The 56,937-nt window shown below is 66.0% G+C and carries 49 protein-coding genes, 1 tRNA gene and 2 rRNA genes (1 of these 52 only partly in view); 15 read left to right on the top strand and 37 right to left on the bottom strand.

Features of this window, described 5'->3' with window-relative positions:
• From CFB89_RS02595 to CFB89_RS02565, 5 genes are all read right to left on the bottom strand, one after another.
• Positions 1 to 1,031, bottom strand: the 5' portion of a protein-coding gene (locus tag CFB89_RS02595; RefSeq protein WP_089466628.1) for a ribonucleotide-diphosphate reductase subunit beta. It extends 181 nt beyond the left edge of the window; the window shows 1,031 of its 1,212 coding nt (coding positions 1-1,031); it begins with the start codon at positions 1,029 to 1,031; the stop codon falls past the left edge of the window.
• A 365-nt stretch (positions 1,032 to 1,396) separates the two neighbouring features.
• Positions 1,397 to 4,390 (bottom strand): ribonucleoside-diphosphate reductase subunit alpha, encoded by a 2,994-nt coding sequence (locus CFB89_RS02585; RefSeq protein WP_089466626.1) that lies wholly within the window; start codon positions 4,388 to 4,390, stop codon positions 1,397 to 1,399.
• 452 nt (positions 4,391 to 4,842) lie between these two features.
• On the bottom strand, positions 4,843 to 5,433 hold the full coding sequence (gene ampD / locus CFB89_RS02575) for a 1,6-anhydro-N-acetylmuramyl-L-alanine amidase AmpD (protein WP_089466624.1): 591 nt from the start codon (positions 5,431 to 5,433) through the stop codon (positions 4,843 to 4,845).
• Positions 5,430 to 5,744 (bottom strand): PP0621 family protein, encoded by a 315-nt coding sequence (locus tag CFB89_RS02570; protein ID WP_089466623.1) that lies wholly within the window; start codon positions 5,742 to 5,744, stop codon positions 5,430 to 5,432. The genes ampD and CFB89_RS02570 overlap by 4 nt, the downstream gene beginning before the upstream one ends.
• A 13-nt stretch (positions 5,745 to 5,757) precedes the next feature.
• Positions 5,758 to 6,651, bottom strand: coding sequence for an inner membrane protein YpjD (locus tag CFB89_RS02565; RefSeq protein ID WP_089466622.1), 894 nt, complete (start codon positions 6,649 to 6,651; stop codon positions 5,758 to 5,760).
• Positions 6,652 to 6,740: 89 nt separating this feature from the next.
• On the opposite strand from CFB89_RS02565, the gene ffh reads away from it, so the two are divergent.
• Together ffh and CFB89_RS02555 are read left to right on the top strand one after the other, a co-directional pair.
• Entirely contained in the window at positions 6,741 to 8,108 is a 1,368-nt protein-coding gene (gene ffh, locus CFB89_RS02560; RefSeq protein ID WP_089434517.1) for a signal recognition particle protein, read from the top strand.
• A 94-nt stretch (positions 8,109 to 8,202) separates the two neighbouring features.
• Complete coding sequence (locus CFB89_RS02555) at positions 8,203 to 8,754, top strand: hypoxanthine-guanine phosphoribosyltransferase (protein WP_023477519.1); 552 nt, start codon at positions 8,203 to 8,205, stop codon at positions 8,752 to 8,754.
• Positions 8,755 to 8,848: 94 nt separating this feature from the next.
• Here CFB89_RS02555 and CFB89_RS02550 read toward each other — a convergent pair whose 3' ends face one another.
• Together CFB89_RS02550 and CFB89_RS02545 are read right to left on the bottom strand one after the other, a co-directional pair.
• On the bottom strand, positions 8,849 to 9,451 hold the full coding sequence (locus CFB89_RS02550; RefSeq protein ID WP_089466621.1) for a MarC family protein: 603 nt from the start codon (positions 9,449 to 9,451) through the stop codon (positions 8,849 to 8,851).
• A 21-nt stretch (positions 9,452 to 9,472) separates the two neighbouring features.
• Positions 9,473 to 11,209, bottom strand: coding sequence for a proline--tRNA ligase (locus CFB89_RS02545; RefSeq protein WP_089466620.1), 1,737 nt, complete (start codon positions 11,207 to 11,209; stop codon positions 9,473 to 9,475).
• A 219-nt stretch (positions 11,210 to 11,428) separates the two neighbouring features.
• On the opposite strand from CFB89_RS02545, the gene CFB89_RS02535 reads away from it, so the two are divergent.
• Together CFB89_RS02535 and CFB89_RS02530 are read left to right on the top strand one after the other, a co-directional pair.
• Positions 11,429 to 12,073, top strand: a complete 645-nt coding sequence (locus CFB89_RS02535) for an RNA pyrophosphohydrolase (protein ID WP_069616810.1) — start codon at positions 11,429 to 11,431, stop codon at positions 12,071 to 12,073.
• A 13-nt stretch (positions 12,074 to 12,086) separates the two neighbouring features.
• Complete coding sequence (locus CFB89_RS02530) at positions 12,087 to 12,695, top strand: CNP1-like family protein (protein WP_050013884.1); 609 nt, start codon at positions 12,087 to 12,089, stop codon at positions 12,693 to 12,695.
• Positions 12,696 to 12,790: 95 nt separating this feature from the next.
• On the opposite strand, the gene proB is transcribed toward CFB89_RS02530, so the two are convergent.
• The 4 genes from proB to rplU all read right to left on the bottom strand — a co-directional run bounded on the left by proB (position 12,791) and on the right by rplU (position 15,897).
• Positions 12,791 to 13,909: a glutamate 5-kinase gene (proB, locus tag CFB89_RS02525; RefSeq protein ID WP_006476997.1), complete on the bottom strand. Its 1,119-nt coding sequence runs from the start codon at positions 13,907 to 13,909 to the stop codon at positions 12,791 to 12,793.
• Positions 13,910 to 13,998: 89 nt separating this feature from the next.
• Positions 13,999 to 15,111 carry an Obg family GTPase CgtA gene (gene obgE, locus CFB89_RS02520; protein WP_089466619.1) on the bottom strand — a complete coding sequence of 371 codons (1,113 nt, stop codon included), beginning with the start codon at positions 15,109 to 15,111 and terminating at the stop codon, positions 13,999 to 14,001.
• 186 nt (positions 15,112 to 15,297) lie between these two features.
• A complete protein-coding gene (gene rpmA / locus CFB89_RS02515; protein ID WP_006476999.1) occupies positions 15,298 to 15,561 on the bottom strand; it encodes a 50S ribosomal protein L27 in 264 nt (87 codons plus the stop codon).
• Between the two features lie 24 nt (positions 15,562 to 15,585).
• On the bottom strand, positions 15,586 to 15,897 hold the full coding sequence (gene rplU, locus CFB89_RS02510) for a 50S ribosomal protein L21 (RefSeq protein ID WP_027783472.1): 312 nt from the start codon (positions 15,895 to 15,897) through the stop codon (positions 15,586 to 15,588).
• A gap of 211 nt (positions 15,898 to 16,108) precedes the next feature.
• Here rplU and CFB89_RS02505 point away from each other — a divergent pair, with 211 nt between their 5' ends.
• The 9 genes from CFB89_RS02505 (at position 16,109) to CFB89_RS02465 (ending at position 24,021) form a co-directional block, all read left to right on the top strand.
• On the top strand, positions 16,109 to 17,104 hold the full coding sequence (locus tag CFB89_RS02505) for a polyprenyl synthetase family protein (RefSeq protein WP_011544516.1): 996 nt from the start codon (positions 16,109 to 16,111) through the stop codon (positions 17,102 to 17,104).
• 149 nt (positions 17,105 to 17,253) lie between these two features.
• Positions 17,254 to 17,330: transfer RNA gene (locus tag CFB89_RS02500), tRNA-Pro, on the top strand.
• Between the two features lie 141 nt (positions 17,331 to 17,471).
• Positions 17,472 to 18,764, top strand: a complete 1,293-nt coding sequence (locus CFB89_RS02495; protein ID WP_089466618.1) for an HlyC/CorC family transporter — start codon at positions 17,472 to 17,474, stop codon at positions 18,762 to 18,764.
• A gap of 100 nt (positions 18,765 to 18,864) precedes the next feature.
• On the top strand, positions 18,865 to 20,154 hold the full coding sequence (locus CFB89_RS02490; protein WP_179233365.1) for a GspE/PulE family protein: 1,290 nt from the start codon (positions 18,865 to 18,867) through the stop codon (positions 20,152 to 20,154).
• Positions 20,151 to 21,362 carry a type II secretion system F family protein gene (locus tag CFB89_RS02485; protein ID WP_089466616.1) on the top strand — a complete coding sequence of 404 codons (1,212 nt, stop codon included), beginning with the start codon at positions 20,151 to 20,153 and terminating at the stop codon, positions 21,360 to 21,362. The genes CFB89_RS02490 and CFB89_RS02485 overlap by 4 nt, the downstream gene beginning before the upstream one ends.
• Positions 21,363 to 21,408: 46 nt before the next feature.
• The gene (locus tag CFB89_RS02480; RefSeq protein WP_089466615.1) at positions 21,409 to 22,320 is read left to right on the top strand and encodes an A24 family peptidase; all 912 of its coding nucleotides are present in this window, start codon (positions 21,409 to 21,411) and stop codon (positions 22,318 to 22,320) included.
• A 1-nt stretch (position 22,321) separates the two neighbouring features.
• On the top strand, positions 22,322 to 22,930 hold the full coding sequence (gene coaE, locus CFB89_RS02475) for a dephospho-CoA kinase (RefSeq protein WP_089466614.1): 609 nt from the start codon (positions 22,322 to 22,324) through the stop codon (positions 22,928 to 22,930).
• 106 nt (positions 22,931 to 23,036) lie between these two features.
• The gene (zapD, locus tag CFB89_RS02470; RefSeq protein ID WP_089466613.1) at positions 23,037 to 23,792 is read left to right on the top strand and encodes a cell division protein ZapD; all 756 of its coding nucleotides are present in this window, start codon (positions 23,037 to 23,039) and stop codon (positions 23,790 to 23,792) included.
• A gap of 28 nt (positions 23,793 to 23,820) precedes the next feature.
• Entirely contained in the window at positions 23,821 to 24,021 is a 201-nt protein-coding gene (locus CFB89_RS02465) for a DNA gyrase inhibitor YacG (RefSeq protein ID WP_089466612.1), read from the top strand.
• A 58-nt stretch (positions 24,022 to 24,079) separates the two neighbouring features.
• Here the strand turns inward: CFB89_RS02465 and CFB89_RS02460 are convergent, their stop codons facing one another.
• From CFB89_RS02460 to secA, 4 genes are all read right to left on the bottom strand, one after another.
• Positions 24,080 to 24,523: an NUDIX domain-containing protein gene (locus CFB89_RS02460; RefSeq protein ID WP_089466611.1), complete on the bottom strand. Its 444-nt coding sequence runs from the start codon at positions 24,521 to 24,523 to the stop codon at positions 24,080 to 24,082.
• A complete protein-coding gene (locus CFB89_RS02455; RefSeq protein WP_089466610.1) occupies positions 24,520 to 25,389 on the bottom strand; it encodes an ATP-binding protein in 870 nt (289 codons plus the stop codon). The genes CFB89_RS02460 and CFB89_RS02455 overlap by 4 nt, the downstream gene beginning before the upstream one ends.
• A gap of 19 nt (positions 25,390 to 25,408) precedes the next feature.
• Entirely contained in the window at positions 25,409 to 26,650 is a 1,242-nt protein-coding gene (gene argJ / locus CFB89_RS02450) for a bifunctional glutamate N-acetyltransferase/amino-acid acetyltransferase ArgJ (RefSeq protein WP_089466609.1), read from the bottom strand.
• 142 nt (positions 26,651 to 26,792) lie between these two features.
• Positions 26,793 to 29,591, bottom strand: a complete 2,799-nt coding sequence (gene secA / locus CFB89_RS02440) for a preprotein translocase subunit SecA (RefSeq protein ID WP_089466608.1) — start codon at positions 29,589 to 29,591, stop codon at positions 26,793 to 26,795.
• A 256-nt stretch (positions 29,592 to 29,847) separates the two neighbouring features.
• Here secA and CFB89_RS02435 point away from each other — a divergent pair, with 256 nt between their 5' ends.
• Positions 29,848 to 30,324 (top strand): DUF721 domain-containing protein, encoded by a 477-nt coding sequence (locus CFB89_RS02435; RefSeq protein WP_089467880.1) that lies wholly within the window; start codon positions 29,848 to 29,850, stop codon positions 30,322 to 30,324.
• 83 nt (positions 30,325 to 30,407) lie between these two features.
• On the opposite strand, the gene lpxC is transcribed toward CFB89_RS02435, so the two are convergent.
• The 18 genes from lpxC to coq7 form a co-directional block, all read right to left on the bottom strand.
• Complete coding sequence (lpxC, locus tag CFB89_RS02430) at positions 30,408 to 31,325, bottom strand: UDP-3-O-acyl-N-acetylglucosamine deacetylase (RefSeq protein WP_089466607.1); 918 nt, start codon at positions 31,323 to 31,325, stop codon at positions 30,408 to 30,410.
• A 240-nt stretch (positions 31,326 to 31,565) separates the two neighbouring features.
• Positions 31,566 to 32,072 (bottom strand): peroxiredoxin, encoded by a 507-nt coding sequence (locus CFB89_RS02425; protein ID WP_089466606.1) that lies wholly within the window; start codon positions 32,070 to 32,072, stop codon positions 31,566 to 31,568.
• A 189-nt stretch (positions 32,073 to 32,261) separates the two neighbouring features.
• Complete coding sequence (ftsZ, locus tag CFB89_RS02420) at positions 32,262 to 33,458, bottom strand: cell division protein FtsZ (protein WP_006477012.1); 1,197 nt, start codon at positions 33,456 to 33,458, stop codon at positions 32,262 to 32,264.
• 116 nt (positions 33,459 to 33,574) lie between these two features.
• Entirely contained in the window at positions 33,575 to 34,807 is a 1,233-nt protein-coding gene (gene ftsA, locus CFB89_RS02415) for a cell division protein FtsA (protein ID WP_006487138.1), read from the bottom strand.
• 26 nt (positions 34,808 to 34,833) lie between these two features.
• Positions 34,834 to 35,586, bottom strand: coding sequence for a cell division protein FtsQ/DivIB (locus CFB89_RS02410; RefSeq protein ID WP_006477014.1), 753 nt, complete (start codon positions 35,584 to 35,586; stop codon positions 34,834 to 34,836).
• Positions 35,587 to 35,605: 19 nt separating this feature from the next.
• Complete coding sequence (locus CFB89_RS02405) at positions 35,606 to 36,547, bottom strand: D-alanine--D-alanine ligase (protein ID WP_089466605.1); 942 nt, start codon at positions 36,545 to 36,547, stop codon at positions 35,606 to 35,608.
• Between the two features lies 1 nt (position 36,548).
• Entirely contained in the window at positions 36,549 to 37,946 is a 1,398-nt protein-coding gene (gene murC, locus CFB89_RS02400) for a UDP-N-acetylmuramate--L-alanine ligase (RefSeq protein WP_089466604.1), read from the bottom strand.
• Positions 37,943 to 39,046, bottom strand: coding sequence for an undecaprenyldiphospho-muramoylpentapeptide beta-N-acetylglucosaminyltransferase (murG, locus tag CFB89_RS02395; RefSeq protein ID WP_089466603.1), 1,104 nt, complete (start codon positions 39,044 to 39,046; stop codon positions 37,943 to 37,945). The genes murC and murG overlap by 4 nt, the downstream gene beginning before the upstream one ends.
• Complete coding sequence (gene ftsW / locus CFB89_RS02390) at positions 39,043 to 40,326, bottom strand: putative lipid II flippase FtsW (RefSeq protein WP_089466602.1); 1,284 nt, start codon at positions 40,324 to 40,326, stop codon at positions 39,043 to 39,045. The genes murG and ftsW overlap by 4 nt, the downstream gene beginning before the upstream one ends.
• Entirely contained in the window at positions 40,323 to 41,831 is a 1,509-nt protein-coding gene (murD, locus tag CFB89_RS02385; RefSeq protein ID WP_089466601.1) for a UDP-N-acetylmuramoyl-L-alanine--D-glutamate ligase, read from the bottom strand. The genes ftsW and murD overlap by 4 nt, the downstream gene beginning before the upstream one ends.
• Before the next feature lie 28 nt (positions 41,832 to 41,859).
• Positions 41,860 to 43,029: a phospho-N-acetylmuramoyl-pentapeptide-transferase gene (gene mraY / locus CFB89_RS02380; RefSeq protein WP_006477019.1), complete on the bottom strand. Its 1,170-nt coding sequence runs from the start codon at positions 43,027 to 43,029 to the stop codon at positions 41,860 to 41,862.
• 16 nt (positions 43,030 to 43,045) lie between these two features.
• Positions 43,046 to 44,452, bottom strand: coding sequence for a UDP-N-acetylmuramoyl-tripeptide--D-alanyl-D-alanine ligase (murF, locus tag CFB89_RS02375; protein ID WP_089466600.1), 1,407 nt, complete (start codon positions 44,450 to 44,452; stop codon positions 43,046 to 43,048).
• A complete protein-coding gene (locus CFB89_RS02370) occupies positions 44,449 to 45,996 on the bottom strand; it encodes a UDP-N-acetylmuramoyl-L-alanyl-D-glutamate--2,6-diaminopimelate ligase (RefSeq protein ID WP_089466599.1) in 1,548 nt (515 codons plus the stop codon). Before CFB89_RS02370 ends, murF begins: the two co-directional genes overlap by 4 nt.
• Entirely contained in the window at positions 45,993 to 47,852 is a 1,860-nt protein-coding gene (locus tag CFB89_RS02365) for a penicillin-binding protein 2 (protein WP_089466598.1), read from the bottom strand. The genes CFB89_RS02370 and CFB89_RS02365 overlap by 4 nt, the downstream gene beginning before the upstream one ends.
• The gene (gene ftsL / locus CFB89_RS02360; RefSeq protein WP_089466597.1) at positions 47,849 to 48,190 is read right to left on the bottom strand and encodes a cell division protein FtsL; all 342 of its coding nucleotides are present in this window, start codon (positions 48,188 to 48,190) and stop codon (positions 47,849 to 47,851) included. Before ftsL ends, CFB89_RS02365 begins: the two co-directional genes overlap by 4 nt.
• Positions 48,187 to 49,128, bottom strand: coding sequence for a 16S rRNA (cytosine(1402)-N(4))-methyltransferase RsmH (rsmH, locus tag CFB89_RS02355; RefSeq protein ID WP_089466596.1), 942 nt, complete (start codon positions 49,126 to 49,128; stop codon positions 48,187 to 48,189). The genes ftsL and rsmH overlap by 4 nt, the downstream gene beginning before the upstream one ends.
• Positions 49,129 to 49,151: 23 nt before the next feature.
• Positions 49,152 to 49,580 (bottom strand): division/cell wall cluster transcriptional repressor MraZ, encoded by a 429-nt coding sequence (gene mraZ / locus CFB89_RS02350; protein ID WP_006487094.1) that lies wholly within the window; start codon positions 49,578 to 49,580, stop codon positions 49,152 to 49,154.
• A 385-nt stretch (positions 49,581 to 49,965) separates the two neighbouring features.
• Positions 49,966 to 50,592 (bottom strand): 2-polyprenyl-3-methyl-6-methoxy-1,4-benzoquinone monooxygenase, encoded by a 627-nt coding sequence (gene coq7 / locus CFB89_RS02345; protein ID WP_089466595.1) that lies wholly within the window; start codon positions 50,590 to 50,592, stop codon positions 49,966 to 49,968.
• A gap of 276 nt (positions 50,593 to 50,868) precedes the next feature.
• On the opposite strand from coq7, the gene CFB89_RS02340 reads away from it, so the two are divergent.
• Positions 50,869 to 52,020 (top strand): porin, encoded by a 1,152-nt coding sequence (locus CFB89_RS02340; RefSeq protein ID WP_089466594.1) that lies wholly within the window; start codon positions 50,869 to 50,871, stop codon positions 52,018 to 52,020.
• A gap of 278 nt (positions 52,021 to 52,298) precedes the next feature.
• Here CFB89_RS02340 and CFB89_RS02330 read toward each other — a convergent pair whose 3' ends face one another.
• From CFB89_RS02330 to CFB89_RS02315, 4 genes are all read right to left on the bottom strand, one after another.
• Positions 52,299 to 53,972 (bottom strand): long-chain fatty acid--CoA ligase, encoded by a 1,674-nt coding sequence (locus tag CFB89_RS02330; protein WP_089466592.1) that lies wholly within the window; start codon positions 53,970 to 53,972, stop codon positions 52,299 to 52,301.
• A gap of 137 nt (positions 53,973 to 54,109) precedes the next feature.
• Complete coding sequence (locus CFB89_RS02325) at positions 54,110 to 56,185, bottom strand: molybdopterin-dependent oxidoreductase (RefSeq protein WP_089466591.1); 2,076 nt, start codon at positions 56,183 to 56,185, stop codon at positions 54,110 to 54,112.
• 370 nt (positions 56,186 to 56,555) lie between these two features.
• Positions 56,556 to 56,668: ribosomal RNA gene (gene rrf / locus CFB89_RS02320) — 5S ribosomal RNA — on the bottom strand.
• A 154-nt stretch (positions 56,669 to 56,822) separates the two neighbouring features.
• Positions 56,823 to 56,937 (bottom strand): 23S ribosomal RNA (locus CFB89_RS02315); the annotation flags it as partial.

The raw sequence follows: 56,937 nt of genomic DNA, 5'->3' as shown, positions 1-56,937 counted from the left end.
TTGAACATCGACGCGTTCAAACCCAGCACGCCGCGCGGCATCGTGTCCTCGGCGTAGCGGTATTCGAGTTCGACAGCCTGCTTGAACAGCTCGCGGATCTCGGCGCGGAATTCCGCGGTCCAGAGATGCGGGTTCTCGAGCTTGATCTGGTTGATCAGGTCGATGCCGAAGTTGCAGTGCATCGACTCGTCGCGCAGGATGTACTGATATTGCTCCGCAGCACCCGTCATCTTGTTCTGGCGGCCGAGTGCGAGGATCTGCGTAAACCCGACATAGAAGAACAGGCCTTCCATGATGCAGGCGAACACGATCAGCGACTTCAGCAGCTTCTGATCCGCTTCGAGCGTGCCGGTCTTGAAGGCCGGGTCCGTCAGCGTATGAATGAACGGGATCAGGAATTCGTCCTTCGCGCGGATCGACGTGACCTCGTGATACGCGTTGAAGATCTCGCCTTCGTCGAGACCGAGCGATTCGACGATGTATTGGTACGCGTGCGTGTGGATCGCTTCTTCGAACGCCTGGCGCAGCAGGAACTGCCGGCACTCGGGCGCCGTGATGTGGCGGTACGTGCCGAGCACGATGTTGTTCGCCGCGAGCGAATCGGCCGTCACGAAGAAGCCGAGGTTGCGCTTCACGATGCGGCGCTCGTCCTCGGTCAGACCATTCGGGTCCTTCCACAGCGCGATGTCGCGGGACATGTTGATTTCCTGCGGCATCCAGTGGTTCGCGCAACCGGCCAGATACTTTTCCCACGCCCACTTGTACTTGAACGGCACCAGCTGATTGACGTCGGTCTGGCCGTTGATGATGCGCTTGTCGGCGACATTGACCCGCGCTTCCGTACCGCCGGCGGGAACAGCCGATGCTTGCGGCGACACCGCGAGATCGCCTTCGAAAATGTCACGGACCTGATGGGCGGCAGGCGTTGCAGCCTGCATTCCGACAGCCATCCCGGCGGAGGTGCGCATGGCGTTTTGCTGCGCTCCGCTCGCGGGGGTTACGGCAGTCTTCTCGTCATCCCAGTTGAGCATAAATTCTCACCATCAATTTAGAACGGTTTGTACCATCTTTTCCTGAGCGATAAAAGGGTTCGCTCACGAAAAATCCTTTTTTCGATTCGCGTTGCGACCTCGATACAACACTTTGAGCAACGCATCGTCGTTCATGCAGCGCGCGACGTGAGTCGCGCTTGTATCGCGAGGTGCGCTCGACGCACCGAACGCCGATCGAAACGCGACGCCGTCGGAGATGTTTCGATCGCTTGTCATTGCCTGCAACGCAGGTGTCGCGCTACAGATTCCTTATCATTTTTTTAGTTGAGCGCGGCGCACACTTCAACCTCGATCGATTGTCGTGTGCGCCGCTCGGGCCTGCTTCTCAGGTCAGGCGCACTGCGTTACTGGCACGCTTCGCACTCGTCGAAGCCGGGGTCGCCCGGACGCATCGTGCACACCGGGCCGTCTGCTTCGACCGGCGCGAGTGCCGGCGCCGCGTTGACCGCGCCCGACGACGCACCGCCGCCGGCCGCACTGAAGCCGCCCGCTGCGCCTTGCGCGCCGCCGCTGCCGCCCGCACCGCCCGTCGGCACTGCGTTCAGCGCGCCGTGTGCGACCGTCGACTTCTCGACGTGCGTCGCCGCCATCGTGCGGAGGTAGTAGGTCGTCTTCAGGCCGCGCAGCCATGCGAGCTTGTAGGTCTCGTCGAGCTTCTTGCCCGACGCGCCGCCCATGTAGATGTTCAGCGACTGCGCCTGATCGATCCACTTCTGGCGACGCGATGCCGCTTCGACGAGCCACGTCGGATCGACCTCGAACGCGGTCGCGTAGATCGCGCGCAGGTCGGCCGGGATGCGGTCGATGCGCGACAGCATGCCGTCGAAGTACTTCAGGTCGGCGACCATCACTTCGTCCCACAGGCCGCGTTCCTTCAGGTCGCGAACGAGATACTCGTTCACCACCGTGAATTCACCCGACAGGTTCGACTTCACGTACAGGTTCTGGAAAGTCGGCTCGATACAGGCCGACACGCCGATGATGTTCGAGATCGTCGCCGTCGGCGCGATCGCGACGCAGTTCGAGTTGCGCATGCCGTGCGCGGCGATCCGCGAACGCAGCGTCGTCCAGTCGAGCGATTCCGACGTGTCGACCTCGACGTAGCCGCCGCGCGCTTCCGTCAGCAGCTTCAGCGTGTCCTGCGGGAGGATGCCGCGATCCCACAGCGAGCCGCGGTAGCTCGAGTAGCGGCCGCGCTCTTCGGCCAGCTCGGTCGACGCGTAGTACGCGTAGTAGCAGACGGCTTCCATCGAACGGTCGGCGAACTCGACCGCCTCTTGCGACGCGTACGGCGTGCGCAGCAGGTGCAGGCAGTCCTGGAAGCCCATGATGCCCATGCCGACCGGGCGGTGCTTCAGGTTCGAGTTGCGCGCCTTCGGCACCGCGTAGTAGTTGATGTCGATCACGTTGTCGAGCATGCGCATCGCGACGCTGATCGTGCGCTTGAGCTTGTCGTGGTCGAGCGCGTAGCTGCCGTCGGCCTGCTTCACCAGGTGGGCGACGAGGTTCACCGAGCCGAGGTTGCACACCGCGATTTCGGTGTCGCTCGTGTTCAGCGTGATTTCCGTGCACAGGTTCGACGAATGGACGACGCCGACGTGCTGCTGCGGCGAGCGCACGTTGCACGGATCCTTGAACGTGATCCACGGGTGGCCCGTCTCGAACAGCATGCCGAGCATCTTGCGCCACAGCTGCTGCGCCGGGATCTTCTTGAACAGCTTGATCTCGCCGCGCGCGACCTTCTCTTCGTAAGCCGTGTAAGCCTTCTCGAATTCGGCGCCGAACTTGTCGTGCAGGTCCGGGCAGGTCGACGGCGAGAACAGCGTCCAGTCGGCGCCTTCCATCACGCGCTTCATGAACAGGTCGGGAATCCAGTTCGCCGTGTTCATGTCGTGCGTGCGGCGACGGTCGTCACCGGTGTTCTTGCGCAGCTCCAGGAACTCCTCGATGTCGAGGTGCCACGATTCGAGGTACGCGCACACCGCGCCCTTGCGCTTGCCGCCCTGGTTCACCGCGACGGCCGTGTCGTTCACGACCTTCAGGAACGGCACCACGCCTTGCGACTTGCCGTTCGTGCCCTTGATATGCGAGCCGAGTGCGCGCACGCGCGTCCAGTCGTTGCCGAGGCCGCCGGCGAACTTCGACAGCAGCGCGTTTTCCTTCAGCGCTTCATAGATGCCGTCGAGATCGTCCGCGACCGTCGTCAGGTAGCACGACGACAGCTGCGAGCGGTGCGTGCCCGAGTTGAACAGCGTCGGCGTCGAGCTCATGAAGTCGAAGCTCGACAGCACGTTGTAGAACTCGATCGCGCGCGTTTCGCGGTCGATCTCGTTCAGCGACAGGCCCATCGCGACGCGCATGAAGAATGCCTGCGGCATTTCGATGCGGGTGCCTTCGACGTGCAGGAAGTAGCGGTCGTACAGCGTCTGCAGGCCGAGGTAGCCGAACTGCAGGTCGCGGTTCGCGTCGAGCGCTTCGCCGAGGCGCTTCAGGTCGAACTGCAGCAGCTTGTCGTCGAGCAGGCCGGCGTCGACGCCGCGCTTCAGGAACTGCGGGAAGTATTCGGCGTAGCGGGTCGACATCTCGGCCTGCACGACTTCCTCGCCGAGAATCTCGCGACGGATCGTGTGCAGCAGGATGCGGGCCGTGACCTGGCTGTATGCCGGATCCTTTTCGATCATCGTGCGCGCCGCGAGGATCGCCGAGTCGTAGACCTGGCTCATCGGCACGCCGTCGTACAGGTTCTTCACCGTCTCCGCGACGATCGGGTCAGGGTTAACCGCAGCGCCGAGACCGTCGCACGCCGACACGATCAGCGCGCGCAGCGCGTTCAGGTCGAGCGGGCGCGTGACGCCGTTGTCGACGACGTTGATGCCGGTGGCCGACTCGCCGCCCGCTGCCGCCGCTTCCTCGCCCGCATGCTGGCGCTCGAGGTGACGCTTCTCGCGATACAGCACGTACGCACGCGCGACGTTGTGCTCGCCGCCGCGCATCAGCGCGAGTTCGACCTGGTCCTGAATGTCTTCGATATGGAACGTACCGCCGTTCGGGCGGCTGCGCACGAGCGCGCGAACGACGTTGTGCGTCAGTTGTTCGACCTGCTCGCGGACGCGCGCCGATGCCGCGCCCTGCCCGCCATTGACGGCCAGGAAAGCCTTGGTCACCGCGATCGCGATCTTCGAAGGTTCGAACGACACCACGCTGCCGTTGCGGCGGATCACCTTGTAGTCGGCGAACGTGGCCTGCGGCGCGAGCGCCTTCGCGCCCTGTTCGGTCCCGCCGAGCGGACGGCTCGAGGCGCTCTCGTACTGGGACGTCGCGTTGTCGGTGGTTTGCATGTGCAAAGCTCCTGGTGTTGGATGGTGCGGAGAGAACCGCGGATTAAAACGAACGCTGCGCAATGCGGTGCGCGAGCGGTAAGAGGCGAGCGATGCGCCGGGGAAGCCGGTTCGGTCGATGCGCGACAACCCAGCCGGTCGTGTGCTTCGTCATGTGTACCCTGCCCCGTCGATGTTCGCTGCGCTGATCGCGACGCCCGGACCGCCCGGCCTGACGCGCCGCCGTGAGAACCCTGTTCGCCGGCGTTGCCCGCCGGCCGGTGCCGCTCGGGTTTTCCCCTGCGACACACACTATATCTAGTACAGAACTGCTCAACTGGCACCAAGTATAGTGGACATTCGGAGGACGTCCAAACGGATAATTTGCGATAGAGGACTTGACATCGCTCACGCGCAGACACGGCAAGGCATTGATCGGAGAAAAAACTTTCTCCGCTCAAAAAACCCCGCGATCAGTGCTGAATGAAAGGAAAGTATTCGGCGGAAAACCCGGCATCGCTCGCGAAGCGTTGCCAATCGAAATGCGGGCCCGGGTCGGTCTTGCGGCCCGGCGCGACGTCCGAGTGCCCGGCGAACGCGTCGACCGGGTAGCGCGCGGCAAGCGCGCGGGAAAGTGCGGCGAGCGCCGCGTATTGCGCATCGTCGAACGGCACGTCGTCCGCGCCTTCGAGCTCGATGCCGATCGAGAAGTCGTTGCAGCGCGTGCGGCCGAAGAACTCGGACGAGCCTGCGTGCCACGCGCGCTCGTCGCACGACACGAACTGCACCAGCTCGCCGTCGCGGCGGATCAGGAAATGGGCGGACACGCGCACGCCGCGCAGGTGGCGCTGGTAATAGGGGTGCGCATCGCAGTCGAGGCGGTTCAGGAACAGCGCCTCGATCGCGTCGCCGCCGAATTCGCCGGGCGGCAGGCTGATGTTGTGGACGACCACGAGCGTCGGCGCCGCCCCCGCGGGCCGCGCCTCGAAGTTCGGCGACGGCGCATGGCGCGCTTCGCGCACCCAGCCGTTCGCGTCGACCGACAACACCGGCGCGTCGCTCATCGCGCGTCGCGGCCGTTCACGCGCGCGGCGTGGCGCTGCGCATGCTCGGCGCTGCAGAAGTATTCGCCGCTCGCGGCGACGGCGTCGCCCTTCGGCGCGTGCACGCCGCATTCGGCACAGCGCACCATCGGCTCGGGCAGCGACCGCACGTCGCCGTTCGGGCGCGCGGCGCCACCCCCGGCACGGGGCGCACCGTCGTAACCGGCGCCGCGGCCGGCGCGCGCCTGCGCCTGTTCCTGCGCGTGACGCAGCTTGCGCGCGAGCCACGAACCCGCGAAGAAGAGAAGGATCAGGAGAAGAATCTGTCGCATCGGAAACCTGCGGTCAAACCACGGAGCGGTGCAGCAGCACCTCGAAAACGAACCGGCTACCGACATACGCGAGCAGCAGCGCGGCGAACGACACGAGCACCCAGCGCGCGGCGCCGCGGCCGCGCCAGCCCGACGTCTTGCGGGCCACCAGCAGGCCGCCGAACATCAGCCACGACAGGATCGCGAACACGGTCTTGTGGTCGAGCCGCAACGCGCGTGCGTCGACCTGCTCGCTGAACAGGATGCCCGACGCGAGCGTCAGCGTCAGCAGCACGAAGCCGGCGCCGATCAGGCGGAACAACAGCTTCTCGAGCGTGAGCAGCGGCGGCAGCGTTTCGAGCCAGCTCGCGATCCAGCCGGTCGAGCCGTCGCGCCCGCCGTTGCGCAGCGACTGCAGGCGCCGCTCGACCATCAGCATCAGGATCGCGTGCAGCGCGGCGATCGCGAACAGCCCATAGGCGATGTTCGCGATCAGGAAATGCAGCTTGAACAGCGGCGCTGCGGCATAAGGCAGCACCCGCACGCCGCCGAATATCAGCGGCAGCAGCGACGCGCCGCACGCGAGCGGCAGCACCAGCAGGCGCAGGCTGTCGAGCGGGAAGAAGAAGCTCTCGATCCAGTAGATGCCGGCGCCGAGCCAGAACATCGCGGACAGCGCGAACGCGAAGCCGAACACCATCGCGTCGTTCGGAAAGATCGTCATGTGGAGCAGCACGCCGTGCGCGAGCAGCGCGGCGAACAGTAGCGCGCGGCCGGCCCCGCTCATCCCGGACGCGGCCGACGCGGGGACCGGCACGGCCGGCACGCTCGCGACGAGCGGCGTCGCGCCCTGGCGGTGCGTGCGCCAGCCTGCGACGGCGAGGCCGCCGTACAGGAATGCGGTGAGGGCATACAGTACAATATCCATGTTCGAAGTTTACACTAGGCCCCCTCCTCGCGACGGCTCCCTTTGTTCGGTTCCGCCGCGCCTTCGGGCCCCACTGTCCATCGCTCCCCATGCTCGACAATCTCACTCAACGGATGGCGCGCGTCGTCAAGACGCTGCGCGGCGAGGCCCGGCTCACCGAGGCGAACACGCAGGAGATGCTCCGCGAGGTGCGTCTCGCGCTGCTGGAAGCCGACGTGTCGCTGCCGGTCGTCCGCGAATTCATCGCCAAGGTCAAGGAAAAGGCGCTCGGCGAAGAAGTGATCAGCAGCCTGTCGCCGGGCCAGGCGCTCGTCGGCGTGGTCCAGAAGGAACTGACCGCCGTGATCGGCGGCGACTACGAAGGCAAGGCCGCCGAGCTGAATCTCGCGGTCACGCCGCCCGCCGTGATCCTGATGGCCGGCCTGCAGGGCGCGGGCAAGACCACGACCGTGGGCAAGCTCGCGAAGCTGCTGCGCGAGAAGTACAAGAAGAAGGTGCTCACGGTGTCGTGCGACGTGTATCGCCCGGCCGCGATCATGCAGCTGAAAACGGTGACCGAGCAGGTCGGCGCCGACTTCTTCCCGTCCACGCCGGACCAGAAGCCCGTCGACATCGCGCTCGCGGCCGTCGACTGGGCGAAGCGCCACTACCATGACGTGCTGCTCGTCGACACGGCCGGCCGCCTCGGCATCGACGAGGCGATGATGCAGGAAATCGCCGCGCTGCACGGCGTGCTGAAGCCGGCCGAAACGCTGTTCGTCGTCGACGCGATGCTCGGCCAGGATGCCGTCAACACCGCGAAGGCGTTCAACGACACGCTGCCGCTCACCGGCGTCGTGCTGACCAAGCTCGACGGCGATTCGCGCGGCGGCGCCGCGCTGTCGGTGCGTCACGTCACGGGCAAGCCGATCAAGTTCGTCGGCGTCGCCGAGAAGCTCGACGGCCTCGAGGTGTTCCACCCCGACCGGATGGCGAACCGGATCCTCGGCATGGGCGACATCCTCGCGCTCGTCGAGGAAGCGCAGCGCGGCGTCGACGTGCAGGCCGCGCAGAAGCTCGCCGACAAGGTCAAGAAGGGCGGCGATTTCGACCTGAACGATTTCCGCGCGCAGATCTCCCAGATGAAGAACATGGGCGGTTTGTCCTCGCTGATGGATAAACTCCCCGCGCAGTTCCAGCAGGCGGCGGCCGGCGCCGACATGGGCCAGGCCGAAAAGTCGATCCGCCGGATGGAGGGCATCATCAGCTCGATGACGCCCGCCGAGCGCGCGAAACCCGAAATCATCAAGGCGACGCGCAAGCGCCGCATTGCGGCCGGCGCCGGCGTGCCGGTGCAGGAAGTCAACCGGATGCTGAACCAGTACGACCAGATGCGTACGATGATGAAGAAGCTGAAGGGCGGCAACATGCAGAAGATGATGCGCGGCCTGAAAGGCATGATGCCCGGCATGCGCTGATTCCGTCCGTCGGCCGGCGCGCGGGTTTTTGCCGTAGCGCGCGCTGGCCGTTCTGCTTCATCCTTATTTGTATACCGACTGCCCGCCAGAACACATGAACCGCGAAGAAGCCCTCCACATTTTCGACCACTCCGAAGAGATCGTCTCCGCCGACGCCGTCAACGCGTCGATCTCGAAGATGGCCGACGCGATCCGCGCCGAGATCGGCGACGCGTTCCCGCTCGTTCTCTCGGTGATGGGCGGCGCCGCGGTGTTTACCGGGATGCTGCTGCCGCATCTCGATTTCCCGCTCGAATTCGACTACATCCACCTGACTCGCTACCGCAACACGACGCAGGGCAGCCCGGAGATGCACTGGCGCGTCGCGCCGCGCGAATCGGTGAAGGATCGCATCGTGCTCGTGCTCGACGACATCCTCGACGAAGGCGAGACGATGGCCGCGATCCGCGACCGGATCCTCGACATGGGCGCAAAGCGCTTCATGTCGGCCGTGCTGTGCGAGAAGACGCTCGCGAAGGCGAAACCGCTGCACCCCGACTTCTGCGGCTTCTCGGTGCCGGACCGCTATGTGTTCGGCTGCGGGATGGACGCGAAGGGCTACTGGCGCAACTTGCCGACGATCCGCGCGCTGACCGCGAACGTCTGATCGCCGCGCTGTCCGCGCCATACCGCTATATCAATAGAAAGCGGCGCTCCGGTTTCCCGGAGCGCCGCTTTTTTGCGCACGCCGCCTGCGTTGGTTACAACTGGTGCACGAACGCGCGGATGCCGGCCAGCAGCATCTCGACCGAGATCGCGACCAGCACGAGCCCCATCAGCCGCTCGAACGCCGCGACCGTCCTTTCGCCGAGCCACTGCTGGATCCGTTCGGCCAGCACCAGCGTGATCGCGCAGACGATCATCGTGACCGTCAGCGCGCCGACCCACTCGAGCATCTTGCCGGGCGCCTGCGACGTCATCAGCATCACCGTCGCGAGCGCGGACGGCCCGGCCAGCGCCGGAATCGCGAGCGGCACGATGAACGGCTCGCCGCCCGCGCGCGGATCGCTGCCGAGCGCGCCGTCCGGGTGCGGGAAGATCATCCGCAGCGCGATCAGGAACAGCACGATCCCGCCGCCGAGCCGCAGCGACAGGTCGGTGAGGCTCATCATCCGCAGGAAGCGGTCGCCGACCAGCATGAAGAACAGCAGGATCACGAACGCGATCCCCACTTCGCGCAGAATCAGCTTCACGCGCCGCTCGCGCGGCACATCCCGCATCGCCGTAATGAACAGCGGGATGTTGCCGAGCGGATCCGTGATCAGCACGAGGAGCACGGTGGCCGACAGGAACGTGTATTCCATCGTGTCGCCCGGTCGCCGCGCTTAGTGCGCGAGCGCGGCGCGGATCTTCTCGGCGACCGTCGCCGCGGCCGTGTCGGCCGGCAGCAGCGTCGCTTCGGCGTCGCGGCGGCCCTGGTACTCGATCTTGCCTTCCTTCAGGCCGCGCTCGCCGATCACGAGACGATGCGGCACGCCGATCAGCTCCCAGTCGGCGAACATCACGCCCGGGCGCTCGCCGCGATCGTCGAGGATCACGTCGATGCCGGCCGCGACGAGTTCCGCGTACAGCTTGTCGGCCGTCTCGCGCACCATGTCGCTGCGGTCATAGCCCATCGGGCACAGCACGACCTCGAACGGCGCGATCGACTCGGGCCAGATGATGCCCTTCTCGTCGAAGTTCTGTTCGATCGCCGCGCCGAGAATGCGCGTGATGCCGACGCCGTAACAGCCCATCAGCATCGGCTGCGGCTTGCCCGACTCGTCGAGGAACGTCGCGCCCATCGCTTCCGAATACTTGGTGCCCAACTGGAACACGTGGCCAACTTCGATGCCGCGGCAGATGTCGATCGCGCCCTTGCCGTCCGGCGACGGATCGCCCTTCTTCACATTGCGCACGTCGGCGACCTCCGGCTCCGGCAGGTCGCGGCCCCAGTTCACGCCCGCGATGTGATAGTCGACCTCGTTCGCGCCGACGACGAAGTCGCTCATGTTCGCGACCGTGCGATCGGCGATCACCTTCACCGGCTTCTTCGTGCCGACCGGGCCGAGATAGCCCGGCGGCGTGCCGAACCACTCGACGATTTCCTGCTCGGTCGCGAAGCGGTGGTTCTTCAGGCCCGGCAGTTTCGACACCTTGATCTCGTTCAGGTCGTGGTCGCCGCGCAGCATCACGAGCCAGATGGTCGGCTCGGCGCCTTCGTTGTCGGTCGCGAGCACGATCGACTTGATCGTGCGCTCGAGCGGAATCGACAGCAGTTCGGCGACGGCCTCGCACTTCGCCTTGCCGGGCGTCGCGACCTTCTCCATCGCTTCGGCCGGCGCCGCGCGCTCGGCAATCAGCGGCAGCGCTTCGGCGGCCTCGACGTTCGCCGCGAATTCGGACGTCGGGCAGTACGCGATCGCGTCCTCGCCGGTATCGGCGATCACGTGGAACTCGTGCGAGAAGTTGCCGCCGATCGAGCCGCTGTCGGCCGCGACCGCGCGGAACTCGAGGCCCAGGCGCGTGAAGATGCGCACGTACGCGTCGTACATCTTGCGATACGACTCGTTCAGGCCGGCTGCGTCCTTGTCGAACGAATACGCGTCCTTCATGATGAATTCGCGGCCGCGCATCACGCCGAAGCGCGGACGGATCTCGTCGCGGAACTTCGTCTGGATCTGGTAGAAATTCACCGGCATCTGCCGGTAGCTCTTGATCTGGTTGCGCGCGATGTCGGTGACGACTTCCTCGTGCGTCGGCCCGATCACGAAATCGTTGTCCTTGCGGTCCTTGAAGCGCAGCAGCTCGGGGCCGTACTGCTCCCAGCGGCCCGACTCCTGCCACAGCTCGGCCGGCTGCACGGCCGGCATCAGCAGCTCGATGGCGCCCGCCCGGTTCATTTCCTCGCGCACGATCGCCTCGACCTTGCGAATCGAACGCAGGCCGACCGGCAGGTAGTTGTAGATGCCGCCGGCGACGCGACGGATCATGCCGGCGCGGACCATCAGCTTGTGGCTGACGATCTCTGCGTCGGCGGGTGCCTCTTTCAGGGTGCCGATAAAGAAACGGGAAGCTTTCATGCGGACGGTTCCAAAAACGGCGCCCCCAGGCGGGGCGCCCGAAAAAGTTTCAAGGTGAAAAAAGCGACGCGCCGCGAACGACGATGGCGCAGATGACGTAGCAGACTAATCAGGGACAATTCAGCCGGTGTACCCCGCGCGGATTCGCTCCGTCACGGTGCGCAGCGCCCGTTATCTGTTTATAATCAAAGCAATTTTAAAGGATTCGAAGGTGGTTGTATGCTGGATCGTGAAGGCTTTCGCCCGAACGTCGGCATCATCCTCTTGAACGCGCGCAACGAGGTGTTTTGGGGCAAGCGGCTCCGCGAGCATTCCTGGCAGTTTCCTCAAGGTGGGATCAAGTACGGCGAGACCCCCATGCAGGCAATGTACCGGGAACTGCACGAGGAAACGGGCCTGCATCCGGAACACGTCAAGATAATCGGCCGCACCCGCGACTGGTTGCGTTACGAGGTGCCTGACAAGTTCATCAAACGCGAAGTACGCGGTCATTACCGCGGCCAGAAGCAGATCTGGTTCCTGCTGCGGATGGTTGGACGCGATTGCGACATTTGCTTGCGCGCGACCGACCACCCGGAGTTCGATGCGTGGCGCTGGAACGAGTATTGGGTGCCGCTCGATGCGGTGATCGAGTTCAAGCGGGATGTCTATCAGTTGGCGCTGACGGAACTGTCGCGCTTCCTGCGCCGCCCGGCGCAGCGAGCCGAGAAGCCGCGCGGGCCGCGTGTGTCGCGCTATCCGCGCGTCATTGGCGCACAGGCCCAGACGCTGACGATTGTCGACACATCGGTAGTCTGTTCGGAGATCGAAGTGGAAGCGGGCACGCTCGACGAGATGCCGCCCCACGTGATCGTCGGCAAATGACGAGTCGGACTGCATGACCGGGCGCGACCTTGGTGTCGCGCCCTTTTTTTACGAGGAATGCATATTGAAAGCGATTGCTCTCGCGCTCGCATCGATCGCCGCAATGGCCGCCCTGGCCGGCTGCGCGAACTCGAAAGCGCCGTCCAACAAGGATGACAGCGAGTTCGTGTACCTGCTCGACCGTCAGGGAACCTGGAAGGAAAACGCCGTCGACACGCTGCCGCCGCTGCCGCAAACGGGCGATCTTCTGCCGTTCAACGTGTCGCAGAACACGCCGCTGAAGTTCTTCGTCGATGCGAAGTCGCTCGAGGTCGGCAGCGACGGCGTCGTGCGCTACGCAGTCGTCGTCACAAGCCCGGCCGGTGCGCGCAACGTGAACTACGAAGGCATCCGCTGCGACACCTACGAGTGGCGCCAGTACGCCGGCCTGAACTCCGACCACAACGGCTGGGATCGCACCGTCGAGAACGACTGGCGGCGCATCGAGAACGGCGAACTGAACGCCTACCACTCCGCGCTCTACCAGGACTACTTCTGCGCGAACAAGATGCCGCAGGGCTCGACCCGGCAGATCCTCGAAAACATCCGGTTCCACCGCACCGCGATGACGCAGTTGCGCTGACGGCACGCGATGCGGGTTGCCCGCATCGTCCTGTCGCACGAAAAAGCCCGCATCGCGCGGGCTTTTTCATTTGAACGACGGCACGTGGCCGGCGATCACACCAGCACGAGGTTGTCGCGATGAATCAGTTCAGGCTCCAGCATGTAGCCGAGCACGGTCTCGATCTCGCCGCTCGGCTTGCGGTGAATCAGCTTCGTTTCCGCGCTGCTGTAGTTCGTGAGCCCGCGCGCCACCTCGCGCCCGTCCGGGCCCACGCACGCGATCACCTCGCCGCGCGCGAACGCACCCTGTACGTCGATCACGCCGATCGGCAGCAGGCTCTTGCCGCCGGCCGTCAGCTTCTCGACCGCGCCCGCATCGATCACGACGTGGCCGCGCACCTGCAGATGGTCGGCCATCCATTGCTTGCGCGCCGCCATCCGCGCGGTACGGGCGATCAGTTGCGTGCCGATCGCCTCGCCGGCCGCCAGACGCACGAGCACGTCGGCCTCCCGGCCGCTCGCGATCACGGTATTCGCGCCGCTGTGGGCCGCGCGCTTCGCCGCGAGGATCTTGGTCAGCATCCCGCCGCGGCCGAGACTCGAGCCGGCCCCGCCCGCCATCGCCTCGAGCTCCGGCGCGCCCGCATTGGCCTCGCCGACGAGCGTCGCGTTCGGATCCTTGCGCGGATCGGCGGTGAACAGCCCCGACTGGTCGGTGAGGATGATCAGCGCATCGCCTTCGATCAGGTTCGCGACGAGCGCACCGAGCGTATCGTTGTCGCCGAACTTGATTTCGTCGGTGACGACCGTGTCGTTTTCGTTGATGATCGGCACGACGCCGAGCCGCAGCAACGTGAGCAGCGTCGATCGCGCATTCAGGTAGCGTTCGCGATCCGCCAGATCGGCGTGCGTGAGCAGGATCTGCGCGGTGCGGATGCCGTGTTCGGTGAAGCGGCTCTCGTAGACTTGCGCGAGCCCCATCTGGCCGACCGCGGCGGCGGCCTGCAGCTCGTCGATTTCCCGCGGCCGCTTGCTCCAGCCGAGCCGCTGCATGCCTTCGGCAATCGCGCCCGAACTGACGAGCACGACTTCCTTGCCCTGCGCACGCAACGCGGCGATCTGGGCTGCCCAGCGGCCGATTGCAGCATGATCGAGCCCCTTGCCGTCGTTGGTCACGAGGCTGGAGCCCACCTTCACCACCAATCGCTTCGAATCCGCGATGATCGAACGCATCCTGCACTGTCTCCTGTATCTGATGCCGGCCCGCCGGGCGCGATTGAACGCCGACGCCGGGCGGCACGCCCGGCGCGTGACCTAACCGTTCAGGCGTCGTCGCCCGAGGCCGCGCCGCCCTTCGCCGGCGGCGCATCGCGGAATCGCACGTCCGCCGCGAGATCTTCCGCCTCCGCCGCGCGATGCGCGTCCGAATGTTCGGACAGGTAGTCGTAGATCGCGTAGCACAGCGCTTCGCAGCCCTGGCCCGTCAGCGCCGAGATCTCGAACACGGGGCCGTCCCAGCCGAAGCGGTCGAGGAAATCCGCGACGCGCGCCTCGCGCTCGTCTTCCGGCACCATGTCGAGCTTGTTGAGCACGAGCCAGCGCGGCTTCTCGTAGAGCGCCTCGTCGTATTTGCGCAGTTCGCCGACGATCGCCGTCGCCTCCGCGACGGGATCGACGCTTTCGTCGAACGGCGCGAGATCGACCAGATGCAGCAGCACGCCGGTACGCTGCAGGTGACGCAGGAATTGATGCCCGAGGCCCGCGCCTTCGGCCGCACCCTCGATCAGCCCCGGGATATCGGCGATCACGAAGCTCTTGCTCGGGCCGACCCGCACCACGCCGAGATTCGGCGCGAGCGTCGTGAACGGGTAGTCGGCGATCTTCGGCTTCGCGTTCGACACCGACGAGATGAAGGTCGACTTGCCCGCGTTCGGCATGCCGAGCAGCCCGACGTCGGCGAGCACCTTCAGCTCGAGCTTCAGCATGCGCCGCTCGCCCGGCTTGCCGTCCGTCTTCTGGCGCGGCGCGCGGTTCGTGCTCGACTTGAAATGCAGGTTGCCGAGGCCGCCGGCGCCGCCCTGCGCGAGCATCACCTGCTGGTCGTGCTCGGTGAGGTCGGCGATCAGCTCGCCGGTATCCATGTCGCTGATGATCGTGCCGACCGGCATGCGCAGCGTGACGTCGTCGCCGCCCTTGCCATAACAATCGGAGCCGCGGCCGTTTTCGCCGTTGCGCGCGAGGTGCTTCTTCGCGTAACGGTAGTCGATCAGCGTGTTGATGTTGCGGTCGGCGATCGCGTAAACGCTGCCGCCCCGGCCGCCGTCGCCGCCGTCCGGCCCGCCGAACGGGACGAATTTCTCGCGGCGCATCGACGCGCTGCCATCGCCTCCGTCGCCGGCGATGACTTCGATTCGTGCTTCGTCAATGAACTTCATTCGTCACTCCGCCCAGTATTTCCGCTATTGTGCCGCGCGCCGGCACGCTTGAACAATCGGCCGTTCGGCCGATCGTACGCCGGTTGCGCGAGGGTCGCCGGCCCGCACCGGCGGGCGGCGACCCAATAAAAAAGGCCCCGCGAAGACTGCGGGGCCTTTCGGCTACGAAGCCCGTGGGTGCCTGACTTAGGCAGCCGCCGGGACGACGATGACCAGATGCTTCTTGTCCGCGCCCTTCGTCGCGAACTTGACGTGACCGTCGACCAGCGCGAACAGGGTGTGATCCTTGCCCATGCCGACGTTCTCGCCAGCGTGCATGCGCGTACCGCGCTGACGCACGATGATGCCGCCGGCATTGATTGCCTGGCCGCCGTACACTTTCACGCCGAGACGTTTCGACTCGGAGTCGCGGCCGTTCCGGGAAGAGCCGCCTGCCTTTTTGTGTGCCATCTGATTGCTCCTTAACCGAGGCGCTTACGCGTTGATCGCGTCGATGCGCAGCTCAGTGTAGTTCTGGCGGTGGCCGCCATGCTTTTGGTAGTGCTTCCGGCGACGCATCTTGAAGATGGTGACCTTGGCATGACGACCGTGCGACACAACGGTGGCCTTGACGGAAGCCCCACTGACCAGCGGCGCACCGAACTTAATCGATTCGCCTTCGCCCACTGCGAGAACCTGGTCGAGCGTGATTTCAGCGTCAATGTCAGCCGGTATCTGTTCTACTTTGAGTTTTTCGCCAACGGCAACCTTGTACTGCTTGCCGCCGGTTTTTATGACCGCGTACATTGAGAACCTCACTCTGGATCCAATTTTTCCGCACACCACGCGCGGAAAACACGTGATTATACATGGGGTTAGCACCCAAGTCAAAGCCGATCGACGATTGCCGCGCGCGGGGCCTCGGCCGGACGGTCAAAATCGCGCCGCTGCTACGTCTGACAGACCGGCATATCGCGGATTCGACTTATAATCCGCGGCATCACCCAATTCCATCATCATGTCGTCGTCCACCGCCTCCCCCACCCTCAGCGCCGCCCACCTGCTCGCCCCGATCACCAGCGACATGGAGCAGGTGAATCGCGTTATCCGGCAAAGCCTCGCGTCCGACGTGCTGCTGATCAACCAGATCGCCGAGTACATCATCGGCGCGGGCGGCAAGCGGCTGCGTCCGGCGTTGCTGCTGCTCGTCGCCGGCGCGCTCGGCGAAACGTCGCACCAGCGGCACGTGCTGGCCGCCGTCGTCGAGTTCATCCACACGGCCACGCTGCTGCATGACGATGTCGTCGACGAATCCGAGCTGCGCCGCGGCCGCCAGACCGCCAATGCGCTGTTCGGCAACGCGGCGAGCGTGCTGGTAGGCGACTACCTCTACTCGCGTTCGTTCGAGATGATGGTCGGCGTCGGCAAGATGCGCGTGATGGAGATCCTGTCCGAAGCGACGACGATCATTTCGGAAGGCGAGGTGCTGCAGCTCCTCAACATGCACGACGCGGACGTCGACGAAACGCGCTACATGCAGGTGATCCGCTACAAGACGGCCAAGCTGTTCGAGGCGTCGGCGCGCCTGGGCGCGGTGCTCGCGGGCGCCGATGCGCCGACCGAGGCGGCAGCCGCCGAATACGGCCGCCGGATCGGCACCGCGTTCCAGATCATGGACGACTGGCTCGACTATGCAGGCACGGCCGAGGCGATGGGCAAGAATGCCGGCGACGACCTGCGCGAAGGCAAGCCGACGCTGCCGCTCATCTATCTGATCGAACGCGGCACGCCCGAACAGTCGGCGCTCGCACGCGAGGCGATCGAACAGGGCGGCACCGATCGCTTCGACACGATTTTCGAAGCGATCACGCGTTCGGGCGCGCTCGATCACACGCTCGAATGCGCACGCCAGGAAGCGCAGGCGGCAGCCGCGGCGATTGCCGCGTTCCCCGATTCGATTTACAAGGAAAGCCTGCTCGGGTTGTGCTCATACTCGACGTCGCGGCAATCGTAAACACGCCGCGAACGCGAAGCGATGCCTTGTCTCGAAAATTTTCTTCATCGAAGTATTCCCTTTTAGAAAAAACATCGTTATAGTTACGTTCTTGCTTGTGACGACGCAGCGATTCTTAACGAAGAGGGCGAAGTCCGAAGAGCAAAAATCGGGGTGTAGCTTAGCCTGGTAGAGCGCTACGTTCGGGACGTAGAGGCCGGAGGTTCGAATCCTCTCACCCCGACCAGATTTAAAAAAACCGTGCACCGCGTGCACGGTTTTTTTTCGTCCGGCCGCCGCGGGCCCCGCGTGTCGCGCGCGACACATCGCGGTCGCCGGCCTCTGCTATATTTCCCCCATCCCTGTCCTTCACTGCCCTTTCCAACGCGTGGACCAAATTCCCTTATGGGCGCAAATCGGCGCCGTCTTCCTGCTTCTCCTCTGTTCCAGCTTCTTTTCCATTTCCGAGACCGCGATGATGGCGCTCAACCGCCATCGGCTGAAGCATCTCGCAGGTCAAGGCGCACTCGGCGCGAAAACCACGCAGGGGCTGCTCACGCGCACTGACTTGCTGCTCAGCGTGATCCTGATCGGCAACAACCTGTTCAACACGATCATCCCGGTCCTCACGACGTCGCTCGCGCTCCATACGTTCGGGCGCAACAACCTCGCGCTGTCGATCGCGACCGGTGTCGTCGCGTTCCTGATCATCGTGTTCGCGGAAATCGCGCCGAAGATCGTCGGCGCGACGTTCCCCGAACGCATCGCGCTGCCCGCGAGCCTCGTGATCGCACCGCTGATGCGCGTGTTCAAGCCGGTCGTGTGGTTCGTCAACGCGCTCGCGAACGGCGTGCTGTGGGTGTTGCGCATCAACACGAAAAAGGGCCGCGACCAGCGGATGTCGGCCGACGAGCTGCGCGCCATCGTGCTCGAATCGAGCAGTTTCATGCCGACCAAGCACCGCAGCATCCTGCTCAACCTGTTCGACCTCGAGAACATCACGGTCGACGACGTGATGGTGCCGCGCCGCCAGATCGAGTCGCTCAACTTCCACGCGCCGCTCGACGACATCCTGCATCAGCTCGAAACCTGCTATCACAACCGGCTCGTCGTCTACGAAGGCGACATCGACAAGGTGCTCGGCGTGCTGCACGTGCGCAAGACGCTCACCGCGCTGCACAACCAGGATTTCGACCGCGAGACGCTGCGCGCGCTGCTCGCCGAACCATACTATGTGCCGTCCGGCACGCCGGTGGTCCAGCAGTTGCAGTTCTTCCAGGAAACCCGCCAGCGCACCGCGCTCGTCGTCAACGAGTACGGCGAACTCGAAGGGCTCGTCACGCCCGAGGACATCATCGAGGAACTGATCGGCGAATTCACGACGTCGATGCCGCGCAGCGAGCGCGCGGGCGGATGGGACGAGAACGGCGAATGCATCGTCTCGGCCAGCATGCCGCTGCGCGAACTGAACCGCTGGCTGCACCTGAAGCTGCCGACCGACGGCCCGAAGACGCTGAACGGACTCGTGCTCGAGATCCTCGAGGAAATTCCGGAAGACGACGTGTGCCTGAAAATCGGCGACGTGATGCTCGAGGTGATGCGCAGCGACGATCAGGCTGTACGCACCGTCAAGCTCTTCAAGCCGCGCGGCGCGCGCGCCGGTCGCGCCGCGTCGCGCTAGGGCCCGCTCGCGCCAATAACAGGCCCTGGCCGAACGGCCGACTGCCGGCGCCGCCCGCGACGCGCGATCATCTGCGCATCACGGTCAACAGGCGGCCAACATGCCGGCTCACATGCACTTCCCTTCCTCAGCGGCGTCGCCGCACGCGCAGTCGGCGCCCGCGCCCGCCGACGCGCCGCCCACCGCCGCGCCCCATGCACTCGATGCGGCCCAACTCGACGATGCCCCCGCCGTACGGCTGCTGACGGACACGCTGCACGCGGCGCGCGTGCGCGACGCGTCGGACATCCACGTCGAGCCGTTCGAAGCCGGCTGGCGCATCCGTCTGCGCATAGACGGCGTGCTGCATGAACACGCGCGGCCACCGCTGCACCTGCGCGATGCGCTCGTCACCCGGATCAAGGTGCTCTCGCGCATGGACATCGCCGAACGGCGGCTCCCGCAGGACGGCCGGCTGCGCATCGCGATCGACGGCGGCATGCGCGGCGACTATCGCGTCAGTTCGCTGCCCACGCTGTTCGGCGAAAAGCTCGTGCTGCGGCGGCTCGAAACGCTGCCGCCCGATCTCACGCTCGCAATCCTCGGCTTCGACGCGCGGCAGGCGGCCGCGATGGAGGCCGCGATCCGCGCGCCGCACGGCCTCGTGCTGGTCACGGGCCCGACCGGCAGCGGCAAGACGCTGTCGCTCTACTGCGCGCTGCAAATGCTCGATCGCGACGCGCGCAACGTCTGCACGGTCGAGGATCCTGCCGAGATCCAGCTCGACGGGATCAATCAGGTCGGGGTCGCCGACAAGGCAGGGCTCACGTTCGCGACGGCGCTGCGCGCGCTGTTGCGACAGGACCCGGACGTCATCATGGTCGGCGAGATTCGCGATGCGGAGACGGCCGATGTCGCGATCAAGGCCGCGCAGACCGGCCATCTCGTGTTGTCGACGCTGCACACGAACGACGCGCCGGCCGCCGTCGCGCGGCTGCTCGACATCGGCGTCGCACCGTACAACCTCGCGGCCGCGCTGCACCTCGTCACCGCGCAACGCCTCGTCCGGCGCCTGTGCGTCGCCTGCCGCGCGCATTCGGACGCATCGGCGCGCGCGCTGCGGGAAGCCGGCTGCGACCCGGCGGCACTGGCGGCCGGCTGGCGGCCGTTCGTCGCCCGCGGCTGTTCCGCCTGTCACGGGATCGGCTATCGCGGGCGCATCGGCCTGCATCAGACGATGCCGGTATCGCCCGGGCTGGCCGAGCGCATCGTCGCGCGGGCGAGCGTCGGCGAACTCGCGCAGTGCGTGGCGGCCGAGGGCGTGCGCACGCTGCGCGACGCGGCATTCGCGCGCGTCATGGACGGCACGACGAGCATCGCGGAAGCCGTCGCCGCCACCCCCGCGGCGTGAACGTGCGCACGCCACCGCGCGAAACCCGCTTTGCATGGCGCGGCCGCCATCGCGACGGCTCGCCGCGTCGCGGGACCGTCATCGCGTTCGACGCCGCGGCCGCGCGCGCCACGCTCGCGCGCGACGGCATCGCGGTGCTGTCGCTCGACGTCCGCGGGCCGGCCCGTGCGCCTGCGGCGGCCGCGCGTGACATCACGCGCTTCACGCGCCAGCTCGCGAGCCTGCTGCAGGCCGGCCTGCCGCTCGCGCCGTCGCTCGAGATGCTCGCGCGCACCCGCACGCGCGACGGCGTGCCGCGCATTGCCGCGGGGCTCGCCCGCGAAATCGTCGGCGGCCGGCGCTTCGCCGATGCGCTCGCACGCTATCCATCGCAATTCGGCACGCTGTATCGTCAGTTGATCGAGGTCGGCGAGGCGTCCGGTTCGCTCGGCGTCGTGCTGACGCGGGTCGCGGAACATCGCGAGCGCGCCGATGCGCAATGGCGCAAGCTGCGGGCCGCGCTCGCGTATCCGGCCGCCGTCATCCTGTTCGCGCTCGCGATCTCGGCCGCCTTGATGGTGTGGGTCGTACCGACCTTCCGGCAGATCTTCGACGGTTTCGGCGCCGCCCTGCCCGCGCCGACCCGCGCGCTGCTCGCGCTGTCCGCCGCGCTGTCGGCGTGGGGCGGTGTGCTCCTGGCCGGCGCGGCCGCCACCGGGCTTGCCGCGCAGCACGCGCTGCGGCGCTCGGCCGCGCTGCGTCACGCGCTCGCGCGGCGCCTGCTGCGCGCCCCGCTCGTCGGCAGCGCGCTGGAGCGATTCGCGGCCGCACGCTGGTGCCGCTCGCTGGCGACCCTGCTCGGCGCCGGCGTGCCGCTCGCCGATGCGTTCGCGACGCTCGAGCGCACGGCCGGCCATCCGGTGTTCGCGCACGCCACCGCGCACGTCGCCGCACGTGTGCTGCGCGGCGTACGTCTGGCCGATGCGATGCATTCGGCCGGCTGCTTTCCGGACGACGTCGTGCAACCGATCGCCGTCGCCGAGGAAACCGGTGCGCTCGACACGATGCTCGCGGACATCGCCGCGTTGTGCGAGCGCCAGCTGGATGCGCGCCTCGATGCGCTCGCGGCGCTCGGCGAACCGTTGATCGTGATCGTCCTGGGCGCACTCGTCGGCGGCCTCGTGATCGCGATGTACCTGCCGATCCTTCAACTCGGCAACGTGGTGTAGCATCGCAACCGATTCTGTCGCCTTTTAAGTCCGAACCTTGAGCCTCATGACGCCAGCGCCCCTGCCCGCCGTTCCCGATTCGCCCGAGAGCACGCTGCTCGCGCTGGCGATGCTGCCGCCCGCGCTGCAGTATGCGTTCGCGATCGTCGTCGGCCTTTGCATCGGCAGCTTCCTGAACGTCGTCGTGCACCGGTTGCCCGTGATGATGCAGCGTGCGTGGCAGGCCGAGATCGCCGAGGCGACCGGCACCGCGGGCGCCCCGCCCGACGACGGTTATCCGCCGCGCTACGATCTGTGGCGCCCGCGCAGCGCCTGCCCGCATTGCGGCCACGTACTGCGCGCGTGGGAAAACATCCCGGTCGTCAGCTACCTGATGCTGCGCGGGCGCTGCCGGCGCTGCGGCCATGCGATCGGCGTCCGCTACGTGCTCGTCGAGATCGCGTGCGCAGGGCTCGCCGCCGGCTCGCTCGCGGCGTTCGGCCCGACCGTCGCCGCGCTTGCCGCGTTCGCGCTGTGCGCGGCATTGCTCGCGATGAGCGCGATCGACATCCGGACCGGCTACCTGCCCGACTCGATGACGCTGCCGCTGCTGTGGGCCGGGCTCGTGCTGAACCTTGGCGGTACCTTCACGTCGCTGCGCTCGGCCGTGATCGGCGCGATGGCCGGCTACCTGTTCCTGTGGTCGATCTACTGGCTGTTCAAATGGCTGCGCGGCATCGAGGGCATCGGTTTCGGCGACCTGAAGCTGCTTGCCGCGCTCGGCGCGTGGATGGGCTGGGCCGCCCTGCCGCAGGTCGTGCTGTTCGCGGCGGTGACCGGCGCGATCGTCGGGCTCGTCGCGACCTGGCGCGGCCGCATGCGCTTCGAGGAGCCGATTCCGTTCGGCCCGTTCCTCGCGGCCGGCGGCGCCGCCACGCTGTTTTTCGGCACCCCTTTCTATGTGGCGCTCGGAGGCTGACATGTTTTCCGTAGGACTCACGGGCGGCATCGGCAGCGGCAAGACGACCGTTGCCGATCTGTTCGGCGCCCGTGGCGCATCGCTCGTCGATACCGACCTGATTGCCCACCGCATCACCGCGCCGGGCGGCCTCGCGATGCCGGCGATCGAACAGGCCTTCGGTCGCGACTTCGTGGCCTCCGACGGCTCGCTCGATCGCGCGAAGATGCGCACGCTGATCTTCAGCGACGACGATGCGCGCCGCCGCCTCGAAGCGATCACGCATCCGCTGATCCGCGCGGAGACCGATCGCGAGGCGCGCGAAGCACGGGGCCCGTACGTGATGTTCGTCGTGCCGCTGCTCGTCGAGTCGGGCACCTGGAAGGCGCGCAGCGATCGCGTGCTCGTCGTCGACTGCCCGGTCGAAACGCAGATCGCGCGCGTGATGCGGCGCAACGGTTTCACGCGCGAACAGGTTGAAGCGATCATCGCCAGACAGGCGACGCGCGAAGCCCGCCTCGCGGCGGCCGACGACGTGATCGTCAACGACGCGGTCACGCCCGCCGCGCTCGCCGCGCAGGTCGATGCACTGCACCAACGCTATGTCGGATTCGCGGCCGCCGCGCGCTGAGCATCGCGCATCGTGATGGTGTACGAAATTGGCGCGTTGCTAGGGTAGAGAGGGGGCATTAGAATGTCCTTCATTGTTTCAATCCCTACCCAAGAGGCGAGCGCGCTTGATTCTTTACGAGTATCCGTTCAACGAGCGAATTCGCACGCTGTTGCGTCTCGAAGATCTATTCGAGCGCTTCGCGTTCTTTTTGGCTCAGGAGGACCCGCGTGAACACCACGTCGCGCTGACGACGCTGTTCGAAATCGCCGAGGTAACGGGCCGCGCGGACCTGAAATCGGATCTGATGAAGGAGCTCGAACGTCAACGGCAGACGCTCGCCCCCTTTCGCGGCAATCCGGGCATCGAGCAGAACGCGCTCGAGGCCGTGCTCGGCGAAATCGAGCAAACGCTCGCGAATCTCGCGCAGATGCAGGGCAAGACCGGCCAGCACCTCGTCGACAACGAGTGGCTCGCCAGCATCCGCAGCCGCGCGGTGATTCCGGGCGGCACGTGCAAATTCGACCTGCCGTCGTACTACGCGTGGCAACAATGGCCCGCCGAGCAGCGGCGCCAGGACATCACGAAGTGGATCCTGCCGCTGCTGCCGTTGCGCGACGCCGCGGCGATCGTGCTGCGGCTCGCGCGCGAATCGGGTCAGGCGTCGAAGGTCATGGCGATGCAGGGCAGTTACCAGCAGATGCTGTCCGGCCGCAGCTACCAGTTGATGCAGGTGCGCGTATCGCCGGAGCTGCGCGTGATTCCCGAGGCGAGCGCCAACAAATACATGCTGTGGGTGCGGTTCACCATGCAGGACGGCGATGTACGGCCGCGTGCGGTGGACATCGACGTGCCGTTCCATCTGACACTGTGTAATCTGTAACGGCCGCGTGCCGGATCGATGCTTTCGTATGACTACCGTTGTGAAATGCCCTTCGTGCGGCGCGGAAGTGCGCTGGACGCCTGAAAACAAGTTCCGTCCCTTCTGTTCGGCCCGCTGCAAGCAGCTCGACCTCGGCGCATGGGCCGCGGAGAAGTATCGGATCGGCGGTTCCGCCGACGAGGGCCCGTCGTCGGAAGAGGACGGCACGGACAACCGCCGCGACAGCTGAGCGGCGCGACGCCACCGTCCGCCGATATGGCCCGCGTTTCAGGCGGGCCGCCACGGCGTCACTGCGACGCCGCTTCCTGCTCGAGCAGTTCAAGCACCGGCAGCGCCGCCGGCAACAGCGGCGCAACCTCGACCGGCAGTTGCTGCCACACGAACGCCTGCCCTTCCTTGCTGTGCGGCTCGCCCGTCCAGCCCGTCACCTTGCAGAAATAGAGCCGCACGTACGCGTGCGGATAATCGTGCTCGAGCGTGTGCCAGCGGTGGCTGGCCGTGACCTCGATGCCGAGCTCCTCGTGCAGTTCGCGCGCCAGCGCATCCTCGACGCTTTCGCCGGCCTCCAGCTTGCCGCCGGGAAACTCCCAGTAACCTTCGTACGGCTTGCCCTGCAGGCGTTGCGCGAGCAGATACCTGCCATCCGGCTGCACCATCACGCCAACCGCGACTTCCGTCACCTTGCGACCGTCCGGCGCCCGCGCGGCGCCCTGTGCCTGATCCGCGCTCATACCTGCTCCTTGCGGCCCGACCAGTCCCGCGCGAACTGCCACGCGACGCGGCCCGAGCGCGAACCGCGCTCGAGCGCCCATACGAGCGCGTCGCCGCGCGCGGTCTCGATCTCCGCATCCGGGCAGCCGAAGTGGCGCAGCCAGTGCGCGACGATGTCGAGGTAGTCGTCCTGCTTGAACGGATAGAAGCTGACCCACAGGCCGAAGCGCTCCGACAGCGAGATCTTCTCCTCGACGACTTCGCCAGGGTGAATCTCGCCGTCCGGCAGATGCTTGTACGACTCGTTGTCGCTCATGTACTCGGGCAGCAGATGGCGGCGGTTCGACGTCGCGTAGATCAGCACGTTGTCCGACTGCGCGGCGATCGACCCGTCGAGCGCGACCTTCAGCGCCTTGTAGCCCGATTCGCCGTCCTCGAACGACAGATCGTCGCAAAACACGATGAAGCGCTCCGGACGCTGCGAGATCAGATCGACGATATCGCCGAGATCGTGCAGGTCGTCCTTGTCGACTTCGATCAGGCGCAGCCCGTCGTTCGCGTACGCATTCAGGCACGCCTTGATCAGCGACGACTTGCCGGTACCGCGTGCGCCGGTCAGCAGCACGTTGTTGGCCGGCTTGCGCTGCACGAACTGCCGCGTGTTCTGGTCGATCAGCGCTTTCTGGCGATCGATGTTGTGCAGGTCGCCGAGCGTGATCGACGACACGGCCGGCACCGGCTGCAGATAACCGCGCCCCTGGCGCTTGCGCCAGCGGAACGCGTGGGCCGCGTTCCAGTCGATGGCCGCCGGTGCGGGCGGCAGCATCCCTTCGAGACGGCCGAGCAGCGCTTCCGCGCGCGTCAGAAACTGTTCAAGCTTGTCCATGTCGTTCGAGTGCTTCCGCTCAGGAGCGGTAATCCGCGTTGATGCTCACGTAATCGTGCGACAGGTCGCACGTCCAGACGGTGGCGTGCGCGTCGCCGCGGCCGAGCAGCACGCGGATCGTGATCTCGCTCTGCTTCATCACGCGCTGGCCGTCCTCTTCCTGGTAGGCCGGGTTGCGGCCACCCGCCTTCGCGACGAGCACGTCGTCGAGATAGAGGTCGATCTTGCCGACGTCGAGATCCGCGACGCCGGCATAGCCGATCGCCGCGAGAATCCGGCCGAGGTTGGGGTCGGATGCGTAGAAGGCCGTCTTCACCAGCGGCGAATGGCCGATCGCGTACGCGATCTGGCGGCATTCGGCGACGCTCTTGCCGCCTTCGACCTGCACCGTCATGAATTTCGTCGCGCCTTCGCCATCGCGCACGATCAGCTGGGACAGCACCTGCGCGACTTCCGTCACCGCGTCGCGCAGCGCCGCATAGGCCGGCGAATCGGTCGACGTGATGGCCGGCAGCGTGCTCTTGCCCGATGCGATCAGGATGAACGAGTCGTTGGTCGACGTGTCGCCGTCGATCGTGATGCAGTTGAACGAGCGGTCGGCGACTTCCTTCACGAGCGTGTCGAGCACCGGCTGCGCGACGTTCGCATCGAACGCGAGGAAGCCGAGCATCGTCGCCATGTTCGGCTTGATCATGCCCGCCCCCTTGCTGATGCCCGTCAGCGTGACCGTGTGACCGTCGATCATCACCTGCCGCGACGTCGCCTTCGGCAGCGTGTCGGTCGTCATGATCGCGTGTGCGGCGTCGAACCAGTTCGCGGCCTTGCGGTTCGCGAGCGCGGCCGGCAGGCCGGCCTTCAGGCGCTCGATCGGCAACGGCTCGAGGATCACGCCGGTCGAGAACGGCAGCACCTGCGCCGGCTCGATGCCCGCGAGGCGCGCGAGCTCCGTGCAGGTCTCGCGAGCGTTCACGAGGCCCGGCTCGCCGGTGCCCGCGTTCGCATTGCCCGTATTCACGACCAGCGCGCGGATGCCCGCGCCGCCCGCACGCACCTTCGCCAGATGCTCGCGGCACACGGTGACCGGCGCTGCGCAGAAACGGTTTTCGGTGAATACGCCCGCGACCGTCGCGCCTTCGTCGACGGAGATGACCAGCACGTCCTTGCGATTCGGCTTGCGGATGTTCGCTTCCGCCCAGCCCAGCGTGACGCCGGCGACGGGATGCAGTTGGGCGGGATCGATCGACGGAAAATTGACAGCCATGGGGCACACCTGCCGGATGGAAAATGCCGGCACGCGCCGGCATCGATTGGAAGAACCGGCGGCCCCACGCGGGCCGCCACAACTCACATCACTGACTCGAAACTGCGAACGACGCGGCACGCGTGACGCGCGCCGCCGCCGATCATGACAGCTTCCCGTGACATTGCTTGTACTTCTTGCCGCTGCCGCACGGGCACGGATCGTTGCGGCCGACCTTCGGCATTTCGCCGCCGGGCCCGCTGTGCGTCATCGCGCTGCCGACCATGTCGGCCGTCGCCGTGGCCGCCGCGGCGGCCGTGACGTTCGCCACCGGCGCACCGGCGTCCGCGTAATCGGCGTGCTGGTATTCGACGTTCTCGAGATGACCGCCGCGCTCCTCGATCTGCTCGGCCGCTTCTTCCAGCTGCTCCGGCGACTGGATCTGCACGTTCATCACGATGCGCGTGACTTCCTGCTTGATCGCGTCGAGCATCGCGGCGAACAGCTCGAACGCCTCGCGCTTGTACTCCTGCTTCGGATTCTTCTGCGCATAGCCGCGCAGGTGGATGCCCTGACGCAGATGGTCGAGCGCCGCGAGGTGCTCGCGCCACAGGCGGTCGACCGTCTGCAGCATCACCGAACGCTCGAACGCGCTGAACGATTCGCGGCCGACCATCGCGACCTTCGCCTCGTACTGCTCGTCGGCGGCCGTCGTCACCGCGTCGAGGATCTCGTCGGCCGTGATCGACGACGACTCGTTCACCATTTCCTGGATCGCGAGGTCGAGCTGCCAGTCGTTGCGCAATGCTTCCTCGAGCTCGGGCACGTCCCACTGCTCTTCGATGCTGCCTTCCGGCACGAACTGGCGGACGACTTCGGTGATCACGCCGTGACGCATCGCGGTGATCGTCTCGGTGATGTCGTGCGCCTCGAGCAGTTCGTTGCGCTGCTGGTAGATCACCTTGCGCTGGTCGTTCGACACGTCGTCGTATTCGAGCAGTTGCTTGCGGATGTCGAAGTTGCGCGCTTCGACCTTGCGCTGCGCCGATTCGATCGACCGCGTGACGATGCCCGCCTCGATCGCCTCGCCTTCCGGCATCTTCAGGCGATCCATGATCGAGCGCACGCGGTCGCCCGCGAAGATGCGCAGCAGCGGATCGTCGAGCGACAGGTAGAAGCGCGACGAACCCGGATCGCCCTGGCGGCCCGCGCGGCCGCGCAGCTGATTGTCGATCCGGCGCGATTCGTGGCGCTCGGTGCCGATGATGTGCAGGCCGCCCGCGGCCTTCACCTGCTCGTGCAACGTTTCCCACTCGTCGTGCAGTTGCTTGATGCGGCGTGCCTTTTCGTCGGCCGGGATCGCTTCGTCGGCGTCGATGAACGCGGCCTGCTTCTCGGCGTTTCCGCCGAGCACGATATCGGTACCGCGACCGGCCATGTTGGTCGCGATCGTGATGCGCTTCGGACGGCCGGCTTCCGCGACGATCGCCGCTTCACGCTCGTGCTGCTTCGCGTTCAGCACTTCGTGCGGCAGCCCGGCCTGCTTCAGCAGGTGCGACAGCAGTTCCGAGTTCTCGATCGACGTCGTGCCGACCAGCACCGGCTGACCGCGCTCGTAGCACTCGCGGATGTCGCGGATCACCGCGTCGTAGCGCTCCTTGGCCGTCTTGTAGATCTGGTCCTGCTTGTCGATCCGCTTCGGCGGACGATTGGTCGGGATCACGACCGTCTCGAGGCCGTAGATCTCGTTGAATTCGTACGCTTCCGTGTCCGCGGTACCGGTCATGCCGGCCAGCTTCGCGTACATCCGGAAGTAGTTCTGGAACGTGATCGACGCGAGCGTCTGGTTCTCGCTCTGGATCTTCACGTGTTCCTTCGCCTCGACCGCCTGGTGCAAGCCGTCGGACCAGCGGCGGCCGGCCATCAGGCGGCCCGTGAATTCGTCGACGATGACCACTTCGCCGTTCTGCACGACGTAGTGCTGATCCTTGTGGAACAGCGTGTGGGCACGCAGCGCCGCGTACACGTGGTGCATCAGCGTGATGTTCTGCGGCGCGTACAGGCTTTCGCCCTCGCCGATCAGGCCCCATTCAGCGAGCAGGCGCTCGGCCTTCTCGTGGCCCGATTCCGTCAGGAACACCTGGCGCGCCTTCTCGTCGAGCGTGTAGTCGCCCGGCTTCTCGACGCCCGTACCGTCGGCCTTCTCTTCGCCGATCTGGCGCTCGAGCAGCGGCGGCAGTGCGTTCATCCGCACGTACAGCTCGGTGTGATCCTCGGCCTGGCCCGAAATGATCAGCGGCGTACGCGCTTCGTCGATCAGGATCGAGTCCACTTCGTCGACGACCGCGAAGTTCAGCGCCCGCTGCACGCGCGCGTCGGTCTCGTAGACCATGTTGTCGCGCAGGTAGTCGAAGCCGAATTCGTTGTTCGTGCCGTACGTGATGTCCGCCGCGTACGCCTGCTGCTTCTGGTCGTGCTCCATGCCGGACAGGTTGATGCCGACCGACAGACCGAGGAAGTTGTAGAGGCGCGCCATCCATTCGGCGTCGCGCTGCGCGAGGTAATCGTTGACGGTCACGACGTGCACGCCGCGGCCGGCCAGCGCATTCAGGTACACGGGCAGCGTCGCGACGAGCGTCTTGCCCTCGCCGGTGCGCATTTCCGCGATCTTGCCGTAGTGGAGCACCATGCCGCCGATCATCTGCACGTCGAAGTGCCGCATCTTCAGCACGCGGCGACTCGCTTCGCGACAGACCGCGAAGGCCTCGGGCAACAGCTTGTCGAGCGACTCGCCGCCCGCGACCCGCTGGCGGAATTCGTCCGTCTTGCCGCGCAACTGGTCGTCCGTCAGCTTCTCGATCTGCGTTTCGAGCGCATTGATCGTCGCGACGGTCTTTTGGTATTGCTTGACGAGCCGCTGGTTGCGGCTGCCAAAAATTTTCTGGAGAAAACCGGTTGTCATCGGATCGGACCCTGCGTCGCAGCACCGGCGCCCGGCGCGTGTTGCGCGCCCCGGCGCCCGAGCCTCGGCGGCTTAGCGAATTAGTGGACTCAAACGTCGAATTTTAGCACGCGGGAACGCGCGCGCCTGCGTCCCGGCCGGACGGCCATCGCGCGCCGGAGCCGGGCGGACCGAGCCGAAAGCCGCCCGTGCACGGGCCGGCGCGGGTACAATCGGCCGCACCGTCCGCGCGCGTGTGCGCTCGAAGAAAGCCTCGATGAACCGATTTTCCAAGCGTTTCGGCCCGCTCGCCGCCTATCGCCCGCAACCCGTGTCCGAAGTGCTCGGTCGTACCGACGCATTCACGGTGCTGCGCGCCGGCGTCGAGCAGATCGCGTCGCTGCAGCGCGACCTCGGCGAGTGCCTGCCCGACTATCTCGCGAATCACGTCGAACCGGGCTTCGTCAAGGACGGTACCCTGACCCTCTTTGCCGCGCACAATGCGCTGGCCGCGCGGCTGCGACAGGTCGAAGTGCGGCTGCTCGGCGATCTCCAGAAGCGCGGCTGGCCCGTGACGACGCTGCGCGTGCGCGTGCGGCCGAAGGACGCGCCGGAGCCGCCGCACGTGAAGCAGGCGCGGATGACGTCGGTCGGCGCCGCCGCGCTGCGCGATCTCGCCGACCATCTCGAACCGTCGCCGCTGCAGGCCGCGCTCGCACGGATGGCGGCGCGGCACGGCGCGAAGCCGCGCTGACCGCACAGGTCGCCGCCGGCGGCCGGCCAACAAAAAAGCGACCCGAGGGTCGCTTTTTTATCACTTGCGGTAACGAGGGCCGATCACGCGAAGGCGGTCTGCGCGTCGAACGCGAACCCCTTCGGCGCAGCCTGCGGATCGTCGAACGTCACGATCTCGTAAGCGTCTTCATGCGCGAGCAGCTCGCGCAGCAATGCGTTGTTCAGGCCGTGACCCGACTTGTACGCGGTGTACGACGCCAGCAGCGGATGGCCGATCACGTACAGGTCGCCGATCGCGTCGAGCATCTTGTGCTTCACGAACTCGTCGTCGTAGCGCAGGCCGTCGTTGTTCAGGATCCGGTACTCGTCGAGCACGATCGCGTTGTCCATGCTGCCGCCGCGGGCGAGACCCAGCTCGCGCATCATTTCGACTTCATGGGCAAAACCGAACGTGCGCGCGCGCGCGATCTCACGCACATACGACGTATTCGCGAAGTCGACCTCCAATTCCTGGCCGGTCTTGTCGACGGCCGGGTGACGGAAGTCGATCGTGAACTTCAGCTTGAAGCCGAAATACGGATCGAGACGCGCGAACTTGTCGCCCTCGCGGATTTCGACCGGCTTCTTCACCTGGATGAAGCGCTTCGGCACGTTCTGCTCTTCGATGCCGGCGGACTGGATCAGGAACACGAAGGACGCCGCGCTGCCGTCCATGATCGGGATTTCCTCGGCCGTCACGTCGACATAGAGGTTGTCGATGCCGAGGCCGGCGCACGCCGACATCAGGTGCTCGACCGTCGACACGCGCGCGCCATCCTTCTGCAGCACCGACGCGAGCCGCGTGTCCCCGATCGACATCGCGGAGGCCGGAATATCGACGGGCGTGGGCAAGTCGACGCGCGAGAACACGATACCCGTGCCCGGCGCAGCCGGACGGAGCGTCAGTTCGACCTTGCGGCCCGAGTGGAGACCGATACCCACGGTCTTCACGATGGATTTGATGGTGCGCTGCTTCAACATGGTCTTCTTCGTCTTGATTGAAGATATCAATCAGGAGTTATATTCGATAGGCTGGATTATAGCGTAATTCCCAATTCAACGCTGTTTGAAACTGCGTATCAATCTGTTTCGACAGTTTACCCGTGCCGATACGGGACGGGCCGATGCCCGGAACGGAGGCGTTTCCGGTCATCGGCCCGTGTTACAACTGCCCCGAGGCCGGTGAGCAACGTTGCCGGAAGGCAACGGCGCACCGCACGATCAGAGCGTCAACGTCGCGAGAACACTCGCCGCATCGCTCACTTCGAATTTGCCCGGCGCCTCGACGGCCAGCGTCTTGACCACACCGCCGTCGATCACCATCGCGTAGCGCAGGGAACGCATTCCCATGCCACGCGCGGACAAATCCTGCGTCAGCCCCAGCGCATGAGTGAAAGCCGCGCTGCCGTCCGCCATCATGCGCACCTTGCCCGCGGTGTGCAGATCACGTCCCCATGCGCCCATCACGAATGCGTCGTTGACGGACACGCACCAGATCTCATCGACACCCGCCGCGCGCAATTGCTCGGCGTGTTCGACGTAGCCCGGCACATGCTGCGCCGAGCAGGTCGGCGTGAACGCGCCCGGCAATCCGAAGATCACCACCCGCTTTCCCGCAACCTGATCGCGCACGCTGTAGGCGTTCGGCCCCAGCGTGCACCCTTCGCGCGCGTCGTCGACGAACTCGAACAATTGCGCGTCGGGCAGCGCGTCGCCCACTTGAATCATGGCTGGTCCCTCATAGCGATACGGTTTTTCAGCGTGTCGCGGACAGCACGGCCCATCCCGCTTCGCTCACGCGAAAAGGGCACGTTTCCCGGCCCGGCGTCGCATCCGACGCGGCCTGTCGTGGTCCGTGGCATCCGTCACGCCGGCGTTACCGCGGCAACTTCGCCGCGGCTTCGCCTGTGTGCGTCGTCAGTCAGCCTGCTTGCGCAGGAAAGCCGGGATGTCGTACGTGTCGACACCCTTCTCCTGCAGCGCCTGCACGTGCGATGCCGCGGTTTCGCGCGAATTGCGCCACACCGCCGGCGTATCGAGCGCGCCGTAGTCGGCCGTGCTGACGTGATGCGGCTGCGCATAGCCGTGCGACACCGCGCTGACCGGCTGGTTGTCCGTACCGGTGCGCAGCAGCGTCATCGGTGCCGACTGCTGCTTCTTCGCCGCACGGCCCAGACCCGTCGCCACGACCGTCACGCGCAGTGCATCGCCCATCGCGTCGTCGTACACCGCCCCGAAGATCACCGTCGCATCTTCCGCCGCGTAGCTCTTGATCGTGTTCATCACTTCGCGCGTTTCCGACAGGCGCAGCGAACGGCTCGACGTGATGTTGACCAGCACGCCGCGCGCGCCCGACAGATCGACGCCTTCGAGCAGCGGGCTCGCCACGGCCTGTTCCGCCGCGAGGCGTGCGCGATCGACGCCGGCGACCGTCGCCGTGCCCATCATCGCCTTGCCCTGCTCGCCCATCACCGTCTTCACGTCTTCGAAGTCGACGTTCACGAGGCCGTCGACGTTGATGATTTCCGCGATGCCTGCCACCGCGTTGTTCAACACGTCGTCCGCGCACTGGAAGCACTTGTCCATCTCGGCGTCATCGCCCATCACGTCGAACAGCTTGTCGTTCAGGACGACGATCAGCGAGTCGACGTGATCCTCCAGTTGCTGCGAGCCAGCTTCGGCGACGCGCATGCGCTTGCCGCCCTCGAACTCGAACGGCTTGCTGACGACACCGACCGTCAGAATGCCCATCTCCTTCGCGATCTGCGCGACCACCGGCGCCGCGCCCGTGCCCGTGCCACCACCCATGCCGGCCGTGATGAACACCATGTGCGCGCCGCGCAGTGCGTCGGCGATGCGCTCGCGCGCTTCTTCCGCTGCCGCACGACCCATTTCCGGCTTCGCACCGGCGCCCAGACCCGTGTTGCCGAGCTGGATCACCGACGATGCGCGCGAACGCGACAGCGCCTGGGCGTCCGTGTTCATCACGATGAAGTCGACGCCCTGCACGCCGCGGTTGATCATGTGCTGGACGGCATTGCCGCCAGCGCCGCCAACGCCGACCACCTTGATGATGGTGCCGTTGGTTTCGGTTTCCAGCATTTCGAATTCCATGTTGCCTCCGTCAAGAGAATGACTGCTACTCGGCCGTTATTCGGCAGGAGATCGGGCAACCCCCTGTCGCGCGCCAGCCGCCGGCACCAGCGCGAATTTCGATTCGATACGATTCGTCAGAAGTTGCTCAGGAACCATTCCTTCATCCGCGAGAACACCTGTCCCGCGTTGCCGGACTGCACGGCGACCTTGCGGCCGCGCATGCGCTGCGCACTGCCTTCGACGAGCAGCCCCATCGCCGTCGAGTAGCGCGGGTTGCGCACGACGTCGGAGAGGCCGCCTGCATATTCCGGCGCGCCGATGCGCACCGGTTTCAGGAAAATGTCTTCGCCGAGCTCGACCATGCCGGGCATCATCGACGCGCCGCCGGTAATGACCACGCCGGAGCTCAGGAGTTCTTCGTAACCCGACTCGCGCACGACCTGCTGCACGAGCGAGAACAGTTCCTCGACGCGCGGCTCGATCACGGCCGCCAGCGCCTGGCGCGACAGCGTGCGCGGGCCGCGTTCGCCGAGGCCCGGCACTTCCACCATTTCGTCCGGATCGGCGAGCGCCTGCTTCGCGATCCCGTAGCCGACCTTGATGTCTTCCGCATCCGGCGTCGGCGTGCGCAGCGCCATCGCGATGTCGCTCGTGATCTGGTCGCCGGCGATCGGGATCACCGCCGTGTGGCGGATCGCGCCTTCCGCGAAGATCGCGATGTCCGTCGTGCCGCCGCCGATGTCGACCAGCACCACGCCGAGATCCTTCTCGTCTTCGGTCAGCACCGCCAGCGACGATGCGAGCGGCTGCAGGATCAGGTCGTTCACTTCCAGCCCGCAACGGCGCACGCACTTGACGATGTTCTGCGCGGCGCTCACCGCGCCCGTCACGATGTGCACCTTCACTTCGAGCCGGATGCCGCTCATCCCGATCGGCTCGCGCACGTCTTCCTGGCCGTCGATGATGAATTCCTGCGTGAGGATGTGCAGCACCTGCTGGTCGGTCGGGATGTTGATCGCCTTCGCGGTCTCGATCACGCGCGCGACGTCCGTCTGCGTGACTTCCTTGTCCTTGATCGCGACCATCCCGCTCGAGTTGAAGCTGCGGATGTGGCTGCCCGCGATCCCCGTGAACACGTTGGTGATCTTGCAGTCGGCCATCAGCTCGGCTTCCTCGAGCGCGCGCTGGATCGACTGCACGGTGGCCTCGATGTTGACCACCACACCTTTCTTCAGACCCTTCGACTCGCTCTGGCCGAGACCGATCACCTCGTAGTGACCCTCGCCCTTCAGCTCGGCGACGATGGCCACCACCTTCGACGTGCCGATGTCGAGGGAAACCAGCAGATCCTTGTAGTCTTTGCTCATAAAGTGCTCTTGCGTGTGATCTCTCGTTACTTCTTGCGCTTGTCGGTATCGGTCAGGAACCGCATGCCTGCCGCGCGAATCGCGAATCCGTTCGGATAGCGCAGGTCCGCGTACTCGATGTCGTTGCCCCAACGCTCCGTGACGGCCGGCCACGCGGCGACCAGGCGCTGGCTCCGGTCATGCAGCGTGTCGCTGTTGCGTTCCTTGCCCAGCTCGACCTGCATGCCGTTCGACAGCTTCACCGTCCACGCGTACCGCGCCGACAGCGTCACTTCTTCCGGCGCCGCCTTCAGCGGCGCAAACCATTTCCCGAAGTCGCGATACCGCGTGACGACTTCCTTCGCACTGCCTTCCGGGCCGTCGAACGCCGGCAGTTCCTGTTCCAGCTCGCCTTGGTTCGCGGTGAACAGCTCGCCGTCGACGCTCACCAGCTGATCGCTGCCCCAGGTCCCGAGCGGTTTGTACTCCTCCAGCGTGACAGCCAGCGCATTCGGCCACACCCGGCGCACGCTCGCGTGACGCACCCACGGCATCTGCTCGAACGCCGCGCGCGCCGTATCGAGATCGACCGTGAAGAAATTGCCCTTCAGCCGGCCGACCACGCCCGCGCGCACCGTCGGCGAGTTGATGTGCTCGGTGTCGCCGTCGATCCGGATCTCCCGCAGCGCGAACGTCGGGCGCTGGATCAGCCAGTAGCAGCCGGCCGCCGCCAACACGAGCAGCAGCAGCGCGTACAGCGCGCTGGCGGCAAGGTTGAGTTGGCGAACGTTGTTCCACATACGTCGTTCCGTTCCTGGGTCAGTCGTTGAGCGTGAGCGACAGCACCTTCACGACCAGCTCCGAATAGCCGATGCCGACCGCGCGCGCGGCCTTCGGCGGCAGCGAGTGGTCGGTCATCCCGGGGGCCGTGTTCACTTCCAGGAAATACGCATTGCCGGCCGCGTCGACCATGAAATCCGCGCGGCCCCAGTCGGTGCAGCCGAGCACGTCGAACGCGCGACGCGCGATGCGCTTCAGTTCCGCCTCCTGTGCCGCCGGCAGGCCGCACGGGATCAGGTACTGCGTATCGTCGGCGACGTACTTCGCGTGGTAGTCGTAGAACTCGCCCGCCGGCACGATCTTGATCAGCGGCAGGTCGAGATCGCCGGCGATGCACGCGGTGTATTCGCCGCCGCCTTCGATGCTCTTCTCGACGATCACGATCTTGTCGTGCGTCGCGGCTTCCGCGAGCGCGGCCGGCAGCGCGTCGGCCGTCTTCACCTTCAGCACCGCGACGCTCGAGCCTTCGCTCGCCGGCTTCACGAACAGCGGCAGCCCGAGCTTCGCGACGATGTCGGTCGCGCGCGCGGCCAGGTCGTCGCCGCGCATCACCGTCTCGAACGGCGGCGTCGGCACACCCGTCTGCTGCCACACGAGCTTCGTGCGGAACTTGTCGAGGCCGAGCGCCGAGCCGAGCACGCCGCTGCCCGTGTAGCGAATGCCGTAGAAATCGAGCGCGCCCTGGATCTGGCCGTTCTCGCCGTAACCGCCGTGCAGCGCATTGAACGCGCGCACGAAGCCTTCGTCCTTCAGCGCCGACAGCGGCCGCTCGGCCGGGTCGAACGGATGCGCGTCGACGCCTGCGTCGCGCAAGCCCTGCAGCACGAGGCGGCCCGAGGTGAGCGACACCTCGCGCTCGGCGGATTCGCCGCCGAACAACACCGCCACCTTGCCGAAACGTTTCGGATCGATCCCGCTCATGTCATCCCTTCTGTTGCGTGTTCTGCACGACCTTCGCCGGCACGCCGCCGATCGAACCCGCGCCCATCGTGATCACCACGTCGCCGTTTCGTGCGACCTTCGCCAATGCGTCCGGCACGTCGTCGACCGTCGCGACGAACACCGGGTCGACCTTGCCCACCGCGCGCAACGCACGCGACAGCGCGTCGCCGCTGGCCGTCGGGATCGCAGCCTCGCCGGCCGCGTAGACTTCCGTCAGCACCAGCGCATCGACCGTCGACAGCACGTTGACGAAATCGTCGAAGCAGTCGCGCGTGCGCGTGTAGCGGTGCGGCTGGAACGCCAGCACGAGGCGGCGGCCCGGGAACGCGCCGCGCGCGGCCGCGATCGTCGCCGCCATCTCGACGGGGTGATGACCGTAATCGTCGATCAGCGTGTACTGGCCGCCGTCCGCGCTCGGCACGTCGCCGTAGCGCTGGAAGCGCCGGCCGACGCCGTTGAATTCCGCCAGCGCGAGCTGAATCGCGTCGTCCGACACGCCGAGATCGGTCGCGATCGCGATCGCCGCGAGCGCGTTCTGCACGTTGTGCAGGCCCGGCATGTTCAGCACCACCGCGAGCGGCGCACGCCCTTCGCGGATCACCGTGAAATGCATCCGGCCGTCGCGCGCGTCGATGTCTTCCGCGCGCACCTGCGCGTCCGGCGACAGGCCGTAGCGCACGACCGGCTTCGAGATGAACGGGATGATCTGCCGCACGTTCGGATCGTCGACGCACACCACCGCGCTGCCGTAGAACGGCAGGCGCTGCGTGAATTCGATGAACGCCTGCTTGAGCCGCGCGAAATCGTGGCCGTAGGTGTCCATGTGGTCGGCGTCGATGTTCGTGATGACTTCGATCACCGGATACAGGTTCAGGAACGACGCATCCGACTCGTCGGCCTCGGCGACGATGAAGTCGCCCGTGCCGAGCCGCGCGTTCGCGCCGGCGCTGATCAGCCGGCCGCCGATCACGAAGGTCGGGTCCAGCCCGCCCGCCGCGAGCACGCTCGCGACGAGGCTCGTCGTCGTGGTCTTGCCGTGCGTGCCGGCGATCGCGATGCCCTGCTTCAGGCGCATCAGTTCGGCCAGCATCACCGCGCGCTGCACGATCGGCACGCGCTTCGCGCGCGCGGCCAGCACTTCCGGGTTGTCCGAGCGCACGGCCGTCGACACGACGACCGCGTTCGCGCCCTCGATGTTCGCCGCGTCGTGGCCGATCGCGATCCGCGCGCCCAGCGCCTGGAGGCGATCGGTCACCGCATTGCGCGACAGGTCGGACCCGCTGACCTCGTAGCCGAGGTTGACGAGCACTTCGGCGATGCCGCTCATGCCCGCGCCGCCGATCCCGACGAAATGAATGTGTTTGACGATGTGTTTCATTGCACTATTTCCAGGTTCGCGCCGGCGGCCTTCGCGCAGATGCGCGCGACTTCGTCGGTGGCCTCGGGCTTCGCGAGCGAGCGCGAACGTTCCGCCATCTCCGCGAGCGATGCCCGCGACTGGCTGCGCAGCCAGTCGGCGAGCAGTTCCGCCGACAGGTCGCGTTGTTGCACCAGCACGGCCGCGCCCGCATCGGCGAGGAACGCGGCGTTGGTCGTCTGGTGATCGTCGACCGCGTACGGGAACGGCACGAACAGCGCCGCCACGCCCACCGCCGCGATCTCCGACACCGTCATCGCGCCCGACCGGCAGATCACCAGATCCGCCGCCGCATATGCGGCCGCCATGTCGTCGATGAACGGCACGAGCCGCACGTCTTCGCCGGCCGCGAAACCGGCCGCTTCGTAATTCGCCTTCAATGCTTCGATGTGCTTCACGCCGGCCTGGTGCACGACGCGCGGGCGCTCGCCCGGCGCCAGCAGCGCCAGCGCGCGCGGCACGACTTCGTTCAGCGCGGCCGCCCCCAGGCTGCCGCCGACGACCAGCACGTTCAGCGGGCCGCTGCGCGACGCATAGCGTGCTTGGGGCGGTTCCGCGTGCGCAAGTTCCGCGCGAATCGGGTTACCCGTCCATTCCGCGTGCGGCAGCGCGCCGGGGAATGCGACGAGCACGCGCTTCGCGAGTTTCGCGAGCACCTTGTTCGTCAGGCCCGCGATCGAATTCTGTTCGTGCAGCACGAGCGGCCGCCCCGACAGCGCGGTCATCACGCCCGCGGGAAACGTGATGTAGCCGCCCATCCCGAGCACGACGTCAGGCCGCACGCGGCGCAGCGCGCCGAGGCTCTGCCAGCATGCGCGCAGCAGGTTGACCGGCAGCGTCAGCTTGGTCTTCAGGCCCTTGCCGCGCAGCCCGCCGAACCGCACGTATTCCATCGGAATGCCGTGCTTCGGCACGAGGGTCGCTTCCATCCCGGCCGGATTGCCGAGCCATACGACGCGCCAGCCCGCCGCCTCCATCCGGTGCGCGACCGCGAGCCCCGGGAACACGTGGCCCCCGGTGCCGCCTGCCATCACCATCAGCGTGCGTTGCGACACGGTCATACCTTCCCTCCGCGCATCAGCACCCGGTTCTCGTAATCGACCCGCAGCAGCACCGCGAGCGCGACGCAGTTCAGCAAAATGCCCGAGCCGCCGTAGCTCACGAGCGGCAGCGTCAGCCCCTTGGTCGGCAGCAGCCCGAGGTTCACGCCCATGTTGATGAACGTCTGCGCGCCGAACCAGATGCCGATGCCCTTCGCCATCAGGCCCGCGAACGTGCGATCGAGCGCGAGCGCCTGGCGGCCGATCTCGAACGCGCGGCGCACGATCCAGTAGAACAGCAGGATCACGACCATCACGCCGACGAAGCCGAGTTCCTCGCCGATCACCGCGAGGATGAAGTCGGTATGCGCTTCGGGCAGGTAGTTCAGCTTCTCGACGCTGCCGCCGAGGCCGACGCCGAACCACTCGCCGCGGCCGAATGCGATCAACGAGTGGGTGAGCTGATAAGCCTTGCCCTGCGCGTAGCGCTCGTCCCACGGATCGAGATACGCGAAGATCCGCTCGCGACGCCACGGCGACAGCCACACGAGCATCGAGAACGTGCCGACCGCCGTCGCGACGAGGCCGCCGAACAGCTTGCCGTTCACGCCGCCGAGGAACAGCACGCCCATCGCGATCGCGGCGACCACCATGAACGCGCCCATGTCGGGCTCGAGCAGCAGCAGCGCGCCGACCAGGCCGACCGCGAACGCCATCGGCAGGAAGCCCTTCGCGAAGCTCTGCATGTATTCCTGCTTGCGCACCGTATAGTTCGCCGCGTAGATCGTCACCGCGAGCTTCATGATTTCCGACGGCTGCATGTTCGTGATGCCGAGCGGAATCCAGCGGCGCGCACCGTTCACGCCCTTGCCGACGTGCGGGATCAGCACGATCACGAGACCGACGAGCGCGATCAGGAACAGATGCGGCGCGTATTTATCCCAGGTCGACACCGGCACGCGAAACGCGATCACCGCCGCGACGAACGCGACGCCGAGCGACACGCAGTGGCGCATCAGGAACGCGTAATCGTGATACGACGCGTATTTCGGCGAATCGGGCATCGCGATCGACGCCGAATACACCATCACGACGCCGAGCCCGAGCAGCGCGATCGCGACCCACAGCAGCGAATAGTCGAAATCGAGCATCCGCGAGCGGCTCGGCCGCACGCCGTTGACGACGCTCGCGAGGCCACCCGTCGCGGCGCGCGTGGCCGACGCGACGCGGCCGCCAGCGGCATTGCCGCCGGTGTCGCGCCGGTCGTTGAAACGGGAGACGAGGCGATCGGACCAGCTCATGACGTCGCTCCTTTGTCGATGGCGACTTCATCCACCGCCGCGCGGAACACTTCCGCGCGATGGGCGTAGTTCCTGAACATGTCGAGGCTCGCGCACGCGGGCGACAGCAGCACCGCGTCGCCCGGCTCGGCGAGTTCCGCTGCCGCGTGCACCGCTGCTTCGAGCGTCGCGTGGTCGGCCAGCGGCACGGCCGTTTCGGCGAGCGTGTCGCGGATCGCCGGCGCGTCGCGACCGATCAGCATCACCGCGCGGCACCAGCGCGCGACCGGCGCGACCAGCGGCGCGAAATCCTGCCCCTTGCCGTCGCCGCCCGCGATCAGCACGATCTTCTGCGCGAGCCCGTCGAGCGCGGCCACCGTCGCGCCGACGTTCGTGCCCTTGCTGTCGTCCACATAGTCGACGTCGTCGATCGTCGCGATCACTTCGACGCGATGCGCTTCGCCGCGGTATTCGCGCAGCGCGTGCAGCAGCGGCGCGGCCGGCAGATCGATCGCACGCGCGAGCGCGAACGCGGCCAGTGCGTTCGCCGCGTTGTGCAGCCCGCGGATGCGCAGCGCGTCGGCCGGCATCAGGCGCTTCTGCGCAATGTCGGGCGTATGCGCGTCGCGCTTGCGCCGGCGGGTCGTCGTCGCTTCATCCGGCGCGTCGCGATCCACGGCTTCCACCAGCCATGCGATGCCGTTGTCGCGCGACAGCCCGTAGTCGCCGTCCTGCGTCGGTTCGTTCAGGCCGAACGTGACCGTGCGCGGCGCGTCGGCCGCGCCGGCTGCCGGCGCGAACTTCATCACGGCCGCGTCGTCGCGGTTCAGCACGCGCGTCGTCGTCGCGCCGAAGATCCGGCCCTTTGCCTGCGCGTACGCGTCGAAGCTGCCGTGCCAGTCGAGGTGGTCCTGCGTGATGTTGAGGATCGCGGCCGCATCGGGCGCGAACGTGCGCGCGGTCTCGAGCTGGAAGCTCGACAGTTCGAGCACCCAGACGTCGGGCAGCGCGGTTTCGTCGATCGCGTTCGCGAGCCGGTCGAGCATCGCCGGGCTGATGTTGCCCGCGACCGCGACCTTCTTGCCCGAGCGCTGGCACAGCAGGCCCGTGAGGCTCGTCGTCGTGGTCTTGCCGTTGGTGCCGGTAATCGCGAGCACCTTCGGCTGGTAGCCGCTCGTGCCGAGCGCGCGCAGCGCCTGCGCGAAGAATTCCAGCTCGCCCCACACCGCGATGCCGCGCTCGTTCGCGGCCGCGACCAGGCCCGCGAGCGCCGGCTCCAGCGGCGACAGGCCAGGGCTCAGCCCGACGATCTCGACGCCGCCGTCGAGCAGCGCGGGCGTGAACGCCCCGCCGACGAATTCCGCATCGATGCCTTCGGCCTGCAGCGCGGCAAGGTTCGGCGGCGCCTCGCGGGTATCGGCGATGCGCAGCCGGCACCCGTGCCTCGCGCACCATCGCGCGATCGCGAGACCCGATTCCCCGAGCCCCAGTACGAGCACCATCGGCCGTTGCCGATCTCCAAACATCTCGCCAGACATCCTTGTTACCTTTCCTTTACCGCAGCTTGAGGGTGGTCAGACCGAACAGGCACAGCATCAGCGTGATGATCCAGAAACGCACGACCACCTGCGTTTCCTTCCAGCCGGACAATTCGAAATGGTGATGCAGCGGCGCCATCTTCAGCAGGCGCCGCCCTTCGCCGTAACGCTTCTTCGTGTACTTGAACCACGACACCTGCAACATCACCGACAGCGTTTCCGCGACGAAGATGCCGCCCATGATGAACAGCACGATTTCCTGACGCACGATCACCGCGACCGTGCCGAGCGCGCCGCCCAGCGCCAGCGCGCCGACGTCGCCCATGAACACCTGCGCGGGGTGCGTGTTGTACCAGAGGAACGCGAGCCCGGCCCCGCCCATCGCGGAACAGAAGATCAGCAGTTCTCCCGCGCCCGGGATGTGCGGGAACAGCAGGTATTTCGAATAGACCGCGCTGCCCATCACGTACGCGAACACACCGAGCGACGCGCCGACCAGCACGACCGGCATGATCACGAGGCCGTCGAGGCCGTCGGTCAGGTTCACCGCGTTGCTCGCACCGACGATCACGAAGTAGGTCAGCACGATGAAGCCCCACACGCCGAGCGGGTAGCTGATCGACTTCAGGAACGGCAGCATCAGGTCGGCGCGCGCCGGCAGCCCCATCGACAGGCCGCTCCGCACCCACGCCATGAACAGGTCGAACACGCGCACGTTGTTCGCCTCGGACACGCTGAACGCGAGATAGACGGCCGCGAACAGTCCGATCACCGACTGCCAGAAATACTTCTCGCGCGACGACATCCCGCGCGGGTCCTTGTGGACGACCTTGCGGTAGTCGTCGACCCAGCCGATCACGCCGAAGCCGAACGTGACGAGCATCACGATCCAGATGAACCGGTTCGTCAGGTCGCCCCACAGCAGCGTCGCGACCGCGATGCCGATCAGGATCAGCACGCCGCCCATCGTCGGCGTGCCTGACTTGACGAGGTGGGTCTGCGGGCCGTCCTTGCGCACGGCCTGCCCGACCTTCATTTGCGTCAGCTTGCGGATCACCCACGGTCCGCACACGAGCCCGATCCCGAGCGCCGTGATGGTAGCCATCACCGCCCGGAACGTGAGGTACGTGAACAAGCGCAAAAAGCTTGCGTCTCCTTGCAGCCATTGCGCCAGCGCCAGCAGCATGCTTCCTTCCTTCTACTCAGTGTGCGGCGGGCACGGCGCCCGCTGCGGGTTGGTTCGTCAGCGCGTCGACCACGCGCTCCATCTTCATGTACCGCGAGCCCTTCACGAGCACCGTCGCCTGCGCGCCGTAACCGGCCGCGAGCAGCGCCGACACGAGCGCGCCGACGTCGCCGAAATGACGTGCCGTGTCGCCGTATGCGGTGCACGCGTCGCGCGATGCGTCGCCGAGCGCGAACAGCGCGTCGATCCCGCGTTCGCGCGCGTACGCGCCGATCTCGCGGTGGAATGCCGGCCCTTCGTCGCCGACTTCGCCCATGTCGCCGATCACCAGCACGCGCGGCGCCGGATGCGCGGCGAGCACGTCGATCGCCGCACGCATCGAATCGGGGTTCGCGTTGTACGTATCGTCGACGACCGTCGCGCCCGCGAGGCTGCCGACGCTCGCCTGCTTCACCTGCAGCCGGCCCTTGACCGGTTCGAACGATTCGAGCCCCTGCCGGATCGCCGACAGCGCGACGCCGGCGCCGAGCGCCGCGGCCGTCGCGGCCAGCGCGTTGCGCGCGTTGTGCTCGCCGAGCGCACGCAGCCGCACCGTGACGGCGCCCGCCGGCGTGTCGATCGCGAGTTCGCCGCCGTGCATGCGACCGACGACCTGCGCGTCGTTCTGCCGTTCGGCGTCGTGCAGCGCGAAATCGAGGATCCGGTTGCCGGTCGCCGCGACGCGCCAGATGCCCGCGTACGCGTCGTCGGCCGGAAACACCGCGACGCCGTCCGGCGGCAGCGCGTGGATCACGGCCGCATGTTCGAGCGCGACGGCTTCGACCGTCGCCATGAATTCCTGGTGCTCGCGCTGCGCGTTGTTGACGAGCGCGACCGTCGGCGCGGTGAGGCGCGCGAGGACTTCGGTTTCGCCCGGATGGTTCATGCCGATCTCGATGACCGCGAGACGATGCGCGGCCGACAGGCGCAGCAGCGTCAGCGGCAGGCCGACATCGTTGTTCAGGTTGCCGGCCGTCGCGAGCCGTGCGTCGGCGCCGACCGCCGCCGCGAAGATCGACGCGATCATTTCCTTGACGGTCGTCTTGCCGTTGCTGCCCGTCACCGCGACGAGCGGCAGCGGGAATCGCATCCGCCAGCCATGCGCGAGCGCACCGAGCGCGGCACGTGTTTCGCCGCCTTCGATCATCGGCATCGCGACGCCCGCCGGCGCGTGCGCGACCAGCGCCGCGGCCGCGCCGCGCGCGGCGACGTCGCCGAGGAAGTCGTGCGCGTCGAAGCGCTCGCCCTTCAGCGCGACGAACAGGTCGCCCGGGCCGACCGTGCGGCTATCGGTCGACACGCGGTCGAACGTCACGCCCGCGTCGCCGTGGACGGTGGCGCCGGGAATCAGACGGGCGGCTTCGCCGAGACCGAGCATCGTCATTCGGCGCCTCCCTTGCCGTGCGTCGCACGCGCGGCGAGCGCGAGCCGCGCGTGATCCTGGTCGGAGAACGTACGCTTCTTGCCCATGATTTCCTGCGTGGCCTCGTGGCCCTTGCCGGCCAGCACGACGACATCCTCGCGTGCGGCGCCGCGCACGGCCTGCAGGATCGCGCTCGCGCGATCCTCGATACGGCGCGCGCGATCGGGCGCGGTCATGCCCGCGACGACCTGGTCGATGATGTGCTGCGGATCCTCGCTGCGCGGGTTGTCGCTCGTGACGACGGTTTCATCGGCGAGCCGCTCGGCGATCGCACCCATCAATGGACGCTTCGTCGCATCGCGATCGCCGCCGCAGCCGAACATGCAGACGAGCCGGCCGCCGCGCGCCGCGGCGATCGGCCGCAGCGCGTCGAGCGTCTTTTCGAGCGCGTCGGGCGTATGCGCGTAGTCGATCACGACGAGCGGTTCGTCGTTCTGCAGCCGGCCGCCGAGCCGCTGCATCCGGCCGTTGACCGACTCGAGCCGCTCGATCTCGGCGAGCGCTGCGTCGAACGGCACGTCGGCCGCGAGCAGCGAGCCGAGTACGGCGAGCAGGTTGCTGACGTTGAACGTGCCGAGCGTGCCGACCTCGACGTCCGCGTCGCCCCACGACGAACGCAGGCGGAATGCGGTGCCCGTCGCGGTCGCGCGCACGTCGAGCGCGATCAGCCCGCGATCGGCGTCGGGCGTCGGTGCGTCGCCGATCCCGTACGCGATCGTGCGCACGCGGCCGGCCAGCTTCTCGAGCAGGCGGCGGCCCGCTGCGTCGTCGCGGTTGATCACCGCCGCGCGCAAGCCGCGCCACGCGAACAGCTTCGCCTTCGCGGCTTCGTACGCATCGAACGTACCGTGATAGTCGAGGTGATCCTGCGTGAGGTTCGTGAACACCGCGATGTCGAACGCCGTCCCGTTCACGCGCCCCTGGTGCAGCGCGTGCGACGAGACCTCCATCGCCACCGCCTGCGCGCCCGCGTCGCGCAATTTCGCAAGGCTGCGCTGAAGTTGCGGCGCGTCGGGCGTCGTGAAGCCGGTCGGCACGAGCTGGCCGGGCATCCCGGTGCCGAGCGTGCCGATCACCGCGCACGGTTGGTGCAGCGCCGTCAGCGCGGTGGCGATCCATTGCGTGCACGACGTCTTGCCGTTCGTGCCGGTGACGCCGATCGCGAGCAGGCTGTCGCTCGGATCACCGTACCAGCCGCTGGCGATCTCGCCGGCGAGCTGATCGAGCGCCGGCACCGCGAGCGCGACGGGGACGGCCGGCGCTGCCGGTGCGTCGGTCAGCCCTTCCGGCTGATACAGCACGGCAGCCGCACCGCGCGCGACGGCGTCGGCCATGAAAGCACGGTTATCTGCCCCGTCGACCGCATACGCGACGAACACGTCGCCAGCCTCGAGGCTGCGCGTGTCGGCATGCAGTTGCGCCGCGGGGGCCACATGCTGACGCAGCCACGCGAGCGCGGCTGCGATCTGCTGATGCGCCGGATGGGAACTGCGGGCGGCGCTCATCGAACCACTCCTGGTGAATTACGTGTCGTGCTGGATACGATCATATGCTTCGCGCCGCCGCCCGCGGCCAGCTTTTGCGGGCCCTTTTGCGGGCCCTTTGCGGCAGGGGATTCCGGCGAATCGTCGGACACGACGAGCTGCTTGATCGGCATGTTCGGCGGGACGTTCAGCGCACGCATCGTGTCACCGGCGATCGCCGAGAATACGGGGCCCGACACCTGGCCGCCGAAGTGGCTGCCGGCGGTCGGCTCGTCGACCGACACCGCGATCACGACGCGCGGATTCGGCATCGGCGCCATCCCGACGAACGACGCGCGGTACTTGCGCGTGTAGCCGTGACCTTCGTGCTTGTATGCGGTCCCGCTCTTGCCGCCGACGCGATAGCCCGGCACGGCCGCATCCGGCGACGTGCCGCCCGGCGCGACCACCGTCTCGAGCATCGCGCGCACTTCGCGAGCGGTGGTCGGGGTGAATACCTGCGTGCCCACGACCGGCTGATTGGGGTCGTGCTTGAAAATGGTCACGGGCATCAGCTCGCCATCGTGCGCGATCGCCGTGTAAGCCCGTGCGAGCTGGAACAGCGACACCGACAAGCCGTAGCCGTACGACATCGTCGCCTGCTCGATGCGGCGCCAGCTCTTCCACGGACGCAGGCGGCCGGCCACCGCGCCCGGGAACCCGACCTTCGGCGCCTGGCCGAGGCCGATGCTCGTATACATATTCCACATTTCCTCGGGCCGCATCGTCATCGCGATCTTCGTCGCGCCGATGTTGCTCGACTTCTGGATCACGCCGCCGACCGTCAGCGTGCCGAAACCCGCATCGTCGGTAATCGGCGCGCCGTCGAGCACGAAATGCCCGTTGCCCGTCTCGACGAGCGTGTTCGGCGTCACGCGGTGCAGGTCGAGCGCGAGCGACACGGTGAACGGCTTCATGATCGAGCCCGGTTCGAACACGTCGGTCATGATCCGGTTGCGCAACTGCTCGCCCGTCATGCGCGAACGGTCGTTCGGGTTGTACGTCGGGTAGTTGACGAGCGCGAGCACTTCGCCGGTACGCACGTCGACGACCATCGCCGCGCCAGCCTTCGCCTTGAACTTCTCGACGGCGGCTTTCAGGTTCGCGTACGCGATGTACTGGATCTTGCTGTCGATCGACAGGTCGACGTCGGTGCCGTTGTGCGGCGGGATCTGCTCGGCGACATCCTCGACGATGTGGCCCATCCGGTCCTTGATCACGCGACGCATGCCCGACGTGCCGGCCAACATCTTCTGGTCGCCCAGTTCGACGCCTTCCTGCCCTTCGTCCTCGACGTTCGTGAAACCGATCAGGTGAGCGGTGATCTCGCCTTCCGGGTAGAAGCGCTTGTATTCGTTGCGCTGATAGATGCCGGGAATGTCGAGCGCGGCGACCTTGTCCGCGACGTCGATCGGCACCTGGCGCTTCACGTAGACGAAACCCTTGTCTTCCGACAGCTTCACGCGCAGTTCCTTCGACGTCATGCCGAGGAGCTTGCCGAGCTGGTTGATCTTGTCGGCGTCGAGATCGTCGGGCACCGCGTCCGGAATCGCCCAGATCGCGCGCACCGGCAAGCTGGTCGCGAGCACGAGCCCGTTACGGTCGAGGATCTTGCCGCGCGTGGCCGGCAGCTCGAGCGTGCGCTGGTAGCGACTTTCGCCCTGCTTCTGATAGAACGCGTTGCCGGGCCCCTGAATCCAGAACGCCCGCGCGGCCAGCGCGACGAACGCCATGAACAACAGGAACACGACGAGCTTCGAGCGCCACATCGGCAAATGCACGCCCAGCACGGGGCTCGACGAGAACTTCACGTTCTGGCGCTTCGGGGACGGCTTCATCGCGCGCCCCCCTTGCCCTTGCCGGCCGTGTCGGCCGATGCCGCGACCGGCGCGTCGATCGCCTTCGCCGCACCCGGCGGCAGCGTCAGGTATTGCGTGCGGCCGGTCGAAATCGGCTGCATTTTCAGCGAATCGTTCGCGAGCTGCTCGATGCGCGACGTCTTCGACAGCGCGCTCTGCTGATATTGAAGCTGCGCGTAGTCCTGCTGAAGCTGACGCTCCTGCGACTGCGCGCGCTGCAACTGGATGAAGATCTGGCGCTGCTGGTTCGTCGAGTTGACGACCGACAGCGCGCAACCCATCACGATGATCAGCAGGAAGATATTGAGACGGCTCATGGCGTGACGCGCTCCGCAATGCGCATCACGGCCGAGCGGGCGCGCGGATTCGCGGCGACTTCCGCTTCGCTCGGAAACTGGCGGCTGATGATCTTGAGCGGGGGGCTCGGGAGGTCGACGGCGCGGATCGGCAGGCGACGATCGACCGCAGGCGCGCTCGCGTGCGCCTGCATGAATCGCTTGACGATCCGGTCCTCGAGTGAATGAAAGCTGATGACCACCAGCCGTCCCCCTTGCTCCAGCAACGACAGTGCCGCGTCTAGTACGACTTGCAGGTCCGCAAGCTCTTGATTGACGTGAATCCGTATAGCCTGAAAGGTGCGGGTTGCCGGATCCTTGCCCTTCTCACGGGTTTTGACGACGTGACCCACGATTTGGGCAAGCTCGCCCGTGGTGTCGAGAGGCCCAAGACGGTCGGACTCTGCCCGGCGAGCAACAAGCGCCTTTGCAATCTGAAAAGCAAACCGTTCTTCCCCATAATCCCGTATCACCTCCGTCAATTCCTGCACCGATGCCCGCGCGAGCCATTCGGCCGCCGACTCGCCGCGCGTCGGATCCATTCGCATGTCCAGCGGACCATCGGCGCGGAAACTGAAGCCGCGCGCCGGATCGTCCACCTGCGGCGAGGACACGCCCAGGTCCAGCAACACCCCCGACACCTTCTCGACGCCGCGCGCCGCAAGCGCGTCGCGCATCGATGCAAAGCTGTCATGCACGATCGAGAAGCGCGCATCCTCGATGCCCTGCGCCGTCTCGATCGCCCTCGGATCCTTGTCGAACGCGATCAGCCGCCCGGCCGGCGCCAGCCGCGCGAGCACCGCGCGACTATGGCCGCCACGCCCGAACGTGCCGTCGACATACACGCCGTCCGGCCGCGTGACGAGCGACTCGACCGCCTCGTCCAGCAATACGGTCCGATGCTGCAATTCGTTTCCCATCGCGGGCGTCTCCGTCACCGCAATCAGAACGTGAAATTCTTCAGCGCGTCGGGCATGCCCTGCGCCATCGCTGCCTGCTCCTTCGCGTTGTAGGTCTGCGAATCCCACAGCTCGAAGTGACTACCCATTCCCAACAACATGACTTCCTTTTCCAGTCCGGCTGCCATGCGCAGCTCGGGCGATACGAGAATCCGGCCCGCGCTGTCGAGATCGACATCCATCGCATTGCCGAGAAAAATTCGCCGCCACCAGTGCGCGTCCATCGGCAGCGCGGCGATCTTGGCACGGAACACTTCCCATTCGGGGCGCGGAAACAGCAACAGGCAGCCGTCCGGGTGCTTGGTCACAGTCACCCGTCCTTCTGCCTGTCCTTGCAGCGCTTCGCGATAGCGAGCCGGCACCGACATCCGCCCTTTCGCATCGAGCGTCAGCGCCGACGCCCCTTGGAACACTTTCCGCTCTCCCGTTCAGGGCACCGAAGCACCCGCTCAATGCTGAGAATTTAGCCGGAACAGCCCGCTAAATCACACAAAAATACACTTTCTCACACTGTCTCCCACTTTAGAGGAAGGGTGTGGCACGGTCAAGGGAGCGGCCCGCTTTTTTGACGAATTTTGTTAGTTAGAACAAGGACTTACGCGCACATGCTCATGCGACCCCTCATACCAAAAACCGTTATAAATGAATGAGCTAGTGCAACTTGTGAAGGTGATACGTGAGAAAGACGGGCCAGACGGGCGTGCGGATGGGGCTTTCGGGAGCGGGAAAACGAGGAGTGAGCGGGCGGTATGGGGGCGGCGAACCGGAGCGGCGTCCCACGCCACCCCGGCGCTAATCTCAGAGATAGTACGCAGTGCGCGTCATGACTTTCGATGCGGCGCGCATCAGCATCCGCGCGGGCAGCGGCAGCTCGATCCCGCCGGCGTCGGTCGCGGCCTTGCCGTGCTTCACCTCGTCGATCCGCATCTGGTCGACGATCGTGCGCGACGCGGTGTCGGTCGGCGGCAGCTCGGACATATGACCTTCGAGATGGCTCTCGACCTGACGCTCCGTCTCGGCCATGAAGCCGAGGCTGACCTTGTCGCCAAGCGTGCCGGCCGCCACGCCGATCGCGAGCGCGCCGGCATACCACAGCGGGTTCAGCAGGCTCGGGCGCGAATCGAGTTCCTTCAGGCGGTGCGCGGTCCATGCGAGGTGATCCTCCTCCTCGCGCGCGGCCTCCTCGAACATCGCCTTCGCCGACGCCGTGCGCGCGGTGAGCTTCTGCGCCTGGTAGAGCGCCTGCGCGCAGACCTCGCCGACGTGATTCACGCGCATCAGGCCGGCCGCGTGCGTGCGCTCGGCGGGTGTCAGTTCGACGTCCGTCGTATCGGCCGGCATGGGCACCGGCCGACTCATCCGGCTAATGCCGGTCAGCGATCGCAGGCCGCGATCGAATTCGCTGATCAGTTCATCCAACACCATCCTGTTCTCCTGGCTGCAGGTGCCGCTGCGCGCGGCAAGGGCACGAGTGCGCTGCGTAACCGAGTTGATTATTCAGCGGAAATTGCGGTTAACCCGTGATTTTAACCATTGTTGCATAAAGGAAACATGGTGGCGTTGAGCTGCAGCATTTCGCTTTGTGGCAAAAACCGGCTTTGCTACATTACGTGCGACTTCTTGCGAAGTTGATGGGGCTCGTCGACAGAACATAACTATCCGCCCCGCCAAAAAAATTCAGTGATTCTTGGAGATCCGCTAATGAAAAAGTCGCTTCTCGCGCTCGTCGCGCTGGGCGCGTTCGCTGGCGCTGCCCATGCGCAAAGCAGCGTGACGCTTTACGGCATCATCGATGAAGGCTTCCTCTTCAACAACAACGCAGGCGGCAAGCACCTGTACGGCCTGGCCAGCGGCGTGATGCAAGGCAGCCGCTTCGGTCTGCGCGGCACCGAAGACCTCGGTGGCGGCCTGAAGGCAATCTTCACCCTCGAAAACGGTTTCGACGTGAACAGCGGCAGGCTCGGTCAGGGCAGCCTGATGTTCGGTCGCCAGGCTTACGTCGGCCTGTCGAGCCCGTACGGTACGGTCACGCTGGGTCGTCAGTACGACTCCGTCGTCGACTTCGTCGGCCCGCTCGAGGCAGGCGACCAGTGGGGCGGCTACATCGCCGCTCACCCGGGCGACCTCGACAACTTCAACAACGCGTATCGCGTGAACAACGCGGTCAAGTTCACGAGCCAGAACTACGGCGGCCTCACGTTCGGCGGCCTGTACAGCTTCGGCGGCCAGGCAGGCCAGTTCTCGAAGAACCAGGTCTGGTCGCTCGGCGCAGGCTACAACAACGGCCCGCTGGTCCTCGGCGTCGGTTACTTGAACGCACGTACGCCGAACCAGTTCGGCGGCATGTTCAACAACGGTTCCACGTCGTCGTCCGTCTCGTCGCCGGTCTACGGCGCGTACGCGAACAACGCGAACACGTACCAGGTCATCGGTACAGGCGGCGCGTACACGTTCGGCGCGGCAACGATCGGCGCGACGTACTCGAACACGAAGTTCAAGGGCTTCTCGGCAGGCCCGTTCGTGAACCAGACCGCGACGTTCAACAACGGCGAAATCAACTTCAAGTACCAGTTGACCCCGGCGTTGATCCTCGGCGCGGCGTACGACTACACGCAAGGCAGCAAGATCGACGGCAACTCGGCAGCCAAGTACCACCAGGGCTCGCTGGGCGTCGACTACTTCCTGTCGAAGCGCACCGATGTCTACGCGATCGGCGTGTACCAGCACGCATCGGGCAACGTGCTCGATTCGAACGGGAACGTCCTGAAGGCAACGGCAGCGATCAACGGTCTGGCCGGCTCGAGCACGAGCAACCAGGTCGCGGCGCGCGTCGGCATCCGTCACAAGTTCTAATCAGCTTGCCTGACAAGCCGCAGCATATTGAAGGCGCCTTCGGGCGCCTTTTTCTTTTCTGGCGCGGCGAGGATGTCGGTGGGGGCGGATTGGTGAATCGACCGGTCCACAGGGGGCGGTAGACGCGCATCGCGGTGCGCCGTCCCGGCCATCGGGTCGAAGCGCGACGCTTGCGCCGCCGCCCGCACGAAACAGGCGCGTCCGGCCATTCACCCGCAGCCGAAAACGAAAAACCCGGCACAGGCCGGGCTTTTCGTTCAACCGTGTCGTTGCGTGCGTTACGCGCGTCCGTCTCGCAGTTCGCGCCGCAGGATCTTGCCGACGTTCGTCTTCGGCAACTCCGTGCGGAACTCGACGAGCTTCGGCCGCTTGTATCCGGTGAGCCGCTCCTTGCAGTAGGCAAGGATGTCCTTGTCGGTCAGCGCCGGATCCTTTTTGACGACGAACAGCTTCACGGCTTCGCCGGAATGCTCGTCCGGCACGCCGACTGCCGCCACCTCGAACACGCCCGGATGCGACGCCACAACGTCCTCGACTTCGTTCGGATACACGTTGAAGCCGGACACGAGAATCATGTCCTTCTTGCGATCGACGATCTTCACGTAGCCGCGCGCATCCATCACGCCGACGTCGCCCGTCTTGAAGAAGCCGTCCGCGAACATGACCTTCGCGGTCTCGTCCGGCCGGTTCCAGTAGCCGGCCATCACCTGCGGCCCGCGGATGCAGATCTCGCCCGGCTCGCCGAGCGCGACGTCGTTGCCGGCATCGTCGCGGATCGCGACTTCGGTCGACGGCAGCGGCAAACCGATCGTGCCGCTGTATTCGGTCGCCGTCACGGGGTTGCAGGTCGCCACCGGCGACGTTTCGGACAGCCCGCATCCCTCGATGATCGCGGTACCGGTCTTTTCATACCAGCGCTTCGCGACGCCTTCCTGGATCGCCATGCCGCCGCCGTTGGCGATCACGAGCTTCGACAGGTCCAGCTGACCGAATTCGGGATGGTTCAGCAACGCGTTGTACAGCGTGTTGACGGCCGGAATCGTCGAGATCTGGTAGCCCTTCAGTTCCTTGATCATGCCGGCGATATCGCGCGGATTCGGGATCAGGACGCCCATGCCGCCCGTACGCATCGTCAGGAAACCGCAGACGGTCAGCGCGAACACGTGATACAGCGGCAGCGCGACCACCGTCACGAACTGCTTCACGTCCGGGTACTTGTCGTGAGCCGGCTGATGCCAGGCGCCGGCCTGCAGCACGTTCGACACGATGTTCCGGTGCAGCAGCGTCGCGCCCTTCGCCACGCCGGTCGTCCCGCCCGTGTACTGCAGGAACGCGACGTCGTCGGGACCGATTTTCTGCGATTTGAAACCCAGCCGCGCGCCGTCCGACAGCGCGGCCTTGAAGCGCGTGAACGACGGCAGTTGCCACGCAGGCACCATCTTCTTCACGTTGCGCACGACGTAATTGACGAGCCAGCCCTTGATGCCGAGCAAGTCGCCCATCGACGCGACGACCACGTGCTTGACGGCCGTATTGGCGATGACGGCCTGCAGCGTCGACGCGAAATTCTCGAGGATGACGATCGCTTCCGCACCGCTGTCCTTCAGCTGATGCTCGAGCTCGCGCGGCGTATAGAGGGGGTTGACGTTGACGACGGTGTAGCCGGCACGCAGGACCGCGGCAATCGTGACCGGGTATTGCAGCACGTTCGGCATCATGATCGCGACACGCGCCCCGCGAGCCAGGCCGCGGGATTGCAGCCACGCGCCGAATTCGCGCGACAGCTTGTCGAGCTCGCCGTACGTGATGCCCTTGCCCATGCAGACGAACGCGGTACGGTCGCGGTATTGCCGGAAGCTCTCGTCGAGCAGGTCCGGAACGGACGGATAAGGAGAGGAATCAATTTCGGCTGGAACGCCGGGTGGGTACGATTTCAGCCAAATTTTATCCATACCGCGCGTCTCCTCACAGATTTTCGAATGGTCGTGCTAAAACGCATCGTAACGGCTCCCCCGCCCCGAGACAACAGGGTTAGATGTCCACTTCGAACTTGCATGTCAATTTCGTCTGATCATACGTCGATATTCGATCAAATCCGCTCAACTTCCACAAGACAATCGTAAAACGTCGCCGAATTGCCCAGGTCCGTCAGCGCCTGGCTTGTCACCTCGTTCGCGTTCCTGCCGTCCGGCGACAGCTTCTTCCACCATATCGACAGCCCGACGACAAGCCCGGCACGCGCGCGATCGGTCACGCGCGCGTGCGCCTGCATCGACCCGCGGTCGTTGAAGATCCGGACGACGTCACCCTCTGCGATCCCGCGCGCGCGGGCGTCGGACGGATGCATGTCGAGGTGCGGCTCGCCTTCCGTCGAACGCAGGCTGTCGACGTTCACGAACGTGCTGTTCAGGAAGTGCCGGGCCGGCGGCGAAATCATCGCCAGCGGATAGCGTGCGGCAAGCTCGGGCGCGGCTTCGGCCGATTCGAACGGCGGCAGGTAGTCGGGGACGGGGTCCATGCCCGTCTGCTCGAGCCGCGGGCTGTAGAACTCGCACTTGCCGGAGGGTGTGCGGAAACCGCCGTTCGCGAACGGCGCTTCCGGCAGCTTGAGCTTCAGCCAGCCGGCGCGCTTCAACGTGTCCCAGTCGCTGTCGAGCGCCGGATCGTCCCAGCGAAGCGCCGCGCGCGCGACCTCCTCGTCGCTGTGATAGAGCGCGGGCTCGTCGAGCCCCATGCTGCGCGCAATGCCGCGAAAGATCTCCGTGTTCGGCCGCGCATCTCCCACCGGCGGAATCGCCGGCAGATTCGCCATCACGTAGGTATGACCATACGACTTATGGACATCCAGATGTTCGAGCTGCGTGGTCGCCGGCAATACAATGTCGGCGAAATCGACCGTATCCGTCTTGAAGTGCTCGAGAACGACCGTGAACAAATCGTCACGTGCGAAACCCTCGGCAACTTTCGACGAGTCCGGCGCAACCGCCACCGGATTCGAGTTGTACACGATCACCGCTTCGACCTTTGGCCCGAACGTCGCGTCGCCCGGATGCAGCAGCGCGTCGCCGATCGCGTTCATGTTGATGATGCGCGGCAGCTTGTTCGGCCAACCGGGCATCAGATCCGGTCGCAGCAGCGCCGCCTGATTGACGGGCGCGGATTCCGACGACGAGAGCAGCAGGCCCCCTGCCCGATCGCGCCACGCCCCCGTCAGCGCCGGCAGGCTTGCAATCGCGCGCACGGCATTGCCGCCGCCGCGAACGCGCTGCATGCCGTAGTTGAGGCGAATCGACGCCTTGCGGGTAGCACCGTAGCGACGCGCAAGGTCGACCAGCTCCGATGCGTCGATGCCGCAGATTTGCGCGACGCGTTCCGGCGGATAGGACAAGGCGCGCGCCTTGAGCGCGTCAAAGCCGAGCGTATGGTCCGCGATGTAATCGTGATCGAGCAGGTTTTCGGTAATCAGCACGTACATCATGCCGAGTGCAAACGCGCCATCGGTACCGGGCTTCAGTGCGATGTGCTGATGGCATTTCTCCGCGGTCAGCGAACGATACGGGTCGATCGCGACAAGACGCGCGCCACGGCGCTTCGCTTCCTGCGCGCGGGTCCAGAAGTGCAGGCTCGATGCAATCGGATTCGCGCCCCATATCAGGATCAGTTCGCTTTCCTCGAAGTACTCGAGATGCATGCCGACACTACCGCCGTACGTGTAGCGCAGCCCGGCTGCACCGGCCGCCGAGCAAATCGTGCGCTCGAGCCGCGAGGCGCCGAGCTTGTGGAAGAAGCGTTGGGCAATGCCCTCGCCTTGCACGAGCCCCATCGTTCCCGCATAGCTGTACGGCATGATTGCTTCCGGCGCGCGCTCGGCGATTTCACCGAGTCGACGCCCGATCTCGTCGAATGCCTCGTCCCAGCTGATCGGCATGAAGCGCCCTTCCCCTTTCGCGCCGACCCGCTTGAGCGGAACGGTGAGGCGATCGGGATGATGAACACGATCCGCGTATCGGCTGACTTTCGTACACAACACACCCTGCGTCGGCGGATGGTCGGGGTCGCCGATGACCTTGATTGCCTTGCCGTTCTCGACGGTCACCCGCATTGCGCACGTGTCCGGACAATCATGCGGGCAAACGGCCCGGGCTACCTGGGTGGCGGCGTTCATCGTTTTGAATGCAGGGAGGATGGAGGTTCGCAAATTTTACGTGGGCGCGCCGAATAAAGCGTTCATTTCATGGCGATTTTGGATGATCTGATCGAAGACGGGCAAAGTGGCTGGCTCCAGGAAGCGGAAGCGGATCGCGCCTTCGCGTGTCGATACGTTGCGGAGGCAAAGGTGCGGTCTTGATCGAGGATACGAGCAGTAATCGTCGGGATCGCCGGAGATGGAAGCGAGGGAGGGAGTTTGATGTTGTGATGGCTTGCGTCAGGGCAAGCCGACGGACGTAGCCTCGGTAACGCTTCGCTGCGCGCTTTTTAGGACGCTGAAATGCAAAAACCCCCGCCTTGTCGGGCGGGGGTTCTTGGCTAAGGGAGCCTGACGATTACCTACTTTCACACGGGAATCCGCACTATCATCGGCGTAGAGTCGTTTCACGGTCCTGTTCGGGATGGGAAGGGGTGGGACCGACTCGCTATGGTCATCAGGCAAAGGGGGTTGTTGCGTTGCTTCGCAGCGCAACCAATCTTGGAAGAAGCAGTAATTTTGAGTTGTGTGTATCACACACGAGAATCCAACTTGTCGCTTTGGATCGCGGCCAGTGCTTTCACACTGGCGCCGATCTACAAGGCAGACTTGTTATAGGATCAAGCCTTACGGGCAATTAGTATCAGTTAGCTGAACGCATTACTGCGCTTACACACCTGACCTATCAACGTCCTGGTCTCGAACGACCCTTCAAGGGGATCTAGTCCCCA

The sequence above is a fragment of the Burkholderia sp. AU16741 genome, assembly GCF_002223345.1.
Classification (GTDB): Bacteria; Pseudomonadota; Gammaproteobacteria; order Burkholderiales; family Burkholderiaceae; genus Burkholderia; species Burkholderia sola.
Note: the sequence above shows the minus strand (reverse complement) of the source record. Positions and strands in the feature narration are given on the sequence as shown.

What these genes read in the sequence shown, in the direction of transcription:
- CFB89_RS02585 (WP_089466626.1), bottom strand. Translation starts at nt 4,390, where the DNA reads ATGCAAACCACCGACAACGCGACGTCCCAGTACGAGAGCGCCTCGAGC.
- ampD (WP_089466624.1), bottom strand. Translation starts at nt 5,433, where the DNA reads ATGAGCGACGCGCCGGTGTTGTCGGTCGACGCGAACGGCTGGGTGCGC.
- CFB89_RS02570 (WP_089466623.1), bottom strand. Translation starts at nt 5,744, where the DNA reads ATGCGACAGATTCTTCTCCTGATCCTTCTCTTCTTCGCGGGTTCGTGG.
- CFB89_RS02565 (WP_089466622.1), bottom strand. Translation starts at nt 6,651, where the DNA reads ATGGATATTGTACTGTATGCCCTCACCGCATTCCTGTACGGCGGCCTC.
- ffh (WP_089434517.1), top strand. Translation starts at nt 6,741, where the DNA reads ATGCTCGACAATCTCACTCAACGGATGGCGCGCGTCGTCAAGACGCTG.
- CFB89_RS02555 (WP_023477519.1), top strand. Translation starts at nt 8,203, where the DNA reads ATGAACCGCGAAGAAGCCCTCCACATTTTCGACCACTCCGAAGAGATC.
- CFB89_RS02550 (WP_089466621.1), bottom strand. Translation starts at nt 9,451, where the DNA reads ATGGAATACACGTTCCTGTCGGCCACCGTGCTCCTCGTGCTGATCACG.
- CFB89_RS02545 (WP_089466620.1), bottom strand. Translation starts at nt 11,209, where the DNA reads ATGAAAGCTTCCCGTTTCTTTATCGGCACCCTGAAAGAGGCACCCGCC.
- CFB89_RS02535 (WP_069616810.1), top strand. Translation starts at nt 11,429, where the DNA reads ATGCTGGATCGTGAAGGCTTTCGCCCGAACGTCGGCATCATCCTCTTG.
- CFB89_RS02530 (WP_050013884.1), top strand. Translation starts at nt 12,087, where the DNA reads ATGACCGGGCGCGACCTTGGTGTCGCGCCCTTTTTTTACGAGGAATGC.
- proB (WP_006476997.1), bottom strand. Translation starts at nt 13,909, where the DNA reads ATGCGTTCGATCATCGCGGATTCGAAGCGATTGGTGGTGAAGGTGGGC.
- obgE (WP_089466619.1), bottom strand. Translation starts at nt 15,111, where the DNA reads ATGAAGTTCATTGACGAAGCACGAATCGAAGTCATCGCCGGCGACGGA.
- rpmA (WP_006476999.1), bottom strand. Translation starts at nt 15,561, where the DNA reads ATGGCACACAAAAAGGCAGGCGGCTCTTCCCGGAACGGCCGCGACTCC.
- rplU (WP_027783472.1), bottom strand. Translation starts at nt 15,897, where the DNA reads ATGTACGCGGTCATAAAAACCGGCGGCAAGCAGTACAAGGTTGCCGTT.
- CFB89_RS02505 (WP_011544516.1), top strand. Translation starts at nt 16,109, where the DNA reads ATGTCGTCGTCCACCGCCTCCCCCACCCTCAGCGCCGCCCACCTGCTC.
- CFB89_RS02490 (WP_179233365.1), top strand. Translation starts at nt 18,865, where the DNA reads ATGCCGGCTCACATGCACTTCCCTTCCTCAGCGGCGTCGCCGCACGCG.
- CFB89_RS02480 (WP_089466615.1), top strand. Translation starts at nt 21,409, where the DNA reads ATGACGCCAGCGCCCCTGCCCGCCGTTCCCGATTCGCCCGAGAGCACG.
- coaE (WP_089466614.1), top strand. Translation starts at nt 22,322, where the DNA reads ATGTTTTCCGTAGGACTCACGGGCGGCATCGGCAGCGGCAAGACGACC.
- CFB89_RS02465 (WP_089466612.1), top strand. Translation starts at nt 23,821, where the DNA reads ATGACTACCGTTGTGAAATGCCCTTCGTGCGGCGCGGAAGTGCGCTGG.
- CFB89_RS02460 (WP_089466611.1), bottom strand. Translation starts at nt 24,523, where the DNA reads ATGAGCGCGGATCAGGCACAGGGCGCCGCGCGGGCGCCGGACGGTCGC.
- CFB89_RS02455 (WP_089466610.1), bottom strand. Translation starts at nt 25,389, where the DNA reads ATGGACAAGCTTGAACAGTTTCTGACGCGCGCGGAAGCGCTGCTCGGC.
- argJ (WP_089466609.1), bottom strand. Translation starts at nt 26,650, where the DNA reads ATGGCTGTCAATTTTCCGTCGATCGATCCCGCCCAACTGCATCCCGTC.
- secA (WP_089466608.1), bottom strand. Translation starts at nt 29,591, where the DNA reads ATGACAACCGGTTTTCTCCAGAAAATTTTTGGCAGCCGCAACCAGCGG.
- CFB89_RS02435 (WP_089467880.1), top strand. Translation starts at nt 29,848, where the DNA reads ATGAACCGATTTTCCAAGCGTTTCGGCCCGCTCGCCGCCTATCGCCCG.
- lpxC (WP_089466607.1), bottom strand. Translation starts at nt 31,325, where the DNA reads ATGTTGAAGCAGCGCACCATCAAATCCATCGTGAAGACCGTGGGTATC.
- CFB89_RS02425 (WP_089466606.1), bottom strand. Translation starts at nt 32,072, where the DNA reads ATGATTCAAGTGGGCGACGCGCTGCCCGACGCGCAATTGTTCGAGTTC.
- ftsZ (WP_006477012.1), bottom strand. Translation starts at nt 33,458, where the DNA reads ATGGAATTCGAAATGCTGGAAACCGAAACCAACGGCACCATCATCAAG.
- ftsA (WP_006487138.1), bottom strand. Translation starts at nt 34,807, where the DNA reads ATGAGCAAAGACTACAAGGATCTGCTGGTTTCCCTCGACATCGGCACG.
- CFB89_RS02410 (WP_006477014.1), bottom strand. Translation starts at nt 35,586, where the DNA reads ATGTGGAACAACGTTCGCCAACTCAACCTTGCCGCCAGCGCGCTGTAC.
- CFB89_RS02405 (WP_089466605.1), bottom strand. Translation starts at nt 36,547, where the DNA reads ATGAGCGGGATCGATCCGAAACGTTTCGGCAAGGTGGCGGTGTTGTTC.
- murC (WP_089466604.1), bottom strand. Translation starts at nt 37,946, where the DNA reads ATGAAACACATCGTCAAACACATTCATTTCGTCGGGATCGGCGGCGCG.
- murG (WP_089466603.1), bottom strand. Translation starts at nt 39,046, where the DNA reads ATGACCGTGTCGCAACGCACGCTGATGGTGATGGCAGGCGGCACCGGG.
- ftsW (WP_089466602.1), bottom strand. Translation starts at nt 40,326, where the DNA reads ATGAGCTGGTCCGATCGCCTCGTCTCCCGTTTCAACGACCGGCGCGAC.
- murD (WP_089466601.1), bottom strand. Translation starts at nt 41,831, where the DNA reads ATGTTTGGAGATCGGCAACGGCCGATGGTGCTCGTACTGGGGCTCGGG.
- mraY (WP_006477019.1), bottom strand. Translation starts at nt 43,029, where the DNA reads ATGCTGCTGGCGCTGGCGCAATGGCTGCAAGGAGACGCAAGCTTTTTG.
- murF (WP_089466600.1), bottom strand. Translation starts at nt 44,452, where the DNA reads ATGACGATGCTCGGTCTCGGCGAAGCCGCCCGTCTGATTCCCGGCGCC.
- CFB89_RS02370 (WP_089466599.1), bottom strand. Translation starts at nt 45,996, where the DNA reads ATGAGCGCCGCCCGCAGTTCCCATCCGGCGCATCAGCAGATCGCAGCC.
- CFB89_RS02365 (WP_089466598.1), bottom strand. Translation starts at nt 47,852, where the DNA reads ATGAAGCCGTCCCCGAAGCGCCAGAACGTGAAGTTCTCGTCGAGCCCC.
- ftsL (WP_089466597.1), bottom strand. Translation starts at nt 48,190, where the DNA reads ATGAGCCGTCTCAATATCTTCCTGCTGATCATCGTGATGGGTTGCGCG.
- rsmH (WP_089466596.1), bottom strand. Translation starts at nt 49,128, where the DNA reads ATGGGAAACGAATTGCAGCATCGGACCGTATTGCTGGACGAGGCGGTC.
- coq7 (WP_089466595.1), bottom strand. Translation starts at nt 50,592, where the DNA reads ATGGTGTTGGATGAACTGATCAGCGAATTCGATCGCGGCCTGCGATCG.
- CFB89_RS02340 (WP_089466594.1), top strand. Translation starts at nt 50,869, where the DNA reads ATGAAAAAGTCGCTTCTCGCGCTCGTCGCGCTGGGCGCGTTCGCTGGC.
- CFB89_RS02330 (WP_089466592.1), bottom strand. Translation starts at nt 53,972, where the DNA reads ATGGATAAAATTTGGCTGAAATCGTACCCACCCGGCGTTCCAGCCGAA.
- CFB89_RS02325 (WP_089466591.1), bottom strand. Translation starts at nt 56,185, where the DNA reads ATGAACGCCGCCACCCAGGTAGCCCGGGCCGTTTGCCCGCATGATTGT.